47 protein-coding genes (1 of these 47 running past the window's edge) are annotated in these 57,227 nt (G+C 71.6%); 25 read left to right on the forward strand and 22 right to left on the reverse strand.

Annotated elements, in window-relative coordinates:
* Nucleotides 1-170: 170 nt before the first annotated feature.
* The 3 genes from EIM48_RS14200 to hemH all read right to left on the reverse strand — a co-directional run bounded on the left by EIM48_RS14200 (nt 171) and on the right by hemH (nt 3,029).
* Complete coding sequence (locus EIM48_RS14200) at nt 171-1,148, reverse strand: bifunctional precorrin-2 dehydrogenase/sirohydrochlorin ferrochelatase (protein ID WP_028915735.1); 978 nt, start codon at nt 1,146-1,148, stop codon at nt 171-173.
* Nucleotides 1,149-1,218: 70 nt separating this feature from the next.
* Complete coding sequence (locus tag EIM48_RS14205; protein ID WP_125111945.1) at nt 1,219-2,070, reverse strand: alpha/beta hydrolase; 852 nt, start codon at nt 2,068-2,070, stop codon at nt 1,219-1,221.
* Nucleotides 2,067-3,029: a ferrochelatase gene (gene hemH / locus EIM48_RS14210; protein ID WP_028915737.1), complete on the reverse strand. Its 963-nt coding sequence runs from the start codon at nt 3,027-3,029 to the stop codon at nt 2,067-2,069. Before hemH ends, EIM48_RS14205 begins: the two co-directional genes overlap by 4 nt.
* 138 nt (nt 3,030-3,167) lie before the next feature.
* On the opposite strand from hemH, the gene EIM48_RS14215 reads away from it, so the two are divergent.
* The 4 genes from EIM48_RS14215 (at nt 3,168) to tatC (ending at nt 5,541) form a co-directional block, all read left to right on the forward strand.
* On the forward strand, nt 3,168-4,037 hold the full coding sequence (locus EIM48_RS14215; protein ID WP_028915738.1) for a lipid-binding SYLF domain-containing protein: 870 nt from the start codon (nt 3,168-3,170) through the stop codon (nt 4,035-4,037).
* Nucleotides 4,038-4,127: 90 nt separating this feature from the next.
* Nucleotides 4,128-4,346: a twin-arginine translocase TatA/TatE family subunit gene (gene tatA, locus EIM48_RS14220; RefSeq protein WP_019399974.1), complete on the forward strand. Its 219-nt coding sequence runs from the start codon at nt 4,128-4,130 to the stop codon at nt 4,344-4,346.
* A 21-nt stretch (nt 4,347-4,367) separates the two neighbouring features.
* A complete protein-coding gene (gene tatB, locus EIM48_RS14225) occupies nt 4,368-4,802 on the forward strand; it encodes a Sec-independent protein translocase protein TatB (protein ID WP_019399975.1) in 435 nt (144 codons plus the stop codon).
* Nucleotides 4,783-5,541 (forward strand): twin-arginine translocase subunit TatC, encoded by a 759-nt coding sequence (gene tatC, locus EIM48_RS14230; protein WP_019399976.1) that lies wholly within the window; start codon nt 4,783-4,785, stop codon nt 5,539-5,541. Before tatB ends, tatC begins: the two co-directional genes overlap by 20 nt.
* 7 nt (nt 5,542-5,548) lie before the next feature.
* Here tatC and EIM48_RS14235 read toward each other — a convergent pair whose 3' ends face one another.
* Complete coding sequence (locus tag EIM48_RS14235; RefSeq protein ID WP_125111946.1) at nt 5,549-6,445, reverse strand: BPSS1780 family membrane protein; 897 nt, start codon at nt 6,443-6,445, stop codon at nt 5,549-5,551.
* Nucleotides 6,446-6,492: 47 nt separating this feature from the next.
* Entirely contained in the window at nt 6,493-7,254 is a 762-nt protein-coding gene (locus EIM48_RS14240; RefSeq protein ID WP_125076502.1) for a glutamine amidotransferase, read from the reverse strand.
* An 87-nt stretch (nt 7,255-7,341) separates the two neighbouring features.
* On the opposite strand from EIM48_RS14240, the gene glyQ reads away from it, so the two are divergent.
* The 7 genes from glyQ (at nt 7,342) to EIM48_RS14275 (ending at nt 21,392) form a co-directional block, all read left to right on the forward strand.
* Nucleotides 7,342-8,244 (forward strand): glycine--tRNA ligase subunit alpha, encoded by a 903-nt coding sequence (gene glyQ, locus EIM48_RS14245; RefSeq protein WP_028915740.1) that lies wholly within the window; start codon nt 7,342-7,344, stop codon nt 8,242-8,244.
* Nucleotides 8,245-8,287: 43 nt separating this feature from the next.
* Nucleotides 8,288-10,384 (forward strand): glycine--tRNA ligase subunit beta, encoded by a 2,097-nt coding sequence (glyS, locus tag EIM48_RS14250; RefSeq protein WP_125111947.1) that lies wholly within the window; start codon nt 8,288-8,290, stop codon nt 10,382-10,384.
* Nucleotides 10,385-10,504: 120 nt separating this feature from the next.
* Nucleotides 10,505-12,292, forward strand: coding sequence for an autotransporter assembly complex family protein (locus EIM48_RS14255; RefSeq protein ID WP_125111948.1), 1,788 nt, complete (start codon nt 10,505-10,507; stop codon nt 12,290-12,292).
* Nucleotides 12,289-16,098, forward strand: coding sequence for a translocation/assembly module TamB domain-containing protein (locus EIM48_RS14260; protein ID WP_125111949.1), 3,810 nt, complete (start codon nt 12,289-12,291; stop codon nt 16,096-16,098). The genes EIM48_RS14255 and EIM48_RS14260 overlap by 4 nt, the downstream gene beginning before the upstream one ends.
* 64 nt (nt 16,099-16,162) lie before the next feature.
* Nucleotides 16,163-18,322, forward strand: a complete 2,160-nt coding sequence (locus EIM48_RS14265; RefSeq protein WP_028915742.1) for a S46 family peptidase — start codon at nt 16,163-16,165, stop codon at nt 18,320-18,322.
* A gap of 49 nt (nt 18,323-18,371) precedes the next feature.
* On the forward strand, nt 18,372-18,926 hold the full coding sequence (locus tag EIM48_RS14270) for a DUF6624 domain-containing protein (protein ID WP_125111950.1): 555 nt from the start codon (nt 18,372-18,374) through the stop codon (nt 18,924-18,926).
* A 105-nt stretch (nt 18,927-19,031) separates the two neighbouring features.
* Nucleotides 19,032-21,392, forward strand: a complete 2,361-nt coding sequence (locus tag EIM48_RS14275) for a Tex family protein (protein ID WP_125111951.1) — start codon at nt 19,032-19,034, stop codon at nt 21,390-21,392.
* An 88-nt stretch (nt 21,393-21,480) separates the two neighbouring features.
* Here EIM48_RS14275 and EIM48_RS14280 read toward each other — a convergent pair whose 3' ends face one another.
* Complete coding sequence (locus tag EIM48_RS14280; RefSeq protein WP_233581705.1) at nt 21,481-22,389, reverse strand: cation transporter; 909 nt, start codon at nt 22,387-22,389, stop codon at nt 21,481-21,483.
* A gap of 206 nt (nt 22,390-22,595) precedes the next feature.
* Nucleotides 22,596-22,955 (reverse strand): carboxymuconolactone decarboxylase family protein, encoded by a 360-nt coding sequence (locus EIM48_RS14285; RefSeq protein WP_019399988.1) that lies wholly within the window; start codon nt 22,953-22,955, stop codon nt 22,596-22,598.
* Nucleotides 22,956-23,031: 76 nt separating this feature from the next.
* Here EIM48_RS14285 and EIM48_RS14290 point away from each other — a divergent pair, with 76 nt between their 5' ends.
* Nucleotides 23,032-23,349, forward strand: coding sequence for a metalloregulator ArsR/SmtB family transcription factor (locus tag EIM48_RS14290; protein WP_125111953.1), 318 nt, complete (start codon nt 23,032-23,034; stop codon nt 23,347-23,349).
* A 10-nt stretch (nt 23,350-23,359) separates the two neighbouring features.
* Nucleotides 23,360-23,884, forward strand: a complete 525-nt coding sequence (locus EIM48_RS14295; RefSeq protein WP_019399990.1) for a rhodanese family protein — start codon at nt 23,360-23,362, stop codon at nt 23,882-23,884.
* Between the two features lie 22 nt (nt 23,885-23,906).
* Here EIM48_RS14295 and EIM48_RS14300 read toward each other — a convergent pair whose 3' ends face one another.
* The 3 genes from EIM48_RS14300 to EIM48_RS15465 all read right to left on the reverse strand — a co-directional run bounded on the left by EIM48_RS14300 (nt 23,907) and on the right by EIM48_RS15465 (nt 27,821).
* Nucleotides 23,907-24,605 carry a glutathione S-transferase gene (locus EIM48_RS14300; RefSeq protein WP_199728434.1) on the reverse strand — a complete coding sequence of 233 codons (699 nt, stop codon included), beginning with the start codon at nt 24,603-24,605 and terminating at the stop codon, nt 23,907-23,909.
* A gap of 68 nt (nt 24,606-24,673) precedes the next feature.
* Entirely contained in the window at nt 24,674-26,563 is a 1,890-nt protein-coding gene (mnmG, locus tag EIM48_RS14305; protein WP_125111955.1) for a tRNA uridine-5-carboxymethylaminomethyl(34) synthesis enzyme MnmG, read from the reverse strand.
* A 454-nt stretch (nt 26,564-27,017) separates the two neighbouring features.
* The gene (locus EIM48_RS15465) at nt 27,018-27,821 is read right to left on the reverse strand and encodes a hypothetical protein (RefSeq protein ID WP_199728435.1); all 804 of its coding nucleotides are present in this window, start codon (nt 27,819-27,821) and stop codon (nt 27,018-27,020) included.
* Between the two features lie 135 nt (nt 27,822-27,956).
* Between EIM48_RS15465 and EIM48_RS14315 the strand changes: the two genes are divergently transcribed.
* From EIM48_RS14315 to EIM48_RS14325, 3 genes are read left to right on the forward strand one after another with little or no spacing between them, the layout of a single operon-like run.
* The gene (locus EIM48_RS14315; RefSeq protein ID WP_019398100.1) at nt 27,957-28,913 is read left to right on the forward strand and encodes a pyridoxal-phosphate dependent enzyme; all 957 of its coding nucleotides are present in this window, start codon (nt 27,957-27,959) and stop codon (nt 28,911-28,913) included.
* Complete coding sequence (locus EIM48_RS14320; protein ID WP_019398101.1) at nt 28,901-29,518, forward strand: YdcF family protein; 618 nt, start codon at nt 28,901-28,903, stop codon at nt 29,516-29,518. Before EIM48_RS14315 ends, EIM48_RS14320 begins: the two co-directional genes overlap by 13 nt.
* 43 nt (nt 29,519-29,561) lie before the next feature.
* A complete protein-coding gene (locus tag EIM48_RS14325) occupies nt 29,562-29,984 on the forward strand; it encodes a ketosteroid isomerase-related protein (protein ID WP_028915747.1) in 423 nt (140 codons plus the stop codon).
* 158 nt (nt 29,985-30,142) lie between these two features.
* Here the strand turns inward: EIM48_RS14325 and bioC are convergent, their stop codons facing one another.
* From bioC to bioB, 5 genes are read right to left on the reverse strand one after another with little or no spacing between them, the layout of a single operon-like run.
* Nucleotides 30,143-31,027, reverse strand: coding sequence for a malonyl-ACP O-methyltransferase BioC (gene bioC / locus EIM48_RS14330; RefSeq protein WP_125111956.1), 885 nt, complete (start codon nt 31,025-31,027; stop codon nt 30,143-30,145).
* A 13-nt stretch (nt 31,028-31,040) separates the two neighbouring features.
* On the reverse strand, nt 31,041-31,805 hold the full coding sequence (gene bioH / locus EIM48_RS14335; RefSeq protein WP_125111957.1) for a pimeloyl-ACP methyl ester esterase BioH: 765 nt from the start codon (nt 31,803-31,805) through the stop codon (nt 31,041-31,043).
* A 37-nt stretch (nt 31,806-31,842) separates the two neighbouring features.
* Entirely contained in the window at nt 31,843-32,169 is a 327-nt protein-coding gene (locus tag EIM48_RS14340; protein ID WP_233581706.1) for a hypothetical protein, read from the reverse strand.
* 44 nt (nt 32,170-32,213) lie between these two features.
* A complete protein-coding gene (gene bioF / locus EIM48_RS14345) occupies nt 32,214-33,413 on the reverse strand; it encodes an 8-amino-7-oxononanoate synthase (RefSeq protein ID WP_019398106.1) in 1,200 nt (399 codons plus the stop codon).
* 54 nt (nt 33,414-33,467) lie between these two features.
* Complete coding sequence (gene bioB, locus EIM48_RS14350) at nt 33,468-34,502, reverse strand: biotin synthase BioB (RefSeq protein WP_019398107.1); 1,035 nt, start codon at nt 34,500-34,502, stop codon at nt 33,468-33,470.
* Nucleotides 34,503-34,579: 77 nt separating this feature from the next.
* Between bioB and EIM48_RS14355 the strand changes: the two genes are divergently transcribed.
* The 3 genes from EIM48_RS14355 (at nt 34,580) to EIM48_RS14365 (ending at nt 37,748) form a co-directional block, all read left to right on the forward strand.
* Nucleotides 34,580-35,314: a ComF family protein gene (locus tag EIM48_RS14355; protein ID WP_028915751.1), complete on the forward strand. Its 735-nt coding sequence runs from the start codon at nt 34,580-34,582 to the stop codon at nt 35,312-35,314.
* 76 nt (nt 35,315-35,390) lie between these two features.
* The gene (locus EIM48_RS14360; protein ID WP_028915752.1) at nt 35,391-36,434 is read left to right on the forward strand and encodes a LacI family DNA-binding transcriptional regulator; all 1,044 of its coding nucleotides are present in this window, start codon (nt 35,391-35,393) and stop codon (nt 36,432-36,434) included.
* Nucleotides 36,435-36,545: 111 nt separating this feature from the next.
* A complete protein-coding gene (locus EIM48_RS14365) occupies nt 36,546-37,748 on the forward strand; it encodes an AGE family epimerase/isomerase (protein ID WP_028915753.1) in 1,203 nt (400 codons plus the stop codon).
* A 13-nt stretch (nt 37,749-37,761) separates the two neighbouring features.
* Here the strand turns inward: EIM48_RS14365 and EIM48_RS14370 are convergent, their stop codons facing one another.
* The 7 genes from EIM48_RS14370 to EIM48_RS14400 all read right to left on the reverse strand — a co-directional run bounded on the left by EIM48_RS14370 (nt 37,762) and on the right by EIM48_RS14400 (nt 50,532).
* Complete coding sequence (locus EIM48_RS14370) at nt 37,762-38,682, reverse strand: carbohydrate kinase (protein ID WP_028915754.1); 921 nt, start codon at nt 38,680-38,682, stop codon at nt 37,762-37,764.
* Nucleotides 38,683-38,848: 166 nt separating this feature from the next.
* Nucleotides 38,849-41,800, reverse strand: a complete 2,952-nt coding sequence (locus EIM48_RS14375; protein WP_028915755.1) for a TonB-dependent receptor — start codon at nt 41,798-41,800, stop codon at nt 38,849-38,851.
* Nucleotides 41,801-41,922: 122 nt separating this feature from the next.
* A complete protein-coding gene (locus EIM48_RS14380; protein ID WP_125111959.1) occupies nt 41,923-43,230 on the reverse strand; it encodes a sugar MFS transporter in 1,308 nt (435 codons plus the stop codon).
* Nucleotides 43,231-43,234: 4 nt separating this feature from the next.
* Nucleotides 43,235-46,663, reverse strand: coding sequence for a LamG-like jellyroll fold domain-containing protein (locus EIM48_RS14385; protein WP_233581709.1), 3,429 nt, complete (start codon nt 46,661-46,663; stop codon nt 43,235-43,237).
* 195 nt (nt 46,664-46,858) lie between these two features.
* Entirely contained in the window at nt 46,859-47,764 is a 906-nt protein-coding gene (ubiA, locus tag EIM48_RS14390) for a 4-hydroxybenzoate octaprenyltransferase (RefSeq protein ID WP_125111961.1), read from the reverse strand.
* Between the two features lie 50 nt (nt 47,765-47,814).
* Complete coding sequence (locus EIM48_RS14395; protein ID WP_125111962.1) at nt 47,815-50,043, reverse strand: polysaccharide biosynthesis tyrosine autokinase; 2,229 nt, start codon at nt 50,041-50,043, stop codon at nt 47,815-47,817.
* A 48-nt stretch (nt 50,044-50,091) separates the two neighbouring features.
* The gene (locus EIM48_RS14400) at nt 50,092-50,532 is read right to left on the reverse strand and encodes a low molecular weight protein-tyrosine-phosphatase (protein WP_019398118.1); all 441 of its coding nucleotides are present in this window, start codon (nt 50,530-50,532) and stop codon (nt 50,092-50,094) included.
* A gap of 206 nt (nt 50,533-50,738) precedes the next feature.
* On the opposite strand from EIM48_RS14400, the gene EIM48_RS14405 reads away from it, so the two are divergent.
* The 6 genes from EIM48_RS14405 to EIM48_RS14430 all read left to right on the forward strand — a co-directional run.
* Nucleotides 50,739-51,095 carry a hypothetical protein gene (locus EIM48_RS14405; RefSeq protein ID WP_125111963.1) on the forward strand — a complete coding sequence of 119 codons (357 nt, stop codon included), beginning with the start codon at nt 50,739-50,741 and terminating at the stop codon, nt 51,093-51,095.
* A 105-nt stretch (nt 51,096-51,200) separates the two neighbouring features.
* Nucleotides 51,201-52,310, forward strand: coding sequence for a polysaccharide biosynthesis/export family protein (locus EIM48_RS14410; protein WP_125111964.1), 1,110 nt, complete (start codon nt 51,201-51,203; stop codon nt 52,308-52,310).
* Between the two features lie 8 nt (nt 52,311-52,318).
* A complete protein-coding gene (locus tag EIM48_RS14415) occupies nt 52,319-53,038 on the forward strand; it encodes a YjbF family lipoprotein (protein ID WP_233581707.1) in 720 nt (239 codons plus the stop codon).
* On the forward strand, nt 53,038-53,829 hold the full coding sequence (locus EIM48_RS14420; protein ID WP_158675221.1) for a capsule biosynthesis GfcC family protein: 792 nt from the start codon (nt 53,038-53,040) through the stop codon (nt 53,827-53,829). The genes EIM48_RS14415 and EIM48_RS14420 overlap by 1 nt, the downstream gene beginning before the upstream one ends.
* Nucleotides 53,826-56,024: a YjbH domain-containing protein gene (locus EIM48_RS14425; protein ID WP_125111966.1), complete on the forward strand. Its 2,199-nt coding sequence runs from the start codon at nt 53,826-53,828 to the stop codon at nt 56,022-56,024. The genes EIM48_RS14420 and EIM48_RS14425 overlap by 4 nt, the downstream gene beginning before the upstream one ends.
* A gap of 145 nt (nt 56,025-56,169) precedes the next feature.
* A protein-coding gene (locus EIM48_RS14430) for an undecaprenyl-phosphate glucose phosphotransferase (protein ID WP_233581708.1) crosses the window boundary here: on the forward strand, nt 56,170-57,227 show its 5' portion. The gene runs 367 nt beyond the window's last position; the window shows 1,058 of its 1,425 coding nt (coding positions 1-1,058); its start codon is at nt 56,170-56,172; its stop codon lies beyond the right edge, outside the window.

Raw genomic sequence — 57,227 nt, forward strand, 5'->3', positions numbered from 1 at the left:
TCCTTGGTGAGCGAGCCGCCCAGTATAGGCGACTTCCAGAAATCCGCAAGCACTTCGTGTTGAAGCCACTCCGTTTTCCCGGACCCCCCGGCAACACCGTGGTGTCGTCGGGAGGGCGCGCATTGTGCACGTGCCCGGCGCGTTTGGGAAGTACCTGAATAGGGAAATTTTCAGGGAATTTTCACCGGCACCCCGGGGATGCGGCGGAAAGCCACGCCGGCATTGGCGCAAGCGGCTTCGACGCGGTCGATACCGTCGCCGCCAGCACGCGCTGCATATAGATAGACGACGCGCGCTCCATCGCCGGCATGCATGACCGCCAGGCGCGCGGCCTCGTCGGCCGACCCTGCAGCCACCCGGCTGGCGTCGCGCCGCGCCGGCTCCAGCGCTTCCGGCCGCACCTCCGGGCCGACCAGGATCAGGTCCGCCTCGTTGAGCGCCCTCAGCGCACGCAAGGTGAGCAGGTCGGGCTCGACCGCGGCGATGGCGGACACGCTGCCCCGCACGTCGCCGCGGGCAGCGGCCGCGTCCAGTTCCCCGAGGAAGGCGGCTTCCAGGGCCTGCGGGTCCGCGGCCACCGGATCCAGGCGCCCATCGAGGATGCGCTCGAACCAGCGCCGGCGCAGGGCCAGGTCCGGCAGCGCTTCGCGGATGCGTTCGCGATGCCGCGCGAACAGGCCGGCCAGCGTGCCAATGGCCGGATCCAGCAGGGTTTCCAGGCGCTCGCGGATGCGCCGGGCCAGCATCGGCGCCGCGCCCGCGGAGGAGATCGCGACCACCAGCGGCGAGCGGTCCACCACCGCCGGCACCTGGTAGGTGGACAGGACGGCATCGTCGACCACGTTGACCAGGCGCCGGCGGCGCCCGGCTTCCGCGGCAAGGGCGGCGTTGAAGGCGTGGTCGTCGGTGGCGGCGACCACCAGCCACACCGCGTCCAGCCAGGCCGGGTCGAACTCCCCGTGCAGGCAGGCGATGCGGCCGGCGTCCACCGCGGCCTGGATGTCAGGGTGGTCGATGCTGCGGGTATGCAGGTGCACCTCGGCGCCGGCGCGCAGCAGCGCGGCGATCTTGCGCGCGGCCACTTCGCCTCCGCCGACCACCAGCACCTCGCGCCCGGCCAGATCGGCAAACAGCGGGTACAGCCCCATCCGGTCTTCTCCCTGACGGCCTTGGCGCATCCTCGCCTGCGGGCCGGGCCCTGTCGACGGTGGCGCGCGATCAGCCCGCGGCCAGGAACGGGCCCAGCACCGCGGCCACGGCTTCGGGCTGGTCCATGTGCAGGTGATGGCCGCCCTCCAGCACGGTGACCGCGGCCCGGGGCACCTCGGCCAGGCGCTGCGCGCGCACATCTTCCGGGAAGTACGGCTGGGCGCGGCGGGCATGCAGCAGGTGCAACGGGCATTCCAGCGCGCGCAGCAGGGCGCGCACCTGGCCTTCGGTCAGGCGGTTGGCGCCGGGCAAGGTCAGGCGCGGGTCGCTGCTCCACACGTATCCGCCGTCGACCGCGCGGGTGCCGCGTTCCACCAGCAGGCGCGCGGCGTGTTCCTGCATCGGGCTGGCCTGCAGGCGGGCGCGTACCGCCAGCTCCAGGTCCGGGAACACGCGCAGCGACCTGCCGCGGCGGGCACGCGCGGCGGACACCGCCTGCTGCAGGCGCGCCGGCGCGGCGTCCTCGTCCTCGGCCAGCGGGCCGAGGTTCTCGACCAGGGCCAGGCGGGCCACGCGCTGCGGCTGGGCCACCGCGGCCATCGCCGCCACCGCCGCGCCCATGGAATGGCCCAGGATCGCGAAGCGCTCCCAGCCGAGGGCATCGGCCGCGTCCAGCAGCGCGTGCACGTAGGCGACCATCACGTACTCGGCCCCCGGCGCCAGGTGCGCGCTGCGGCCGTGGCCGGGGAAGTCGAGCAGCAGCAGGTCCAGCGGCGGCAGGTGCGGCAGCAGCGGCAGGAAGCTGGCGGCGTTGTCCAGCCAGCCGTGCAGGGCGATTACCTTCGGCGCGCCGGGGCGTTCGACGCGCAGCGCCGCCAGCTCGCCGCAGCTGCCCGGCAGCGCGACCTCGGCCGGGGTCATTCCACCGTGCCGGCCGCGTGGCGGGCCAGCCGCGCCAGGGCCGCGGCGTGTTCCGGCGCGTCGTTGAGGCAGGGGATGTAGCGCAGCTGGCCGCCCTTCGACCTGAAGTGCTCGGCCAGGCCCAGGGCCACTTCCTCCAAGGTCTCGATGCAGTCCACCGCGAAGCCCGGGCAGACCACGTCGACCTCGCGCACGCCGGCCGCGGCCAGGCGGTCCAGTTCGGCCTGGGTGGAGGGCTCCAGCCAGCGCTCGCGGCCAAAGCGCGACTGGTAGCCGATGGACCACTGCCCGGGCTGGAGGCCGGCGGCGGCGGCGATGGCCTCGGCGCTGGCGGTGCAGCGCTGCGGATAGGGATCGCCGGCATCGGCCACCCGCTGCGGCAGGCCGTGGAAGGAGAACAGCAGGTGGCGCCCTTCGCCGCCCTGCGCCCGGTGGGCGCGGATGCTGGCGGCCACGGCCTCGACCCAGGCCGCGTCGGTCGAATAGTCCTCGACCAGGGTCACGTCCATGTCCTGGGTCTCGGCGGCGACCACGTCGGCCACCGAGGCGGTGGTGGTGGTCGAGTACTGCGGGTACAGCGGCAGCACCACCAGGCGGCGCACGCCCTGCCTGCGCAGGTCGCGCAGCAGCTGGCGCAGGGCCGGCTCGCCGTAGCGCATCGCCGGCAGCACACGCCACTCGGGGATCGCCTCCTGCATGCGCGCGGCCAGGCGGCGGGTGTAGACCAGCAGCGGCGAGCCTTCCGGCAGCCAGATCTTGGCGTAGTTGGCGGCCGAACGCGGCCCGCGCAGCGGCAGGATCAGGCCATGCAGCAGCGGCTTCCACAGGATCGCGGGGATCGACACCACCCGCGGGTCGCCGAGGAACTCGGCCAGGTAGCGGCGCACGGCCGGCGCGGTCGGCGCCTCCGGCGTCCCCAGGTTGACCACGAGCAGCGTGGTGGCGGCGGCGTTGTTCATGGCGTCGTATTCTGACAGACGCGCGCCGGCCCGGCCCGGGACGCCGCGCGGGGGCAGCGCGCCTCAGGCGCGATTCATTGCCGCAAACCTAAGTTCCGGGCGAACCGTGGCCGCCGGCCACCCTCGCGGAGTCCAACGATGTCGCAACTGAGCAAGTTCCTGCTTCCCGTCCTGTTGCTGGTGGCCGCTCCGGCCATCGCCGGCCCGGAGGAGGACGCGCGGGCGCGCGAGGCGGTGCGGGTGCTGGAGGAGATCCAGAAGATCCCGGAGCAGGCGATCCCGGACAAGCTGCTGGACGAGGCCAAGGCGATCGTGGTCATCCCGGACGCGATCAAGGCCGGCCTGGTGATCGGCGGGCGCCGCGGCCACGGCCTGATGTCGGTCAAGACCGCCGACGGTACCTGGTCCAACCCGGTGTTCGTGACCCTGACCGGCGGCAGCATCGGCTTCCAGGCCGGCGTGCAGTCCTCGGACATCGTGCTGGTGTTCCGCAACGACCGCAGCCTCGACAACGTGGTCAACGGCAAGTTCACCCTCGGCGCCGACGCCGCCGTGGCCGCCGGCCCGGTGGGCCGCAATGCCGCCGCGGCCACCGACGGCCAGCTCAAGGCCGAGATCTGGTCCTGGTCGCGCGCCCGCGGCCTGTTCGCCGGCGTGGCCCTGGACGGCGCGGTGCTGCGCATCGACAGCAACGCCCAGGCCGTGGTCTACGGGTCGACGACCACGCCGCGCATGGTGTTCGAGGACCGCGCCCAGGCTGCCCCCAGCAACGCCATCGTGGCCTTCCGCGACCAGCTGGAGGAAGCCACCCATGCCGCGCGCGTGACCCGCGGCACCGCGGCCCCGGCCGCCGCCCCGGTCGGCCGGGTGACCATCCCCAACCAGCAGCCGCAGGCGCAGACCCAGGGCCTGCAGACCCTGCCGGCGCCGCCGCCGGCCGGCCCGGCGCCGACCCAGGGCTTCGAGCCGGTGGACGATGGCGTGCGCAGCGAGCCGCTGCCGTACTGACCGGGATTGCTGAACCATCCAGCGGAACGGCCCGGTTCCGCTGGGCCTGCGCTATGCTGTCAGACCGTTGATTTGACTATGTGAGCAGCCATGGGCGCTTGGGGCATCGGGCATTGGATCGTCGTGCTGGTCGTGGTGCTGCTGGTATTCGGCACCAAACGGCTGCGCGGTGCCGGCAAGGACATCGGCGAGGCGGTGAGGGGCTTCAGGGAAGGGATGCGCGAGCCGGAGAAGCCGGCCGGCCAGCTCGGCGACGAGCGGACCGACGCATCGAAGACCGAAGCCGAGCGCGACCGCGCGCAGCATTGATTCCGCGTCGGCGTACGCGGAATGTTCGACATCGGTTTTGGCGAACTGCTGCTGATCGCGGTGGTCGCCCTCGTCGTGCTTGGCCCGGAGCGGCTGCCGAAGGCGGCCCGCTTCGCCGGGCTGTGGGTGCGCCGCGCCCGCGCGCAGTGGTACTCGGTGCGCGCCGAGCTGGAGCGCGAGCTGGCCGCCGAGGAACTCAAGCGCAGCCTGCGCGAGACCCAGGATTCGCTGCGCCAGGCCGAAGCCACCCTGCGCCAGGAAGCCGAAGCCGCGCGCAGCGGCCTGGATGGTCTGCGCCAGCAGGTCGAGGCGGACCTGCGCCCGCCGGAACCGGCCGGGGAAGCCCCCCAGCCCGCAGCCGACCCGGAAGCGCCGCTGCCCGCACCCGGGTCGCATACCGAACCCGCCCCGCCCGCCGATCCCGCCGAGGAGCGCGATGGACCCCGCCACTCCTGAGACGGACAGCGAAAGCCCGCTGATGGAGCACCTGCTGGAGCTGCGCGCGCGGATCATGCGCGCGCTGGCCGGCCTGGTGGTGCTGCTGCTGGCGCTGCTGCCGTTCGCCAACCGGCTCTACGCCTGGCTGGCTGCCCCGCTGCTGCAGAAGCTGCCCGAGGGCGGCCAGCTGATCGCGGTGGAGGTGGCCTCGCCGTTCTTCGCCCCGCTGAAGCTGGCGTTCTTCGCCGCCGTGCTCGGCAGCGCGCCATGGCTGCTGTACCAGGCCTGGGCCTTCGTCGCCCCGGGCCTGTACCGGCGCGAGAAGCGCCTGGCGCTGCCGCTGCTGGTGTCCTCGGTGCTGCTGTTCTATGCCGGCTGCGCGTTCGCGTTCTTCGTGGTGCTGCCGTCGGTGTTCGGCTTCCTGGCCGCGGTCAAGCCCGAGGGCGTGGCGATGATGACCGACATCAGCGCCTACCTGGACTTCGTGCTGGTGATCTTCCTGGCCTTCGGCGCCAGCTTCGAGCTGCCAGTGGCGCTGGTGATCCTGGTGCTGCTGGGCTGGGTCACCCCGGACCAGCTGCGTGCCGGGCGCGGCTACGCGATCGTCGGCATCTTCATCCTGGCGGCGGTGATCACCCCGCCGGACGTGGTCTCGCAGCTGCTGCTGGCGGTGCCGATGTGCCTGCTGTACGAGGCCGGGATCTGGGCGGCCCGGCTGCTGGGCCGCGGCGAGGACGGGGAAGCGGACCAGGCCTGAGCCGCGCTCAGGCCTCCAGCCGGCCGGACGCGGCCGCGCCGGGCACCGGCGGCGGCGCGGCATGGCCGAACAGCTGGCCCCAGGCCACCAGCACCGCGCCGGCCAGCAGCGGCATCACCACCGCCATCAGCAGCACCTGCGCCACCAGCGCCCCGAACAGCGGGCCGGCCAGGGCCTGGGCCAGCAGCGCCAGCAGCATCACCGCGAAGTAGACCGCGAACAGGGCGACCACGGCCAGCAGGAAGAACACCGCCAGCGCCGGCAGGTTGTGCAGGCAGGCGCGCAGGCTGTCGCCCATCGCGGCCAGGCCGGGGCGGCCGTCGAACACGATCCGCGGCACCGAGACGAACACCGTCATCGCCACCACCACGGCCAGGCCCAGCCCCAGCAGCAGCCACAGCAGGATCCGCCCGGCCGGGAGGTCGGCGATCATCTCCTGCACCTGCTCCGGGCTCGGCTGCACGCCGGAGGCGGCCATCGCGTTGAGCTCCTCGCTGACCGCGCTCAGCCGCTGCAGCTGCTCCGGGCCGACCAGGACCAGCAGCAGGATGCCCAGCAGCAGGCCCGCCACCACCTGCGGCAGCAGGGTCGCCAGCAGCCCGGGCAGGTGCCCGTCGCGCACGCCCTGGCCCAGGTGCGAAGGCAGCGCCGGGCGGCCCTGCTGGACCTCGCGCACCGCCCATACCAGGCCGGCAAACAGCAGCGGGCCGGCGATCGCGACCAGCAGCTGCACCAGCGCGCCCAGCGCCGGCACGGTGGCGGCCACCGCCAGCACCAGGGTGCCCAGCAGTCCCCACAGTGCGCCCAGCGAACCCAGCGCCAGGGGCGCCTGGCGCAGCAGGGCGAAACCGCCCAGCAGCCATTCCGCGCCGGCCGAAGCCGGCAGCCTGCGAATCGTGTCCATTCCTGTTCCGTGTGCGTCGCCGCCGGGGGTCGGCGCGTCTGCGGCAATTATCCGCGATCGGCGCCGCGGGCGTGGGTACCTGCGCCGTGCTGGCCGCGGGCATGCTTCACGAATCGCCGCAGCAACCGCCGCGCCTGCGGCGCCGCGCTGACCTCGCGCGCCACCGTGCGCGGGCAGCGGCCGTGGTTGCGCAGGCACTCGGCGCGGGCGTGGACGTAGCCGCGCATGTGGTGGGTGGCGAACTCGGGGTGGAACTGCACGCCCCAGGCGCCCTGCCCCCAGCGGAAGGCGTGGCAGGCGTCCTGTTCGGAGCGGGCCAGCACCGCCGCACCCTCCGGCGGCCGGATCACGGTCTGCAGGTGGGTGGCGTGGGCGGCGAAGCGCGGCGGCATGCCGGCGAACAGCGGGTCCTCGAACGCCGGCGGGTGCAGGTCGATGAACACCGTGCCCGATTCGCGCCCGGCCGGGTTGTAGTCCACCTCACCGCCCAGGGCGTGGGCCAGCAGCTGGTGGCCGTAGCAGATGCCCAGCAGCGGCGTGCCCTCCTGCACCACCTCGCGGATCCAGCCGGCGGTGCGCTCGCTCCACGGGGCGCGATCGGTCACGAACGCCGCCGAACCGGTCACGATCACCCCGGCCAGGCCGTGCGGCTCCGGCAGCGGCTCGCCGCGCTCGGCGTTGACCTCGGTCACGTCCCGGGCCGCCAGGCCGGCCGCCACCCGGATCCAGTGCGGGAAGCGCCCATAGCGCTTGAGGCTGCCCACGGGCTGGCCGGTTTCCACGATCAGGAAGGGCGCGCGGTCGGTCACGGCAGGATCCGGGGGGTCCGGGGCGGCGGAAACCCGTACGGGACGGGGCTTGGGCCTATACTAGCCCGCTTTTCCGCAGCGCAATAAATGCCGATGACTGGTCCGACCTTCCAGGGATTGATCCAGGCCCTCAATGCCTACTGGGCCGAACAGGGTTGCGTGCTGATCCAGCCGCTGGACCTCGAGGTCGGCGCCGGCACCTTCCACCCGGCCACCTTCCTGCGCGCCCTCGGCCCGGAGCCGTGGAACGCCGCCTACGTGCAGCCTTCGCGCCGTCCGACCGATGGCCGCTATGGCGAGAACCCCAACCGCCTGCAGCGCTACTACCAGTACCAGGTGGTGATGAAGCCCAACCCCGACAACATCCAGGAGCTGTACCTGGGCTCGCTGGAGGCGCTGGGCATCGACCCGAAGGTGCATGACCTGCGCTTCGTCGAGGACAACTGGGAATCGCCGACCCTCGGCGCCTGGGGCCTCGGCTGGGAGGTGTGGCTCAACGGCATGGAGGTGACCCAGTTCACCTACTTCCAGCAGGCCGGCGGCCTGGAGTGCCGCCCGGTGCTGGGCGAGATCACCTACGGCCTCGAGCGGCTATGCATGTACCTGCAGAACGTGGACAACGTCTACGACCTGGTCTGGACCATCGGCCCGCAGGGCCCGGTGACCTACGGCGACGTGTACCACCAGAACGAGGTCGAGCAGAGCGCGTACAACTTCGAGCACGCCGACGTGGCCGAGATGTTCCACCGCTTCGACGCCTGCGAGCGCGAGGCGCTGAAGCTGGTCGAGGCGCAGCTGCCGCTGCCGGCCTACGAGCAGGTGTGCAAGGCCAGCCACACCTTCAACCTGCTGGACGCGCGCCGCGCCATCTCGGTGACCGAGCGCCAGCGCTACATCCTGCGCGTGCGCACCCTGGCCCAGGCCGTGGCCCAGGCCTACTACGCCCAGCGCGAGAAGCTCGGCTTCCCGGGACTGAAGAACGGCGCGTGACCGCGCCCCCTTCCCGGCCGCCGCATCCACCACAGGAACATCCATGAGCACGCAACTTCCCCTGCTGATCGAACTGGGCACCGAGGAGCTGCCGGTCAAGGCGCTGCCGGGCCTGGCGCAGGCCTTCTTCGACGGCGTCGTGGCCGCGCTGCAGAAGCGCGGCGTGGCGGTGGACGCCACCGGCGCGCGCCCGCTGTACACCCCGCGCCGGCTGGCGGTGCTGCTGCCGGGCGTGGGCACCGAGCAACCCGAGCAGCGCTCGGAAGTGCTGGGCCCGTACCTGAACATCGCCCTGGACGCCGAGGGCAAGCCGACCCGCGCGCTGGAAGGCTTCGCCGCCAAGGCCGGGGTCGAGTGGACCACGCTGGAACGCACCAGCGACGCCAAGGGCGAGCGTTTCGTGCACCGCTCGGTGAAGCCGGGCGCGCGCACCGCCGAGCTGCTGCCGGAGGTGCTGGCCGAGGCCATCGCCGGGATGCCGGTACCCAAGCCCATGCGCTGGGGCGGCCATGACTACGCCTTTGCCCGTCCGGTGCACTGGCTGGTGCTGCTGCTGGGCGAAGAGGTGGTGCCGGCGCAGGTGCTGGGCGTGGCCGCCGGCCGCAGCAGCCGCGGCCACCGCTTCGAGGCCAATGGCCCGGTGGAGATCGCCGCGCCGGGCCAGTACGTGGAAGCGCTGCGCGCGGCGAAGGTGCTGGTCGATCCGGCCGAGCGCCGCGCCCGCATCGTCGAGCAGGCCGAACAGGCCGCGGCCCAGGCCGGCGGCAGCGCGCGCATCACCGAGGACAACCTCGAGCAGGTGGTGTGCCTGACCGAATGGCCGGCGGCGGTGCTGTGCAGCTTCGAGCGCGACTTCCTGGCCGTGCCGCAGGAAGCGCTGATCGAGACGATGGAGATCAACCAGAAGTTCTTCCCGGTGCTGGACGCGGCCGGCAAGCTGACCGAGTACTTCATCGGCACCGCCAACATCGAGTCGCGCGACGTGGCCGAGGTGCGCAAGGGCTACGAGCGCGTGATCCGCCCGCGTTTCGCCGACGCCCGCTTCTTCTTCGACGAGGACCTCAAGCAGGGCCTGGTGGCCATGGGCGAGAGCCTGAAGACCGTCACCTACCAGGCCAAGCTGGGCACGGTGGCCGACAAGGTCGCGCGCGTGGCCACGCTGGCCGAGGCCATCGCCGTCCAGGTCGGCGCCGATCCGGCGCAGGCGCGCCGTGCCGCCGAGCTGGGCAAGAACGACCTGCAGAGCCGCATGGTCAACGAGTTCCCGGAACTGCAGGGCATCGCCGGCCGCCACTACGCGCTGGCCGCGGGCGAGCCGCAGGAAGTGGCGCTGGCGATCGACGAGGCCTACATGCCGCGCTTCTCCGGCGACGCCATCGCCGGCTCGCGCCTGGGCCAGGTGCTGGCGATTGCCGAACGCGCCGACACCCTGGCCGGCGGTTTCGCCGCGGGCCTGAAGCCGACCGGCAACAAGGATCCGTTCGCCCTGCGCCGCAATGCGCTGGGCCTGGCGCGTACGCTGATCGAGTCCGGTTTCGAACTGTCGCTGAAGGAACTGCTGGAAAGGGCGGCGCAGGCGATCGGCCCGCTGCCGGCCGGCAAGGACGGCGCCACCGCGTCGGCCGATCCGGCCGAGCTGTACGACTTCATCCTCGACCGCCTGCGCGGCTACTACGCCGACAAGGGCGTGCCCGCCGCGCACTTCAACGCGGTGGCGGAGCTGCGCCCGGCCTCGCTGGCCGACTTCGACACCCGCATCGCCGCGATCGGCACCTTCGCCGCGCTGCCGGAGGCCGATGCCCTGGCCGCGGCCAACAAGCGCATCGGCAACATCCTGAAGAAGGCCGACATCGCCATTCCAGAGGCGACCGACCCGGCGCTGTTCGCCGAGGACGCCGAGCGCGCCCTGGGCGAGGCGGTGGAGGCGGCGCTGGCCGAGACCGACGGCCCGCTGCGGCAGCACGACTACGTGCGCGTGCTCGAGCGCCTGGCGCAAGTGCGCCCGCAGGTGGATGCGTTCTTCGACCAGGTGATGGTCAACGCCGAGGACCCGGCCGTGCGCGGCAACCGCCTGGCCCTGCTCAAGCGCCTGGCCGACCGCTTCGGCGCGGTGGCCGCGATCGGGCACCTGTCGGCCTGATCCCCGCGGCGCGTGGCGGCCCCGCCGCGCGCCACCGCCTCCATTGCCGGCCGCGGGGTTCGCGGCCGGCGGTACGCGGCCCTTCAGGCCGCCTTGGCGCGATCCCGGTATCCTGCGCCGATGCCGCTTCCACGTCGCGTCCAAGCCTGCCTGCCCCTCCTGCTCCTGGCCCTGGCGCCGTCGCTGGCGCTGGCGCGCGGCACCATCAGCAAGATCGAGATCGACGGCCTGGAGAAGGACCCGGCGATCGAGCAGAACGTGCGCCTGTCGCTGGGCCTGAACGACGTGCTGGGCAAGGAACAGGGCGAGTCGCGGCTGGAGCTGCTGTTGCTCAACGCCGAGCGCGACGCCCGCCGCGCGCTGGAGCCGTTCGGCTACTACTCGCCCAGCATCGAGGTCGACTCGGTCCGCGACGAGCAGGACCGGATCACCGTCACCCTGCGCATCGACAAGGGCCAGCCGGTGCAGGTGCGCGACTTCCGGGTCGACATCGCCGGCCCCGGCGGCGAGGACCACTACCTGCAGGAAGACCTGGCCGGCTTCCGCCCGCGCCCGGGCGAGCGCTTCGACCACGCCCTGTACGAGGAACACAAGGACGGCATCACCCGGCGCCTGGCCGAACGCGGCTACTTCGACGCCGACTTCCTCACCCGCGAGGTGCGGGTCAGCCGCGCCGAGGCCGCGGCCGACGTCGACCTGGTCTGGGACAGCGGCTTCCGCTACGACATGGGCCCGACCACCTTCCACCAGGACTACTTCCGGCCCGGCCTGCTGGAGAAGCTGGTGACCTGGGAGGAAGGCAGCTACTACCACGAGGGCAAGCTCGACCGCCTGCGCGAGTCGCTGGTGCGGCTGGACTACTTCAGCGCGATCGACATCCAGCCCAAGCCGGAGGAAGCCAGCGACGACCTGCGCGTGCCGGTGGACGTCAACCTGGTGATGGCCAAGCGCAACATCTACACCGCCGGCCTCTCGTACGGCACCGAAAGCGGCACCGGCGTGCGCCTGGGCGTGGAGCGGCGCTACGTCAACGACCGCGGGCACAAGCTCAACTGGGACCTGGACTGGGCGCAGAAGCGCAAGAGCTTCCTCACCCAATACCGGGTCCCCGCGTTCGCCTGGCTGGACGGCTGGTACGGCTTCTCGATCGGCTTCTACGACGAGCAGACCGACTACATCGACCTGCGCAACGTGAAGCTGGTGGCCAGCCGCAGCGGCGAGATCAGCGAGCACTGGACCGCGGTGGCCTCGCTCAACGCGCTGCGCGAGCGCTGGAGCTACGACATGGACACGGCCACCGGCTCGCGCCTGTACACCTATTCCACCCTGGTCTACCCGGAACTGAGCGCCACCTACGTCGACGTGGACGACCGCCTGTTCCCGCGCCGTGGCCTCAGCGGCACCCTGGCCGTGCGCGGTGGCGTGGAGAACGTGGGCTCGGACACCAGCTTCATCCAGCTGCACGGCAGCGGCACCTGGTACCGCCCGTTCGGCGTGGCCGACCGCCTGATCGTGCGCGGCGAGGCCGGCACCACCTGGACCGGCGAACTGGTGGCGATGCCGCCCAGCCTGCGCTTCTTCGCCGGCGGCGACCGCAGCATCCGCGGCTACGCCTGGCGCGAGGTCGGCCCGCGTACCCCGCCGCCGGACAACTTCGCCCTCGGCGCGCGCCGGGTGGTCACCGCCTCGGTCGAGTACGAGCACTACTTCAAGGGCGGCCCCTGGGGCGGCGCGGCCTTCGTCGACGCCGGCGATGCCTTCGACGGCGACTTCAACCCGCGCGTGGGCGTGGGCATCGGCGCGCGCTGGCGTTCGCCGGTGGGTCCGGTGCGGATCGACATCGCCCATGGCCTGGACGACCCTGATTCCAGCTTCCAGATCTACCTGAGCCTGGGGGCCAACCTGTGAGCACGACCGACGCCCCCGCCCCGCCGCCGCGCCGCCCGCGCTTCTACCGGCGCCGCCGCTTCTGGGCCTGGTCCGGCCTGGGCGTGCTGGCGCTGGTGCTGGCCGTGCTGGTCGCCGTGTACTGGCTGCTGCAGACCGTGGCCGGGCGCGACGTGCTGCTGGCGCAGATCGTCTCGCGCCTGCCGGTGGACTCGGCGCTGACCTGGGAGCGCGCCGAGGGCCCGGTCGCCGGTCCGCTGGTCCTGCATGGCCTCGAATTCCGCTACCAGGACTACCGGTTCACCGCGCGCCGGGCGGTGCTCGATCCCGACATCCGCCCGCTGCTGGGCAGGCGCCTGCGCCTGGATGCGTTCGTGCTCGAGGACGCCACCCTCAACCTGGCACGCAGCGACGAACCGTTCGAGCTGCCCAGCTGGCCGGAGTCGCTGCCGGCGATCGAGATGCCACTGGCGATCCAGGCCGACGCGATCATGGTCGACGGCCTGCGCGTGAGCTCCGGCGGCGAGCCGGTGATCGACATCCGCAGGCTGCGCGGCGGCATCGACATCGCCAACGGCCGCCTGCACGCCGAACACCTGCAGGTGGACAGCGACCTGGGCCTGTTCGCGGTGCACGGCGACTACGTGCCGGCCGAGGACTACCGCAGCGACCTGCTGGCCACCGCGGTGTTCCCCGCCGCCGACGGCGGGGTGCCGGCGCGGCTGGGGCTGATCGCGCGCGGCGACCTGTCGCGCATGGAAGTGGGCATCGGCGGGCGCGCGCCGCAGCCGCTGCGCGCCACCCTGGGCCTGGGCGGCAACGCCGACGCGCCGGCCTGGCAGCTGCGCGCGCGCAGCGAAGGCCTGGATCCGGGCCTGTTCACCGGCGCCGCGCCGATGGACGAGCCGCTGGCGTTCGAGTTGCAGGCCGACGGCAGCGGCGGCGCGGCCGACATCTCCGGCCGCGCGCGCGTGGCCGGCCAGGACGTGGTGGTCGCGCCCTCGCACGTGCGGCTGGAGGACCAGGTGCTGGAAGTCGAGCCGCTGGTGCTGCAGCTGCTCGAAGGCCAGGTGAGGCTGCGCGGCCGCGCCGACTTCACCAATCCCGACGAGGGCCGCTTCCGCTTCGCGCTCAATGCCGAGGGCATCCGCCTGCAGCCGGCCGAGCCGGACGCGCCGGCGGTAGGCATCGACGCCGCCCTGGGCCTGGCCGGCAGCACCACGCTGTGGGCCGCCTACGGCGATGCCGGCCTGCAGCGCGGCAGCGACCGCGCCAGCCTGCAGCTGGACGTGCGCGGCGATGCCGGCAGCGCGCGCATCCATGCGCTGCGCGCGCGCATGCCCACCGGCACCCTGGAGGCGCAGGGCCAGGCCAGCTGGGATCCGGTGCTGGCCTGGGACCTGGCGCTGCGCCTGGACGGCTTCGATCCGGGCTACTTCGTCCCCGGCTGGGACGGCAACGTCAACGGCCGCCTGGCCAGCAACGGCCGCGAGCGCGCCGCGCCGGGGCAGCCGGCCGACGGCTTCGACGCCAGCTTCGTGCTGGAGGACCTCGGCGGCCGCCTGCGCGGGCGCCCGCTGGACGGCCGCGGCCGCTTCCAGCTGCAGGGCGAGGCCGGCAATGGCGCGCTGGAACTGGCGTTGGGCGGCAGCCGGGTGCAGGCCAGCGGCCTGGTTGGCGACCGGATCGACGTGCAGGCCCGGCTGCAGCCGCTGCGCCTGGACGACCTGCTGCCCGGCACCGCCGGCAGCCTGCAGGGCAGCCTGCGCCTGCGCGGCCCGCGGGCCACGCCGGACCTGGACGCCGACCTGCAGGGCATGGGCCTGCAATGGGACGACTGGCGCGCCGCCTCGCTGTCGCTGCGCGGGCGCCTGCCCTGGCGCGGCCGCGACGGCGACCTGCGCCTGCTGGCGCGCGACATCGAGGCCGGGCTGGCGATCCAGCGCATCGACGTGCACGCCCGCGGCGCGGTCGCCGACCTGCACCTGGACGCCGAGGTCGACAGCCCGGAGGCCGCCGGCATCGTCCTGTCCGCGCAGCTGCGCGAACGCGGCAACGGCTGGCAGGGCACGCTCGAGCGGCTGCGGATCGCGCCGGCGCGCGGCAGCGCCTGGGCGCTGCAGGAGCCCGCCGCCTTCAGCCAGGCCGGCGAACGCTTCCAGCTGCAGCCGGCCTGCCTTGCCACCACCGGCGCCGACGGCGACGCCGCGCTGTGCGCGCAAGCGGACTGGCCGCGCCGCGGCCTGCAGCTGCACAGCGACCGCCTGCCGCTGACCCTGGTCCAGCCGTGGCTGCCCAAGAACGAGGGCCGCTCGCTGGTGCTGCGCGGCGAGCTGTCGCTGGACGCCGACCTGCGCCCGCAGGGCGGGCGCTGGAGCGGCGGCGTGCACCTGGCCTCGCTCGAGGGCGGCCTGCGCCTGGGCGACCGCACCCGCCGCGAGCTGGTGCGCTACGACCACTTCAGCCTGGACGTGGAGTTCGACCCGCGCCAGATCAGCGGCCGCCTCGGCAGCGGCTTCTCCGGCGACGGCTACATCGATGCCCGGGTGGCCACCGGCTGGGATCCCGGCTCGCCGCTCAACGGCGAGATCTACACCTACATGTCGCGCCTGTTCTGGCTGGAGCTGTTCTCGCCGGACCTGGTGCGGCCGCGCGGCGTGCTGCGCGGCCACGTGAGCCTGCGCGGCACCCGCGCCGCGCCGGCGCTGGGCGGACAGCTGCTGCTGGAGGACTTCCAGGGCGAACTGCCGGCGCTGGGCCTGGTGCTGAGCGAGGGCCGCGGCATGCTCGACGCGCAGCCGGACGGCTCGGCGCGGATCGAGGCCTCGATGCGCTCCGGCGAAGGCACGCTGCGGGTGGACGGCGGCCTGTCCTGGTACGGCCAGGCCACGCCGCTGCAGCTGGCCATCCGCGGCCAGGACGTGCTGATCGCCGACACCCCGATGCTGCACGCGGTGGCCAATCCCGACCTGCGCTTCAGCATGGACGGGCCGACCATGGTCCTGACCGGCGAGGTCGGCGTGCCCAGTGCGCGCATCGACCTGGAACGCTTCGAGCAGGGCGCGGAGATCTCCGAGGACGTGGTGGTGCTGGACCCGGTGGACCCGGAGGAAACCGCCGAGGCACCGCTGGACCTGGACCTGGCCCTGGTGCTGGGCGAGGACGTGCGCCTGAGCGGCTACGGCCTCACCGGCACCCTCGCCGGGCGCCTGCAGGTGCGCGCCCGCCCCGGCCGCGAGATGACCGCCACCGGCGCCCTGGACGTGGGCGGCAAGTACGAGGCCTACGGCCAGGAGCTGCAGATCACCCGCGGACAGATGACCTGGAGCAACAACCGGGTCAGCGACCCGCGGGTGAACCTGCGCGCCGAACGCCGCGTCGGCGACGTCACCGCCGGCATCGACGTCACCGGCAACGCCACCACCCCGCGGGTGGAGGTGTGGTCCAACCCGGGCATGCCGCAGTCCGAGGCCCTGGCCTACCTGATGCTGGGCCGCAGCCTGGAAGGCGCCACCCGCGACCAGGCCAACCAGGTGACCGCGGCCTCGGCGGCGATGTCCGCCGGCACCGGCCTGCTGGCGGCGCAGCTGGGCTCGCGCCTGGGCTTCGACGACGCCGGCGTGACCCAGTCGCGCGCCCTGGGCGGTTCGGTGGTGGGCGTGGGCAAGTACCTGTCGCCCAAGCTGTACGTCGGCTACGGCGTGTCGCTGGTCGGCAGCGGCCAGGTGCTGATCCTCAAGTACCTGCTGCGGCGTGGCTTCGACCTGGAGATCGAGTCGTCCACGGTGGAGACCCGCGGCTCGGTCAACTGGCGCCACGAACGCTGATCCGTGACCTGCGGCGGTTGTCGCGCGCGGCGCGCGCGGCTACCGTCCCCGGTTCGTTTCCCAGCTGGATCCCCAGATGTCCAAAGCAAGACCCGCCGCGCTCGCCGGCCTCGCCCTGGCCTGCCTTACCGCCCTGTCCGCGCCCGCGCGCGCCGACGAAGGCATGTGGATGCCCTCGCAGCTGCCGCAGCTGGCCGGCGCCCTGCGCGAGGCAGGCTACGCCGGCGATCCGGCGCAGCTGGCCGACCTGACCGCCGCCCCGCTCAACGCGGTGGTGCGTGCCGGCGGTGGCACCGGCGCGTTCGTGTCCGCCGACGGCCTGGTGCTGACCAACCACCACGTCGCCTTCGGCGTGATCCAGTACAACTCCACGCCCGAGCGCAACCTGATCGACAACGGCTACGTCGCCGCCACCCGCGCCGAGGAACTGCCGGCCAACCCGGACTTCCGCGTGCTGGTGACGGTCGGCTTCGACAGGGTCACCGACCAGGTCCTGGCCGGCACCCGCGGCCGCAAGGGCCGCGCCTACCAGGAGGCGGTGGAGGCGGCGACCAAGCGCATCGTCTCCGAATGCGAACAGGAGCCGGGCATCCGCTGCTCGGTGGCGGCCATGTACGCCGGCAGCGACTTCTACCGCATCCGCCAGCTGGAGCTGCGCGACCTGCGCCTGGTCTACGCCCCGCCGCGCGCCATCGGCAACTACGGCGACGAGATCGACAACTTCATGTGGCCGCGCCACACCGGCGACTTCACCATCCTGCGCGCCTACGTCGGCAAGGACGGCAAGCCGGCCGCGTATTCGCCGGACAACGTGCCCTACAACCCGCCCTCGCACCTGCAGGTCTCGGCCACCGGGCCGAAGGTTGGCGACTTCGCCATGCTCGCCGGCTACCCGGGCGTGACCTACCGCCACCGCACCGCGGCCGAGTTCGCGCGCCAGGTGGAGTGGACCCTGCCGGCGCGCGTGGAGCTGTTCGACGCGCTGATCGCGGTGATCGAGCAGGCCGGCCGCGAGGACGCCCGCGCCCGCACCCTGTACGCCTCGCAGCTGCAGGGCCTGAAGAACAACCGCAAGCGCGCCGCCGGCGAGCTGGAAGGCCTGCGCCGCAGCGACGCGGTGCGCCAGCGCACGGCCGACGAGCAGGCGATGCTGGCCGCAACCCCCGCTGCCGAGCGCCGCGAGATCGACGCGCTGGCCGAGGTGCTGGAGCGCGACAACGCCATGCGCGAGCGCGACCTGCTGCTGGGCGTGGCCACCTCGCAGAGCCAGCTGCTGCGTTCGGCCCTGGTGCTGGAGCGGCTGCGGATCGAGTCCGGCAAGCCCGACGCCGCGCGTGCCCCCGGCTACCAGGCACGCGACCTGGCCCTGATCGAGGGCCAGCTGCGCCAGGTGCAGCGCCGCTTCCACCCGGAGGTGGAGAAGGCCCTGCTGCGCGAGCTGCTGGGCCGCTACCAGCAGCTGCCGGACGCGCAGCGCGTGGCCGAGTTCGACGCCGCCTTCGGGCGCACCCCTGAGGCGCTGGCGCAGGCGCTGGATGCGCTGTACGCCGGCACCGGCTTGGGCGACGAGCAGGCGCGCCTGGACGCCTTCGCCGCCGCGCGCGAGGGCAAGGCGCTGCCGGCCGATCCGCTGCTGGCCCTGGCCGCGCGCCTGGTCCCGGCGCAGATCCGCCTGGAGAACGTGCGCAAGACCAGCGAGGGCGAGCAGCTGCGCCTGCGCCCGGCATACATGCGCGCGCTGGCCGCCTGGCGCAAGGCCCAGGGCCGCGCCCTGTACCCGGATGCCAACGGCACCCTGCGCGTCAGCTACGGCAAGCTCGCGCCGTTGCAGCCGCGCGACGCGGTGAGCTACGCCCCGGTCACCACCGTGGCCGGCATCGTCGAGAAGCACACCGGCCAGGTGCCGTTCGACGCGCCACAGCCGCTGCTGGACGCGATCGCCGCCGGCGACTTCGGCCACACCGCCGATCCGGAGCTGGGCACCCAGACCGTGGATTTCCTCACCAACCTGGACACCACCGGCGGCAACTCCGGCTCGCCGGTGCTCAACGCCCGCGGCGAGCTGATCGGCCTGAACTTCGACAGCAACTGGGAAGCGGTCAGTGCCAGCTGGTGGTTCGACCCGCGCTACAAGCGCGCCGTCCACGTGGACATGCGCTACATGCGCTGGCTGATGGAAAAGGTCTACCCTGCCCCGCACGTGCTGCGGGAAATGGGGCTGTAAGCCCGGCCACCTCCCTGTCGGCGCGTCCACGTGCCGACAGGGAGGCTGCATGCGCAGGCTGTTGCTTTGCACGATGCTCGGGCTGGCGATCGCCGGCCCAGCCATGGCGGACGACCCCGCCGCCCCCGCGGACAACCCGCGCCTGGCAGCGATCTACGCGGCCGACCAGGCCGCCCGCAGCCGCGACGACATCGACTGGGACATCCAGCGCGAGCAGGACCGTGCCCACCGCGCCGAGGTACTGGCGCTGCTGCGCGCCGGGCAGCTGCGCACGGCCACCGACTACTTCCGCGCCGGCATCCTGTTCCAGCACGGCGAAAGCGATGACGACTACCGCACGGCGCTGGCCCTGGCGCAGGTTTCGGCAACCCTGGATCCGCAACGCAGCGCCGCGCGCTGGCTGACCGCCGCGGCCTGGGACCGGTTGCTGCTGCACCGCGGCCAGCCGCAGTGGTACGGCACCCAGTACCAGGCCGGGAAGGACGGAGCGCTGGAGCTTTCCCCGGTTGACGAGGACGCGGTCGACGACGCCGAGCGGCTGCGCATGGGCGTGCCCAACCTGGCCGGGGCGCGCGCCCGCGCGGCGGCGATGGGCGGGGACTGAGCCGGACCGGGGACTGCGCGCGCGGCGCTTGTCAACGGCTTACATCGCCGGCAGCAGGGGGCGACAATCGGTTTTCCGACTCTTTCCTCGCGAAAACCGCAGTCCATGACCGAGATTTCCCCCGCGCTCGCGCGCAAGATCGCCCAGACCATCGCCGAGGAAATCGGCGCGCAGACGCAGCAGGTGCAGGCCGCCGTCGCGCTGCTCGACGAGGGCGCGACCGTGCCGTTCATCGCGCGCTACCGCAAGGAAGTCACCGGCGGCCTGGACGATACCCAGCTGCGCAACCTCGAGGTGCGCCTGGCCTACCTGCGCGAGATGGAGGAGCGCCGCGCCGCGATCCTGGCCAGCATCGCCGAGCAGGGCAAGCTGACCGACGAACTGCGTGCGGAGATCGAGGCGGCCGACAGCAAGTCGCGCCTGGAGGACCTGTACCTGCCGTACAAGCCCAAGCGCCGCACCCGCGCCCAGATCGCGCGCGAGGCCGGGCTGGAGCCGCTGGCCAACGGCCTGCTCGAGGATCCGACCCGCGTCCCGGAGGAGTTCGCCGCGCAGTTCGTCGACGCCGACAAGGGCGTGGCCGACCCCAAGGCGGCGCTGGAGGGCGCGCGCGCGATCCTGATCGAGCGCTGGGGCGAGGACGCCACCCTGCTGGGCGAGCTGCGCTCCTGGCTGGAGGCCAATGGCCAGATCCGCTCGAAGGTGGTCGAAGGCAAGGAGACCGCCGGCGAGAAGTACCGCGACTACTTCGACCACGCCGAGCCGCTGGCGAAGATCCCCTCGCACCGCCTGCTGGCGCTGTTCCGCGGCCGCCGCGAGGAGTTCCTGCAGCTGGACCTGGAGCCGGGCGCCGACGCCGAGTCCGGCCACGCCTACGCCGAGGGCCGCATCGCCCGCCACGCCGGGATCGAGGACCGCGGCCGCCCCGCCGACGCCTGGCTGCGCAACGCCTGCCGCCTGGCCTGGCGCGCCAAGATCCACATGCACCTGCTGCTGGACCTGTTCAACCAGGCGCGCGAGAAGGCCGAGGCGGAGGCCATCGCGGTGTTCGGCGACAACCTCAAGGACCTGCTGCTGGCCGCCCCGGCCGGCCCGAAGGCGGTGCTGGGCCTGGACCCAGGCCTGCGCACCGGCGTGAAGGTGGCGGTGGTCGATCCCACCGGCAAGCTGGTGGCCACCGACACCATCTACCCGCACGAGCCCAAGCGGCAGTGGGACCAGTCGCTGGCCACGCTGAAGAAGCTGTGCGTGGCCCACGGCGTGCAGCTGATCGCGATCGGCAACGGCACCGCCTCGCGCGAGACCGACAAGCTGGCCGGCGAGCTGCTGAAGCTGGCGCCGGAACTGAAGATGCAGAAGGTCGTGGTCAGCGAGGCCGGCGCCTCGGTGTACTCGGCCTCCGAGCTGGCCGCCAGGGAATTCCCGAACCTGGACGTGTCGCTGCGTGGCGCGGTGTCGATCGCCCGCCGCCTGCAGGATCCGCTGGCCGAGCTGGTCAAGATCGAGCCCAAGGCCATTGGCGTGGGCCAGTACCAGCACGACGTGGACCAGTTCCGCCTGGCGCGCGCACTGGACGCCAAGGTCGAGGACTGCGTGAACGCGGTCGGCGTGGACGTGAACACCGCCTCGGCCGCGCTACTGGCGCGCGTGTCGGGCCTGAGCCCGACCGTGGCCGAGAACATCGTCGCCTACCGCGACCAGAACGGCGCCTTCCCCTCGCGCAAGGCGCTGCTGAAGGTGCCGCGCCTGGGCGAGAAGACCTTCGAGCAGTGCGCCGGCTTCCTGCGCATCAACGGCGGCGAGCAGCCACTGGACGCCTCGGCGGTGCACCCGGAGGCCTACCCGGTGGTCGAGCGCATCCTCGCCGGCACCGGCCGCGAGGTGAAGCAGATCATCGGCGACACCGCCTTCCTACGCTCGCTCAAGCCCGAGCAGTTCACCGACGAGAAGTTCGGCGTGCCGACCGTGCGCGACATCCTCAAGGAGCTGGAGAAGCCCGGCCGCGACCCGCGCCCGGAGTTCAAGGCGGCGAAGTTCGCCGAGGGCGTGGAGGACATCAAGGACCTCAGGCCCGGCATGATCCTGGAAGGCGTGGTCAGCAACGTCGCCGCGTTCGGCGCGTTCGTGGACATCGGCGTGCACCAGGACGGCCTGGTCCACATCTCCGCCCTGTCCGAGCGCTACGTCAAGGATCCGCGCGACGTGGTCAAGGCCGGCGACATCGTCAAGGTGAAGGTGCTGGAGGTGGACGTGGCGCGCAAGCGCATCGCCCTGACCTGCCGCCTCAGCGACGAGCCGGGCCAGGCCAGCGCGCGCGATGCGCGTGGCGGCGACCGCGACCAGCGCAACGGCCCGCGCGGCGGCGATCGCGGTGGCCGTGGCGGCAACCCGGCGCGTGCGCCTCAGCAGGCCGCGCCGTTCAACAGCGCCATGGCCGATGCGCTGAAGAACCTGCGCCGCGGCTGAGCAGGCCGGCAGCGACCAACGAGGGGCCGGCATTGCCGGCCCTTCTTTTTTTGCAGATGGCTACCCGCGTACCGGTCGCGTCGGGGGACTACTCGGCCCACTCCAGGTCCGTGGTGAAGGCGATGGTGAGCCAGCGCTGCTGCGGATCGCCGCCGATGCGTTCGCCGATGCTGTCGCGCAGCTGGTCCCACGACTCCAGCGTGCGCGGCGGCTGGCCGCGCGGAACGATGAAGTGCAGCTCGATCTGGCGACCGCGCCCGACCCGGGCCACGTAGGCACGGAAGTCGAGGAAGCCCTCTTCGGCCACCACCTGGCGTGCGACCTCCTCCACCTGCAGGCGCAGGTCCTGCGGAGTGACCAGCAGGATGTCCTCCAGCGCGCGCCGGATCGTTCCCAGCGGCAACGGCAGGATCAGCACGCACACCAGCGCCAGCACGCCCGGATCGATGTAGGGCGTCCAGTGCTCCAGCGCCGTGCCCTGCAGCGTGCTGCCGATGGCGAAGGCCAGCAGCAGGGCGGTGGTGATCGCTCCGGATATCATCCAGGCCCGCGCATCCAGCGCCACCAGCTGCGACTTCAGGCGGCGGTTCGCGCGCAGCTGGTAGACCGACATCACGATACAGGCCACCAGGGTGACGCCGGCATACAGCATGGCGTGGCCGAAGTGCAGCACGCGGCCACCCTCGATGAAGCTGTGCACCGCGTTGATCAGGGCGTACAGCACCGCGCTGGTGAGCATCAGCCCGCTGCAGGCCAGGACCATCGGCTCCAGGTGCCAGAAGCCCATGCTGAAGTGCTCGACCAGGCGCCGGTTCTGCGGCCCGCCGGCATCGGCCGCGGCGATCAGCCGCGCCACCAGCAGGGTGACCACCGTCATCAGCACGTCCACCAGCGAGTACACGCCATCGAAGACGATGGCGAAGGAGCGGGACAGCAGTCCGAACACGATCCCCAGCGCCGCGACCAGCAGGGTCACGCCGATGGAGACGGCCAGCACCGTCTGCTCGCTGGGACCTGCCTGGACCTGCCGTGGCGGAAGTGGCGACGACGACATGGCGTCGAGGTTAACGCGGCGGCGGCGGTCTGGCGCATGCGGCACCGCCCGGTAGCGCCCCGTCGCGACGCGCCGGGCAGGCCACGCCGGAAGCAGGGCCGGGGAAGCCGGAGCGGAATCGGCCGCGCCCGGCAACCCGGGCGAACCGCTCAGGCCGCTTCGGCCGCCTTGCGGAACTCGTCGTAGGCGGCCTGGGCATTGGCGGCGTACATCAGCGACGGCCCCCCACCCATGTAGACCGCCACGCCCAGCATCTCGCGGAACTCCTCCGGGGTGGCGCCCAGGCGCACCAGCGCCTTGGCGTGGAAGCCGAGGCAGCCGTCGCAGCGGTTGGCCACGCCGATGGCCATGGCGATCAGTTCCTTGGTCTTCTCGTCCAGCGCGCCCGGCGCCATCGCCGCCTTGGCCAGCGCGCCAAAGCCCTGCATCACGTCGGCATTGTGGGTGCGCAGCGCGGTGAGGTTGCGCGAGATGTCACGGGTCAGTTCGGTGTAGTTGGCGGCGTTCATGCTGGCCTCCGGCAGTAGGATGTGCAGCGAGAATATTAGTGATTGCTAAATTAGGCAATACTCATATACTGGCCGCATGAGCCCAGCCATCACCCGCAAGGACCTCGCCTTCATGCAGCAAGGCGCCGCCGAGGCGGCCGCCATGCTGCGCACGCTCGGCCACGAGCAGCGCCTGCTGGTGCTGTGCCTGCTGGTCGGCCATGGCGAGCTGGGCGTTGGCCAGCTGCTGGAGCAGGTGGACCTGAGCCAGTCGGCGCTGTCGCAGCACCTGGCGCGGATGCGCGCCGACGGCCTGGTCGACTGCCGGCGCGAAGGCCAGGCCGTCTACTACCGCATCGCCGATCCGCGCGTGGCCACGCTGGTGGGCGCGCTCAAGTCCGTGTTCTGCCCCTGAGGGATTCCCCATGAAAACCATCGATGCCCGCACCGCCCGTTCGCTGCTGGAACAGGGCGCATTGCTGGTCGATATCCGCGCGCCGGACGAACATGCGCGCGAACGCATCAGCGGCGCCTGCTGCGTTCCGCTGGACCGGCTTCAGGCCGCGCCGCAGCTGCGCGACGCCGCCGCCAGCACCGTGGTCTTCCACTGCCGCTCCGGCATGCGTACCCGGGCCAATGCCGCCGCGCTGGAAGCCGCGGCCGGCGGTCGCGAGGTCCTGCTGCTGGACGGTGGCATCAATGCGTGGAAACAGGCTGGGCTACCGGTGGTGCGCGAAGCCGGGGCGCCGCTGGAACTGAACCGCCAGGTGCAGATCGCCGTGGGCGTGCTGCTGCTGGCCGGCAGCACGCTGGCGGCGACGGTCTCGCCCTGGTTCCTGCTGCTGACCGGCTTCCTCGGCGCCGGCCTGCTGTTTGCCGGCGTGTCCGGCTTCTGCGGCCTGGCCCACGTGCTGCTGCGCATGCCATGGAACCGGGCGATGCGCGCCTGAACCACGGCGTGCGGCGTCCGGGTTATCCGGCTGCCGGCGGCACCCGCAGGTCCTCGACCACCGTGCCCCAGGTGGTGATTTCCTCGTCATGCGGCAGGTCGCGAAAATCCTCGGCCAGCGCCTGTTCGTACCACTGCCGCATCGGCTCCAGCTGCAGCAGCCGCTGCGCGTAGGCTTCCGCCTGCGGGTCCGCCAGCGACAGGCCGTAGCCCTGCAGGCGGAACGCCACCGGCGCGAAGAACGCATCGGCCGCGCTGAAGGCCGCGCCGGCCAGGAACGGGCCGCCAAAGCGGTCCAGGCCGTCGCGCCACAGCGCCGAAAGCCGGTCCAGGTCGCGCTGCAGCGAAGCCGGGACCTCGCGCAGGCGCACACGCTGGCCGCAACTCATCGAGCAACGCGTGCGCAGCTCGCCGAAGCCGGCGTGCATCTCCGCGGCGGCGCTGCGCGCCCAGGCGCGTGCCAGCGGATCGTCCGGCCAGACGCCCGGATGGCGCTCGGCCAGGTATTCGACGATGGCCAGGGATTCCCAGACCACGGTGTCGCCATCGACCAGCAGCGGCACCTTGGCGTTGGGCGACAGCGCGCGGAACCGCTCCCAGGCCGCGGTGTCGTGGAACGGCACCATGCGCTCCTCGAACGGGATACCGAGCATCCGCAGCAGCAGCCACGGCCGCAGCGACCAGGACGAGTAGTTGCGGTTGGCGATATGCAGCACGTACATCGGCACGCTCCTTCGCGCCGCCGGGGCGACGGCGTACGCGCCGATCATACGGCGCCGCCGCGGCCGCTTCAGGCCACGCGGCTGCGGCGCTGGCGTTCCAGGTGGACCAGCAGCAGCGAGATCGCCGCCGGGGTCATACCGGGAATGCGCTGGGCCTGGCCGATGCTCAGCGGACGCACGCGCTCCAGCTTCTGCTGTACCTCGGCCGACAGGCCGCGCACCGCGGCGTAGTCGAAGTCCGCGGGGATCGGGGTGGACTCATGGCGGCGCTGGCGCTCGATCTCCTCGCGCTGGCGGTCCAGGTAGCCGGCGTACTTGACCCCGATCTGCACCTGCTCGGCCACCTGGGCATCGTCCACGCCCGGGCCCAGTGCCGGCACCCGCATCAGCGCGGCGTAGTCCAGCTCCGGGCGCTTGAGCAGGTCCAGGGCACTGGTCTCGCGGCTCACCGCCACGCCCAGCACCTGCTCCACCTCGCGGCCCACGGCATTGGCCGGGGTGGCCCACAGCGCGCGCAGGCGCGCGGTCTCGCGCTCGATCGCCTCGCGCTTGGCGCAGAAGCGCGCCCAGCGCACGTCGTCGACCAGGCCCAGGCGGCGGCCGGTCTCGGTCAGGCGCAGGTCGGCGTTGTCCTCGCGCAGCTGCAGCCGGTACTCGGCGCGGCTGGTGAACATGCGGTACGGCTCGTTGGTGCCGTGGGTGATCAGGTCATCGACCAGCACGCCCAGGTAGGCCTCGTCGCGGCGCGGCGCCCAGGCTTCCTGCCCGCGCACGTGGCGGGCGGCGTTGAGGCCGGCCAGCAGGCCTTGGGCCGCGGCCTCCTCGTAGCCGGTGGTGCCGTTGATCTGGCCGGCGAAGAACAGGCCCGACACCAGCCGCGTCTCCAGCGTGGGCTTGAGCCCGCGCGGGTCGAAGAAGTCGTACTCGATGGCGTAGCCGGGACGGGTGATGTGCGCGTGCTCGAAACCACGGATGCTGCGCACCAGTTCCAGCTGCACGTCGAACGGCAGCGAGGTGGAGATGCCGTTGGGGTAGATCTCCACCACGTCCAGGCCCTCCGGCTCGACGAAGACCTGGTGGCTCTCCTTGTCGGCGAAGCGCACCACCTTGTCCTCGATCGAGGGGCAGTAACGCGGGCCGATGCCCTCGATCTGGCCGGTGTACAGCGGCGAGCGGTCCAGCGCGCCACGGATGATCTCGTGGGTGCGCGCGGTGGTGTGGGTGATCCAGCACGGGACCTGGCGCGGATGCTCCTCGACCCGGCCAAGGAAGGACATCACCGGCAGGGGATCGTCGCCGGGCTGCTCCTCCATCACCGAGTAGTCGAGGCTGCGGCCGTCGATCCGCGGCGGGGTGCCGGTCTTGAGGCGGTCGATGGCGAACGGGCGCTCGCGCAGGCGCGCGGCCAGGGTGGTGGATGGCGGATCGCCCATGCGCCCGGCCGCGTAGGTGGTCTGGCCAATGTGGACCTTGCCGGCCAGGAAGGTACCGGCGGTCAGCACCACGGCCGGGGCCTCGAAGCGCAGCCCGGTCTGGGTGATGGCGCCGCGCACGGCGTCGCCTTCGATGACCAGGTCATCCACCGCCGCCTGGAACACGGTCAGGTTGGGCTGGGTCTCGACCATGCGCCGGATCGCGGCGCGGTACAGCGCGCGGTCGGCCTGGCAGCGGGTGGCGCGCACCGCCGGGCCCTTGGAGGCGTTGAGGGTGCGCCACTGGATGCCGGCCAGGTCGGCGGCATGGGCCATGGCCCCGCCCAGGGCGTCGATCTCCTTGACCAGGTGGCCCTTGCCGATGCCGCCGATGGCCGGGTTGCAGCTCATCGCGCCCACGGTCTCGATGTTGTGGGTCAGCAGCAGGGTGCGCGCCCCGGAGCGGGCCGAGGCCAGGGCGGCCTCGGTGCCGGCGTGGCCGCCGCCGATCACGATGACGTCGTACTGGTGGAAGGAGGAAGGCATGGGGGCGGTTCCCGCCACGGCCGGGGGGCCCGCGCGGGGACCAGGCACGGCCGGGCTTTTTTAGGACAGGCCCTAAAGTTTGGCACGCTTCGTGCGGATATACCGGATGTGCACCCATCGCGGCAAAGCGTCGGGGGGCGCTGATCGGAATTGGAACAGGGGCCGATCATGCACGCGATGGGGAAGCCTGGGGCCGGCAGTCGGGGGACTGCCGGCCCCCTTTTTTTGCCCGCAACCCGCGTCGCTACGGGTTTTCCGGCCCGGAAAAGGGACAGCCCGGCCTTTCGGGCCGGGCTGTGCAGAGGTGCCGACGTCCGGTAGGGCCGGAACAGGGGGGATCCAGATTTCCCTACCGGACATCGACATGGCTTGGCCGGACTGGGTCAGAAGTTGACGCCGCCGGTCACACGGGCGCTAGCTTGCCGGCGCGCGCCGCACAAACGCAAGCGTATTTTCAGCGCTCCAGCGTGCGCCGCGTCTCAAACCTGGGAACCCGCTCGGCCCGCCGCGGGCTGCTGACCGGACGCGGGACGTCGCCGGCCACCGGGCGCGGCGAGCGGACCGTGGCCGGACGCGATTCGCCGTAGGTGGCCGGGCGCGGCCCACCCGTGACCGCCGGCTGCGCGGCCGGGGCGGCGTTGGCCTCCTCGGCACGCAGGCGCTGCTGCAGCGGCAGGCGCCGACCCTGGTTGTCCGGACGCGGACGGTACTCCTGCACCGGGCGCGGCGCCGGGGCGGCGGCCGGCCCCATGCCGCCCGGCCGGCCGGCGGCCTGCGGGCGGGACTGGTAGGGGCCACCCTGGGCCGCCTGCGGCCTGGGCTGCGGACGCCCGGGGCCGCGCGCGGCGCCGGCGCGCTGCTCGCGCAGCCGGTCCAGGTCACGCCAGGGCGCGCGCTCGCGCGGGCGATCATGGCCGGGATTGTCGTGTTTCGGCGGCGGCGGGCGATGGCCTTCCGGGCGGCTGCCGCCGGCGGTGGCCGGCGGCCGCACCGGCGGGCGGTACGGCGCGTGGTAGTACGGGTAGGCGGGATAGCCGTAGGCCGGGTAACGCCCGCCGTAGTAGTAATGCACCCCCAGCGAGACGCCCGGGGTGTAGCGGTAATAGGGGTAGCCGTAACCGTACTCGTGGTAGTGGTACTCGGTGACCGGCGCACCGCTGTAATAGTCGCCACCGTAGCCGGTGCCCACGTAGTCGTAGGTCGCGCAACCGGACAGCGCCAGGGCGCAGGCCAGTCCGCTCAGCATCCTCAGTTTCATGGGCCACCCCCTGTACGGTATGCCGGCAGCTTCGGTGCCGCGCTTTGAATCCGTGCTTAACCCTTGCCGCTCCCGCGCCCCAATGCAGCCTTGGGCAGGGGTCGGCGGCGGGGCCGTTCAGTTAACCTGTGTCGCATGATCCCCCAGTTGCCCGCCGCCGACGAGGTGTTCGCCGCCGCCGCGCGCATCGCAGGCCGGGCAGCCACCACCCCGGTGCTGCGCTCGCGCACGCTCGACGCACTGGCCGGCTGCACCCTGTTCCTGAAGGCCGAACACCTGCAGCGCAGCGGCGCGTTCAAGTTCCGCGGCGCCTGCAACGCGGTGGCGGCGCTGGATGCCGAAGCCGCCGCCCGCGGCGTGGTCACCCACTCCTCCGGCAACCACGGCGCCGCCCTGGCGCTGGCCGCGCGCGAGCGCGGCATTCCCTGCCACGTGGTCGTCCCGGAGGGCGCGGTCGGGGCCAAGCTGGCCAACATCAGCCGCCACGGCGCCGTGCTGTGGCGCTGCGCGCCCACCCAGGCCGCGCGCGAGGCCACCTGCGCGGACGTCGCCGCGCAAACCGGCGCCAGCATCGTGCACCCCTACGAGAACCGGCTGGTGATCGCCGGCCAGGGCACGGCCGCGCTGGAACTGCTGGACCAGGCCGGCGGCCTGGACGTGCTGGTGGCGCCGGTCGGCGGCGGCGGCCTGGCGGCCGGCTGCGCGCTGGCGCTGGAAGTCGCCGGGCGCGGCTGCCGCCTGCTGCTGGCCGAACCGGCCGGCGCCGCGGATGCCGCGCATGCCCTGGCGCATGGCGCGCCGCCGCAGGACTTCGTCCCGGACACCGTGTGCGACGGCCTGCGCGCGCGCATCGGCGCACCCAACCTGGCGGTGCTGCGCGCGGCCGGCGCCGAGGTCGCAGTGGTCGATGACGCGGCCACCCTGGAGGCCATGCGCCTGGCCTGGCAGGTGCTCAAGCAGACCATCGAACCGTCCTCGGCGCTGGCCCTGGCCGCGGTGCTGGCGCGTGCGCCGCAGCTGGCCGGCAAGCGCGTGGGCGTGATCCTCACCGGAGGCAACGTGGACCTGGAGGCATTGCCTTGGCGCGCCTGAGATCGCGGCGCCGGCGCGGCGGCGGATTCGGCCGCTGGATGGCGCGGCTGATGCTGCTGGTCCTGGCCTGGCTGGCCGGCGTGGCCGGCTGGATCGTATGGGTCGGGCACCGCGACGATGCGCGCCCGGCCGACGCGATCATCGTGCTCGGCGCCGCCGCCTACGACGCGCGGCCTTCGCCGGTGTTCGAGGAACGCATCCGCCACGGCCTGAACCTGTACCGCGCCGGCTACGCCCCAGTGCTGCTGTTCACCGGCGGCTACGGCACCGGCGCGCGCTTCGCCGAATCCCAGGTGGCGCGGCGCTACGCCGTGCGCCAGGGCATCCCGGAAGAGGCGATCCTGATCGAGACCTCCTCGCGCACCACCCTGCAGAACCTGCTGCAGGCGCGCGAACTGATGCGGCAGCGCGACCTGCACAGCGCGATCATCGTCAGCGACCCGCTGCACATGTCCCGCGCCTTGCGCCTGTGCCGGCACCTGGGCATCGAGGCGGCCGGCTCGCCCACGCCCAGCACCCGCTTCCGCAGCTTCCAGACCCAGTGGCGCTTCCTGCTGCAGGAGGTCTACTTCTTCCACCGCGACCTGGTGGCGCGCGTGGCCTGAAGCGCGCCGTATCATGCGCGGCCTTCCCTCCACCGGAACCAAGATGAGCAACGACACCACCCCGCAGGCCCGGGCCATTGCCCTGGTCACCGCCTACTACGACGCGTTCAACCGCGGCGACCGCCAGGCCATGCTCGCGCTGCTGGCCGAGGACGTGGTCCACGACCTCAACCAGGGCCCGCGCGAGACCGGCCGCGAGGCCTTCGCCGCCTTCATGCAGCGCATGGACGCCAGCTACCGCGAGCGGCTGGAGGACATCGTGGTCCTGGCCACGGCCGACGGCACCCGCGCGGCGGCCGAGTACGTGGTCCACGGCCAGTACCTGAAGGACGACGAGGGCCTGCCGCCGGCCAAGGGCCAGGCCTACGTGCTGCCCGGCGGCGCGTTCTTCGACATCCGCGACGGCAAGATCGCGCGGGTGACCAACTACTACAACCTGCAGGACTGGATTGCGCAGGTGGGGTGAGAGCGGGAATTCGTGATTTGTGATTTGTGATTCGTAATCGCGCGTAGCCCGGATAAGCGAAGCGCATCCGGGGCTTTGCGCACGGCGGAGTGCTGGTCGCGCAGGCGTGCCGACCTTCTCCCCGGCGCCTCCCCGGTGGGGGAGGCGCGCCACGCGCCTCAGGGATTGCGGCGGCGGATGGGGATGGAGGAGACGGGGACGGCGGCGATCTCGTGGCCGCCGTGGCGGATCGGGGCGCCGGGGTCCGGGGCCCAGGCCTGGGCGTAGATCACTTCCCAGGTGCTGGGCAGGCGCCCGTCGGCGTCGCGCAGCGGTTCGTAGGCGGCTTCGGCGGCGGCGAAGCGGGCACGGCCGGTCAGGCTGCGGCGGCGGCTGGCCAGCGCATTGGTCGCACCGATCGCGCGCAGTTCGCGCATCAGCGCCGGCAGGCCGGTGTAGGTCAGGGTGAACAGGTCGCGGTCCAGCACCGGGTCGCGGAAACCGGCCTGCACCAGGGCGTCGCCAAAGCCGGCGATCGAGACGAACGGGCTCACGTGCGGCGCCTCGTCGGCCACGGAGAACGCCTCGCGCAGTTCGACCAGGGTTTCCGGGCCGAAGCTGGAGCACAGCAGCAGGCCTCCGGGCCTGAGCACGCGGCGGAAGCCGGCGAACACCGCCGGCAGGTCCTCCACCCACTGCAGGCAGAGGTTGGAGAAGATCACGTCCACGCTGTTGTCCGCCAGCGGCAGCGCGCGCGCATCGGCGCACACGCGCGCGAACGGCCTCCACCAGCCGGCCTGGCGGCGCGCCTGGCGCAGCATCGGCAGGGCCAGGTCCACGGCGACCACCTGCGCCTTCGGCCAGCGCTTGCGCATGGCCGCGGCGGCATGGCCAGTGCCGCTGCCGAGGTCCAGCACCACCTGCGGCACCTTGTCGTCGAGGTAGACCAGCGACTCGAGCAGGCGCGTGCGCACTTCCGCCTGCAGGGCGGCGGCATCGTCGTAGCCGGCGGCGGCGCGGGAAAAGGCGCGGCGCACCTGGCGGGGGTCGAATACGGGATCCATGGCGGAGGGCGGCTCAGGGCCCGGTATTGTCGGCGAAAGCCAGCAGCTCCGCTGCGACCGCATCGACATGCCCGAGGAACGGTGCGTGCCCGGCGCCGGGCAGTTCCACGAAGCGCGATCCCGGCGCGCGCCCGGCGGCGGCGGCCATGCCGCGCGGGTTGACCAGGCGGTCGCGGCGCCCGGCCAGCCACAGGCTGGGCACCGCCAGCGAGGGCAGGCTGCGGCGCAGGTCGGTGGATTCCAGCAGCTGCAGGCCGGCGTGCAGCGCTTCCGGCTGCGGGCGCCCGCGCGCGTGCAGCAGGGTGCGCAGCGACTTCAGCTCGGCGCGGCCATGCTCGGAGCCGAGCGTGTCCAGGGCGATGAAGCGCTCGAGGGTGCCGTCGTAGTCCTGCTCCAGGTCGCGCGCGAACTGTTCGAACACCGCCGGCTCCACCGCGTGCGGCCAGTCCGGTGCGCGCACGAAGCGCGGCGTGGCCGCGACCATCACCAGGCCGCGCACGGTGGGCAGCGAGGCGGCGGCGCGCAGCGCGAACAGGCCGCCCAGCGACCAGCCCAGCCACAGCGCCGGCGGCACGCGCGAGGCGATCTCGCTGGCGACCGCGGCCGGCTGCAGCGGCACCTGCGAGTCGCGGCTGTGGCCATGCCCGGGCAGGTCGACCAGGTGCAGGCGGAAGCGCGGGGCAAGGCGTTCGGCCAGCGGCGCGAACACGCCGCCGTGCAGCGCCCAGCCATGGATCAGGACCAGGTCCGGTCCGCTGCCGAGGGTTTCGATGTGCATGCGTGCATTGTCGCCCATGGCGGGCGACGTACGCCGCTCAATGGTGGCGGCGCCGGGCCGAGGCGATGCGCCGGATCAGGCGGTGCCAGAGGATGATGGCGTGGCTGCGCATCACCCGCGCGCGCCACCAGCGCACCGGCCACGGCCGCCGCAGGTGGGCGCCGATCTCCGTGGCCAGCCATTCCGGGTCGAAGCCGTCCCACACCGGCGCCACGCTGCACAGGTTGGGCACCAGCACCGGGTGGACCTCGTTGCGCAGGATCTTCTGCAGCTCGTCCAGCGAGTACGGCGATTGCGCCAGCACCCCGGCGACGCGGGTCAGCACTTCGGCGTCGACGTCCGTGTCGAGGTACAACTCGGACATCGCTTCCCACACCTGCCGGCGTTCCGGCGTTGGCGCGGTGGTACTCACGCCACGGCTTCGCGTCCGTTGTCGACGCGCTCGCGCGCATCGGCGATCGCAGCCAGCAGCGCCTGCACCTGCTGCGGGGTGTGCAGGGCCGAGAGGGTCACGCGCAGGCGCGAACTGCCCTCGGGGACGGTGGGCGGCCGGATCGCGGTGACCAGGAAGCCGGCCCGCTCGATCGCCGCGGACATGGCCAGCGCGCTGGCCTCGCTGCCGCACACGATCGGCTGGATCGGCGTGTTCGAGGGCATCAGTTCCAGGCCGAAGCGGCTGGCGCCCTCGCGGAACAGGCCCACCAGCTCGCGCAGGCGCTCGCGGCGCCAGTCGTCGCGGCGGGCCAGCTTCAGCGCTGCCAGCGAAGCGGCGGCCAGGGCCGGCGGCAGCGCGGTGGTGTACAGGTACGGGCGCGCGGTGCCGGCCAGGTGTTCGATCAGGTCGGCGTCGCCGGCCACCACCGCGCCGTAGCCGCCCAGGGCCTTGCCCAGGGTGACCAGCTGCAGCGGCACGTCGGCCACGCCCAGCCCGGCCTCGGCCACGCTGCCGCGGCCCTGCGGGCCGAGCACACCAGCGCCGTGGGCATCGTCCACGTACAGCAGGGCCTCGCCGGTGCGCGCCACCAGCGCCAGCGAGCGCAGCGGGGCCACGTCGCCATCCATGCTGAAGACGCCGTCGGTGGCCAGCATCGCCGCACCCTCGCCGGTGCCGCGCAGCTGGCGCATCGCGCCTTCGGCGTCCAGGTGCGGGTAGCGGCGCAGGCGCGCGCCGGCCAGGCGGGTGGCGTCGATCAGGCTGGCGTGGTTGAGGCGGTCCTGCACGCAGACGTCGCCGTCCTCCAGCAGCGCCTGCTGCACCGCCAGGTTGGCGGCGAAGCCGCTGCCGAACAGCAGCGCGCGCGGCACGCCCAGCCATTCGGCGACCTCGCGCTCCAGCTGCTGGTGCAGCGCGTGGTGGCCGCACACCAGGTGCGAGGCGGTGGCGCCCACGCCTTCGCGCGCGGCGGCGTCCTGCAGCGCGGCGCCGACCTCGAACTGCGCGGCCAGGCCCAGGTAGTCGTTGCCGCAGAAGCCGGTCAGCCACTGCCCGTCGACCTCCAGGCGCACGCCGTCGCGGCGGGTGATGGTGCGCCGCTGGCGCAGCCGGCCCTGCGCGGCGCGGAGGCGGTGGTCGGACTGGATGCGTTCGCGGATGTCGATGCGGCCCATGATTCCCTGCACTTCCCTGGGCGTAAGCCCTACCTGCGGGAGCCGCATCCCAGCTCAGGCGGATGCCGGCTCGATGATCTGCGCATGCACGGTAGCGCCTGCAACCGTGCCCGTTCCGTGATGATCATCACATACGACGAGGGGCATCGCACGTAGTCCGAGACGCGCGAACAGGGCCTGGTCGCGCCCGGTGGCCGGATTGGGGGTGGTCAGCAGCTGCTCGCCGTAGAAGATCGAGTTGGCCCCGGCCATGAAACACAGCGCCTGCAGTTCGTCGGACATGGACTCGCGCCCGGCCGACAGCCGCACCATCGAGCGCGGCATCGCGATCCGGGCCACGGCGATGGTGCGCACGAACTCGAACGGGTCCAGCTCGGCGGTTTCCGCCAGCGGCGTGCCGGGCACCCGCACCAGGCGGTTGATCGGCACCGAGTCCGGATGCGCCGGCAGGTTGGCCAGGGCCTGCAGCAGGCCGGCGCGCTGCTCGCGGCTCTCGCCCATGCCGACGATGCCGCCGCAGCAGGTCTTCAGCCCGGCCTCGCGCACGTGGGCCAGGGTGTCCAGGCGGTCCTGGTATTCGCGGGTGTGGATGATGTCGCCGTAGAACTCCGGCGCGGTGTCGAGGTTGTGGTTGTAGTAGTCCAGGCCGGCCTCGCGCAGCGCGCGCGCCTGGTCCGGCGAGAGCATGCCCAGGGTGGCGCAGGTTTCCAGGCCCAGGGCCTTCACCCCGGCGATCATCGCCGCCACCTTGGGGATGTCGCGGTCCCTGGGGCTGCGCCAGGCCGCGCCCATGCAGAAGCGCGAGGCGCCGGCGGCCTTGGCCTGGCGTGCCTTCTCCAGCACCTGTTCGGTGTCCATCAGCTTCGTGGCCTGCACCCCGGTGTGGTAGCGCTGGGCCTGCGGGCAATAGGCGCAGTCCTCCGGGCAGCCGCCGGTCTTGACCGACAACAGGGTCGAGACCTGGACCTCGGCGGGGTCGAAGTGCTCGCGGTGCACGCGGGCGGCGCGGTACAGCAGTTCCGGCAGCGGCAGGTCGAACAGGGCGAGCAGTTCGTCGCGGCGCCAGTCGTGGCGGATTTCCGAGGCCATGGGAGGGAGTTTCCTGACTGCGGGGGCAAGAAGAGGCGGGCAGTCTGGAAATACCTCCGGAAGCTGTCAACCTTGACATGGACGCACTGGTTTACAAGGTCGCCGCGAACTGGCGGCAATGGCTGCGCGGACTGCCGGCCCGGATCGGCACCACCCTCCTGCCCCCGCGCTGCCTGCTGTGCGGCGAGCCCGGCGACGACGGCCGCGACATGTGCGCGGCCTGCCACTGGTGGCTGCCGCGCAACCACTGCGCCTGCCCGCGCTGCGCGATCCCGCTGGCGGTGCCCGGCACCTGCGGCCGCTGCCTGCGGCGCGAACCGCTGCTGCACTTCGCCCACGCCGCCTTCGTCTACGCCCCGCCGGTGGATGGCCTGCTGGCGCGCTACAAGTTCCATGGCGACCTGGCCGCCGGACGCCTGCTGGCCGGCCTGCTGGCCGAGACCCTGGACGGCGTCGAGCGCCCGCAGGCGCTGGTGCCGGTGCCGCTGCACCGCAGCCGCCTGCGCCAGCGCGGCTACGACCAGGCGCTGGAACTGGCGCGGCCGCTGGCGCGGGCCACCGGGGTGCCGCTGGCGGCCGGGCTGCTGCAGCGGCACCGGCGCACCGCGGCGCAGTCCGAGCTGGGCGCGATGGCGCGGCGGCGCAACCTGCGCGACGCGTTCGCCGTGCACGGCCGCCCGCCCCTGCCCGCGCACGTGGTCCTGGTGGACGACGTGATGACCACCGGCGCGACCCTGCACGCGGCCGCCCGCGCGCTGCGCCGCGCCGGCGTGGCCCGGGTCGACGCCTGGGTCTGCGCGCGCACGCCCTAGCGCGCGCCGGCACGCGCGCGAGCGGTTACGCTAACGGCCCGGCGCGGGCCGCCCGCGCGTCCCATCCGGATCCAGAATGCCCCAGCGCAAACGTAAGACCCCCGGCGCGGTGACCATCCTCGATGTGGCCAAGCACGCCGGCGTCTCGCCCATGACCGCCTCGCGCGTGATCAACGGCAGCACCCGCGTGGCGGTGGAACTGCGGGAACGGGTGCAGGCGGCGGTGCGCGAACTCGACTACCGCCCCAACCTGGCCGGGCGCTCGCTGCGCACCACCGGCTCGGCGCGCGTGGGCGTGCTGTACAGCAACCCCAGCGCCGCCTACCTCAACGAACTGATGCTCGGCATCCTCGAGCAGAGCAGCCTCAGCGGCGTGCAGGTGCTGGTGGAGAAATGCGCCGGCATGCAGAGCCAGCGCGCGGCGACCCAGCGCCTGCTGGAGGCGGGCGTTGACGGCGTCATCCTGCCGCCGCCGCTGTGCGACTCGCCGCAGACCGTGTGCGAGCTCGACGAGCGCGGGATCCCGGTGGTGGCCGTGGCCACCGCCGCGCCGATGCAGGACGTGCCCTCGGTGCGCATCGACGACTACCAGGGCGCGCGGGCGATGACCCGCTACCTGCTCGACCTGGGCCACACCCGCATCGGCTTCATCCAGGGCGACCCCAAGCACACCCCGGCGCAGCTGCGCCTGCAGGCCTTCCGCGACACCATGGCCGAGGCCGGCATCGCCGTGCCCGACGCCTACGTGGCGCCGGGGCTGTTCACCTACCGCTCCGGGCTGTCGGCGGCGCGCCAGCTGCTGGACCTGCCGCAGCGCCCGACCGCGATCTTCTGCAGCAACGACGACATGGCCGCCGGCGCGATGGCCGTGGCCCACGGCATGGGCCTGCGCATCCCCGGCGAGCTGAGCGTGGTCGGCTTCGACGACACGCCCGTGGCCACCACGCTGTGGCCGGAACTGACCACCATCCGCCAGCCGGTGACCGCGATGGGCAAGGCCGCGGTGTCCGCGCTGCTGGAGCGCATCCGCGACCGCCGCGCCGGCCGCAGCCGCGAAGCGGCGCACCAGGTGATGAAGTACGCGCTGGTCAGACGCCAGTCCTCGGCCGCGCCCGGCTGATTGCGGCGCCGCACCATGCGCCGGGGCGGGCGATGAGGTAACCTTACCACGCCCGTCGCGCAAGGCTTTCCGGCGAGGCGGCCCTCTCCATCCAAGACACGAGAGCCACGCATGACGGCAGCGCAGGCAGGCCACGGCCCCACGCCCGATTTCCGCTCGCGGGCGTTCCTGCTGGACCACGTCCGCCACACCATGGCCTTCTACCATCCGCGCTGCATCGACCCGGACGGCGGCTTCTTCCACTTCTTCCGCGACGACGGCGCCGTCTACGACCGCCGCACCCGCCACCTGGTCAGCAGCACGCGCTTCGTCTTCAACTACGCGATGGCGTGGCAGGCCTTCGGCGATCCCGCCTACCGCGACGCGGTCGCGCACGGCGTGGCCTTCCTGCGCGAGGCGCACCGCGACCCGCGCACCGGCGGCTACGCCTGGCTGCTGCGCGACGGCCAGGCGGTGGACGCCACCAACCACTGCTACGGCCTGGCCTTCGTGGTGCTGGCCTACGCCAAGGCGCTGGAGGCCGGCATCGGCGAGGCGCGCGGGTGGCTGGACGAAACCTGGACGCTGATGGAACAGCGCTTCTGGGAACCGCAGCACGGCCTGTACGCCGACGAGGCCACCGCCGACTGGCGGCTGTCGCCCTACCGCGGCCAGAACGCCAACATGCACGCATGCGAGGCCTTCCTGGCGGCGTTCGAGGCCACCGGCGAGCGCCGCTACCTGGAGCGGGCCGCGCTGCTGGCGCACAACATGACCCTGCGCCAGGCCACGCTGGCCGGGGGCCTGGTCTGGGAACACTACCGGCCCGACTGGAGCGTGGACTGGGAATACAACCGCGGCGACCGCAGCAACATCTTCCGCCCCTGGGGCTTCCAGCCCGGGCACCAGGCCGAATGGGCCAAGCTGCTGCTGATCCTGGACCGCCACGCGCCGGCCGACTGGCGCCTGCCGCGCGCACGCGCGCTGTTCGACCGCGCGGTGGCCATGGCCTGGGACGCCGCGCACGGCGGCCTGGTCTACGGCAACGACCCGGAAGGCCGCTTCTACGACGACGACAAGTACTTCTGGGTGCAGGCCGAATCGCTGGCCGCCGCGGCGCTGCTGGGCGAGCGCACCGGCGAGGCCGGCTACTGGGACTGGTACGACCGCCTGTGGCGCTACAGCTGGGCCCACTTCGTGGACCACCGGCACGGCGCCTGGTACCGCATCCTCACCCGCGACAACCGCAAGTACGACGACGAGAAGAGCCCGGCCGGCAAGACCGACTACCACACCATGGGCGCCTGCTACGAAGTGTTGCGGGTCCTCGCCTAGGCGACCGGCGCGGTCACGCCGAGGCCAGCAGCGCCTCCACCTCCGCCCGCGTCGGCGCATAGGCGCCGGCGCGGGTGCAGGCCACCGCGGCGGTGGCCGCGGCGAAGCGCGCGTGCCCGGCCAGGCCGGCGTCCGGGCGCGCCAGCAGGCTGGCCAGGAACCCGCCCACGCAGGCATCGCCCGCGCCGACGGTGTCGGCCACCGGCACGGCGAAGGCGGGCTGCTCGAAGCCCGCACCGCCGGGCGGGTGCACGCTCATGCCCTCGCCGCCGCGGGTGTACAGCAGCACCGCCTGCGGCGCCAGCCCGCGCACGCGCGCCAGGGCCTGGTCCGCGGGCAGCGACGGGTAGACATGCCGCAGGTCCTCGTCCGAGAGCTTGACCACCCGCGCCAGCGCGGCCATGCGCTCGAACAGCGGCGGATAGTCCGCGCCCATCAGGTTGCGGCAGTTGGGATCGAAGCTCAGCGGCACGCCGGCCGCGTGCAGACGCTGCGCGAGCGCCACCAGCTGCGCGCCCAGCGGCTGACGCACCAGGCTGATGCAGCCGAAATGGGCGAACTCGCAGGCCGCTTCCCAACCGGCGGGCAGGCGCGCCGCGTCGAAGGCCAGGTCGGCCGCGCCCTCGCCGAGGAAGAAGTACCGTGGCGGGGACAGCTCGTGGACCATCGCCACCAGCGGCGGCCGCGCCACCACCTGCAGGAAGCGCAGGTCCAAGCCCGCCTCGCGCGACTTGTCCACGATCTCGCGGCCGAGGAAGTCCTCGCTCACCGCCCCGCCCCAGCCGGTCGGCAGGCCCAGGGTGGCGGCCACCCGCGCCACGTTCCAGCAGGCGCCGCCGGCCACGCTGCGCCAGCTCGCCTCGCCCGTGCGCACGAAGTCGGTCAGCGCCTCGCCGAAGACCACGAGCCGGGGCAGGGGAGCGATGGAAGTCATGCGGGCCTCGCTGGCGGACGGAGGAAAGAAGGTGGCCGCGCCGGGCGAAGGCGCGGCCGAACGCGGCAGGTGCCGGCCGCGGCGCAGCATACGGCAGCGGCCGCGCGATGCCGCCGCCCCGCCCGCCCCGGAGGGGAGGGAGGGCGGGCCGGGCGGCGGTGGCCGGTCAGAAGCGGAAGCGCACGCCGGCGTAGTAGCGACGCTCGAACACGTTGGCGTCGTAGAAGTGGTTGCTCCACTGCGCGTAGCGGCGCTCGCTCTCGTTGGTCAGGTTGGTGCCCTGCAGGTACACGCTCCAGGCCGGGGTGATGTCGAAGCTGACCGAGGCGTCCAGGTAGCCCACCGCTTCGTTCCACAGCGCCAGCGCGTCGCCCCAGGCCGCCGTGTCCAGCGCGCTGTAGCGCTTGCTGCGCCAGTTGTAGGCCAGGCGGGCCTGGAACCGGTCCTTCTGGTACCAGAGGATGGCGTTGTATTGGTGGCGGGAGTTGTCGGCCACCGGCAGCACGTTGCCCTCGATGTCCTCGCCGCCGCCGGCGGTGGCGTCGGAGTAGGTGTAGTTGAGGTTCACGCCCAGGCCGCTCCACCAGCCGGGCAGGAAGTCGAACGCCTGCTGGTAGCCCACCTCGAAGCCCTTGATGGTGCCGCTGCCGCCGTTGACCACGCGCTGCACCGGGCCGCCCTCGCGGACCACGCCGTCGGCGTCCGGCAGCAGCTCGATCCGGGTGACGCCCGCCGGCGAGTTCTCCACGTCGATCAGGAACACGCCCACGTTCAGCAGCGAGGCGTCGGCGAAGTACCACTCCCAGGAGGTGTTGAAGTAGTCGGCCTCGTAGGGCTCCAGGTCCGGGTTGCCGGCGCGGCCGTTGAGGAACAGCTGCGCGTCCGGCGGCAGGGCCGGGTTGCGCGGCGGGGTGCCGTTGGCGGCGTAGAACACCACCAGGCCGCGGCCCAGGTCCGGCAGGCTCTGCCGCGCGATGGCCTTGTTGTAGCCGAAGCGCAGCTTCTGCTCGTCGGACAGGTCGAAGGTGAGGTTGAGCGCCGGCAGCACGTCGGTGCGGCTCTTGGCGATGCGGTTCACGTCGCTGGCCGGGTTGACGCCGTTCCAGTCGTGGCTGCCGATGAAATCGCCGCCGTCGACCTGGTACTGGTCGATGTCGGTGCGGGTCTGCAGCACGCGCACGCCGACGTTGGCATGCCACGGGATGCCGTTGCCGCCCGTGGTGCCCTCCAGGTTGGCCATGAAGTAGCCCGACAGGGTCTTCTCGGCCACCTTGAACGAGTCCGGCGCGTGCATGTAGGCCACGTTGCCCGGGTACAGGCTGTCCAGGTACGCGACCGGGTCGCGCATCGCCTCCGGGTCCACCGCCGGCAGGCCCTGGCCGATGCCCTCGATGCGCACGGGTCCGAAGTCGGAAAAGCGCGCCCAGTAGCCGTCGATGGCGTTGAACGGCAGCACGCGGGCCTCGGAGTAGCCGGTGCAGGCGTCGGTGATCAGCGGGTCCTTGAAGTAGTACAGCGCGCGGTCCGGGTTGGCGCACGGGCCCGGCGAGACCGGCGACAGGTAGCGGTAGGCGGCGTACTCGTAGTCGCGCTCGCCGTAGCGCAGGCCGAACTGGAACGAGCGCACCGCGCCGTCGTCGAACTCGAAAACGCCGTCGGCGCGCAGCGCGTCCAGCGTCGCGTCGATCCTGTTGCCCTGTGCCCAGGTGGACATCAGCTGCCAGTTGTCCGGGTTGGACACGTCGGTGAGCATGGTCAGCTGCGGGAACCGGCCGCGGAAGTCGATCGCCGCGTCCACGGACTCCAGGCCGTTGGCGTTCGCCCACTGGGTGGTGCCGTCGGCGCGGGTGATCTGGCTGCCGCGGGTGACCACCGCGTCGGCGCGCGCCTCGTCGTAGGTGCGCTCGGACTTGCCGTGCACCCAGCGCAGGGTGCCGCGGAACGGGCCGCCGTTGTCGTAGCGCAGCTCCAGGTTGGTGTTCAGCGCCTCGGACGTGCTCGGCGCGCCGACGCTGTGGGCCTGGAAGCGGTTGTAGTGGAACAGGCCGTACTCGACCACGCCGTTCCCGTCGACGATCGAGCCCGGCTGCAGCTGGTCGGTGGCCCAGCCGGTGTGCAGCTGCGCGGCGACCGAGGCGTTGAAGTCCTCCAGGCGGGTGTAGGCCACGTCGCCGATCAGGGTCAGCGCGTCGGTGGCGTTGAACTGGAACGAGCCGTTCACGCCGGTGCGCTCGCGCTCGGTGCGGCGCGTCTCCAGCTCGGTGGCGACCCAGTTGTAGAAGTACTCGCGCGGTTCGTTGGCCGGGTCGGTGTTGCCGCCCACCACCCCGTCGCCGTTGAAGTCGAAGCCGACGTTGGCCTCGCTGGACTTCTGCGCACCGTTGCTCCACACGCTCGGGCGCTTGTTCTCCAGCGTGGCGTCGGAGTAGGACACCGACAGCAGCGCGCCCCAGCGGTCGTTGCGGTAGCTGAACAGGCCCGAGTAGAGCGCGTTGACCTCCTCGACCGCGTCGCCGTACGAGGCCTCGGCCTGGCCGCTGGCGGTCACGCCCTCGGGCAGGTCGAACGGGCGCCGCGTGCGCAGCGAGATGGTGCCGCTGATGCCCCCTTCCAGGTCGGCCGCGGTCTGCGACTTGATCACGTCCACGCCGTCGAACAGGGTCGGCGGCACGTCCACGAAATCGGCCTGCGCGGTGCCCAGGTTGGGCTGGCCGAACTGGTCGCCGCCGCCGGCGCCCAGGTACAGCTCGCCGTTCATCGTGGTCTGCACCTGGGGCATGCCGCGGATGTTGACCTGCGCGCCCTCGCCGGCCGAACGGCGGATCTGCACGCCGGTCACGCGCTGCAGCGAGTCGGTGATGGTGATGTCCGGCAGCCTGCCGATGTCCTCGGCCGAGATCGAATCCACGATCTGGAGCGCGTCGCGCTTGGTGTTGATGGCGGTGGCCTGCGCGCCGCGCACGCCGCGCACGACGATGCGGTCCAGCTCGACCGCGCCCTCCTGCGGCGGCGGCGGGGCGGCGTCCTGCGCCAGCGCCGGCATGGTCCCGGCCAGGCCGAACAGGGTGACGGCGATCGACGTCGCCAGCGGCTTCCTACGATGGTGCGACTGCTTCATGTGCCCCTCCCAGGGTGGTTTGCATGTGCGGCCGGGCCGCAGTTGAGGTAACGATATCTCCGCTATGCGCGGCGGCTGCGACCGCCCCGGCCGGCGCCGGGGCGCGCGCGGCACCGCTCAGGTCATGCGCCGGGCACGGCGGTGGCCGTGGCGCGCGAAGCGCCGATGAGGCCCCACTTCACCAGCAGTCCGTAGCAGGCGATCCAGCCGTAGCAGGCCGCCGGCACCAGCAGCGCGAGGGCCAGGCCGATGCGGTCGGCGGCCAGGCCCATCAGCAGCGGCACCACCGCGCCGCCGACGATGGCCAGGCACAGGATCCCCGAGCCGCCGGCGGTGTCCTCGCCGAGGCCGTCGATGGACAGGGTGAAGATGGTCGGGAACATCACCGAGTTGAACAGGCCGATGGACAGGATCGCCACGGCCGCGACGGTGCCTTCCAGGGTGGTGGCGGCCAGCACCGCCAGCGTGCCGGCGCCCACCGCGCACGCGGCCAGCACCAGGCCCGGCGCCACGAAGCGCAGCACCCACGAGCCGACGAAGCGCCCGACCATCGCCAGGCCCCAGTACACCGAGATCAGGTTGCCGGCGGCGTGCTCGGAATCGGTGGCCCCGGCCATGATCAGGTAGTTCACCAGCGCGCTGCCGATGGCGACCTCGGCACCGACGTAGAGGAAGATGGACAGCGCGCCCAGGCTCAGCCGCGGGATGGCCAGCAGGCGCAGGTAGTCGCCCTGGTTCACCGGCCGCACCGCCGGCACCGGGGCGCGCCGCACCCACCAGCACAGTGCCGCCAGCAGCACCAGCACCGCGGCAATGATCATGTACGGCACGCGCACGTGGCCGGCCTGCTCCACGCGGAAGGCGGCCAGCGCGGCCGCATCCATGCCCGGCGCCGGCTCGCTCACGCCCGCGGCCAGGATCATGGCCGAGCCGAACAGCGGGCCGAGCATGGTGCCCACGGAGTTGAACGCCTGCGCCAGGGTGAGGCGGCTGTGCGCGCGCGCCGGGTCGCCCAGGCCGGCTGCCAGGGGGTTGGCGGCCACCTGCACGATGGTGATGCCGCCGGCCAGCACGAACAGCGCGGCCAGGAACGCCGGGTACCAGCCCATGGACGCGGCCGGGGAGAACATCAGGCAGCCGCCGGCCATCACCAGCAGGCCCAGCACGATGCCGCGCAGGTAGCCGATGCGGCTGACCAGCAGGCCGGCGGGGATGGAAACGATGAAATAGGCCAGGAAGAAGCAGAACTGGGTCAGCATCGCCTCGGCGTAGCCGAGGGAGAAGGTGGCCTTGAGCTTGGGGATCAGCACGTCCACCAGGACGGTGCAGAAGCCCCAGGCGAAGAACAGGGCGATGACCAGCGGCAGCAGCCGGGTCGAGGCGGTGGCGGAGCCTGGCGCTCCGGGTTCCTGCTGGCCAGCGAAATGCATCGGTCTACTCCTCTGCGGACGGGGTGGCGGCGGCCCGGGCGGGCACGGCGGCGGGTTCGGCCGTGGCCGGCTCGACGTTCCAGCCGCGCAGGGTGACCCGCGCGCCGTCGGGCATCGTGCCGCGCGGCACCTCGATGGCGACGGTGCGCGACTGCCCCGGCGGCAGGTGCAGGTAGTTGTCGCTGTAGTACGCCGGCAGGATGCGTTCCCCGCGTGCGTCGACCAGGGTCAGCTTGGCGTTGAGCACCGCCACCGGCGCCGGGTTGCGCAGATTCACCTCCAGCCGCCCGGGCCCGGCCGCGGCCACCTGCGCCTGCAGCGCCACCCGGGGCAGCCCTTCCAGCGCGCGCAGGTCCTCCGGCGTGGCGGCGGTCCAGTAGACGTTGTCGTCCAGCACCGTGCCGGTCGCGTCGCGCAGCTCCAGGGCGACGATGGCCACGCGCTCGCGGGCCACGATCGCGCCCAGGTCCAGCGCGGTGCGTACCGGCGTGACCGCCACCGGCGCGGCATCCACCGCCGCTTCCCCACGGCCCAGCGCGCGCCCGTCCAGCGCCCAGGCGGACACGTGGGCGCGCAGGCCGGTGCGGGCGGCGGCGGTGTTGTTGACCACGGCCAGGTCGCGGCCCGGCAGGTTCATCTGCAGGTGCAGCGGCGCGGCGGCCTTCCGGGCGCCGTAGTAGGCCGCGTGGGTGTCGTAGTCGTGGCTGTAGATCTGCCACATCAGGCTGGGCCAGGCCGGGTGGCTCATCCACAGCAGCCGGCCGCTGTTTTTCTCCCACAGGTGCGCGTTGAAGCCTTCGAAGATGGCGCGGTGGGTCTCGTAGTTGAGCAGTTGCGCCTTGCGTTCGAAGTCCTCCAGCCCGGTGGCCTGGCCCAGCTTGCGCTCCAGCGCGCGCATGAAGCTGGCGGTATCGCCGTTACCGGCCTGGTGCCAGTCGTGGTAGGCCCAGGCGTCGCTGATCGGCCAGCGGTCGGCCTCGGGCACCATCGCCCGGAACGCCTCCAGGGTGGCGAACGAGGGCGTGCCGACCTCCACCGAGAACCCCTGCGCCAGCCGGGTGAAGTACTCCTCCGGCTCGCGGTAGTTGTACGGGCCGCTGCCCTGCAGGTTGACCTCGTTGGAGCTGCCCATGTACAGGCGGGTGCCGTCCAGGCGCGCGACCAGCTCGTCCAGGCCCTCGTTGAGCAGTGGCGGCGGCACGCCCTCGTTGCGCCCGAACCACAGCACGATCGACGGGTGGCTGCGGTAGCGGCGGACCACGTCGGCCGCGTTGGCCAGGAACAGCGCCTCGTCGGCCGGCTCCTGGTTGTAGTTCTGGGTGGAGGCCCAGAAGTCGTTGAACACCAGCATGCCGTACTCGTCGGCCAGCTCGTACAGGGACGGATTGGTGCTCTGCCCGACCCAGTTGCGGATCACGTTCATGTGCGCGTCGCGCTGCAGGCGGAAGTAGGGCTCCAGCCGCTCGCGCGAGCTGCGCTTGCGCCAGTCGTCGGTGCCCCAGTTGCCGCCCTTGACCGCGATGCGCACGCCGTTGACGCGCAGGGCCAGGTGCGGCGCCAGGCGCGTGTCGTGCAACGGTCGCAGCGCCGGCGAGGCCTCCGCGCCGGGCAGCAGCGACTGCGCCCAGCCGCCGGGCGCCTTGCGGATGGCTTCGTGGCGCACGTCGACCACGCGCCGGCCCGGTTCGCGCGCCGGGCTGTACTCCACCCGGCGCAGGCGGCCTTCGACGTCGAACAGCGACAGTTCGTAGCTCACCTCGCGGATGCCGAAGCGCACGGCCTTGCGGTCGGACTCGGCGCCGCCGGTGCGGAAGGCCAGGTGCAGGGTGTACAGCTCCGGCGCGCCGTAGCCGTTGGGCCACCACAACCGCGGCTGCTGCACGCGCAGCTGCGGGAAGCGGGCGACATCGAGCTTCACGGTGGTGCCGCCCGGCGGCACGACCACCGCGCTGCGCAGGTCCACGCCGTCGAACGCGACGGACAGCTCGCCCTCGACCGCGGCCGCGGTGTCGTTCGCCAGCGGAACCTCGATGGCCAGCTCGGCGGTACGGTGGTCGGCGGCCACGGTGCTGGCCACCCAGGCGTCGCCGATGGCGACCGCGCCGCCGGCATGCAGGCGCACGTCCTGCCACAGCCCGGTGTTGCGGTCGCGCACGGCGGGGATCCAGTCCCAGCCCTCGCTGGCGACGAAGGTGGGGCCGTCGAGCACCTGCATGCCGCCGTTCTCGCCCACGCCGCCGGCCAGCGACTGCTCGTGCGGCACGCCCGGGTGCGGCGGCGGCGAGACCCGCACCGCCAGCACGTTGCGGCGCCCGGGCAGCAGGCGCCCGGTGACGTCGAAGCGGCCGCGCGCGAAGGCGCCGCGGGTGTGGCCCAGGCGCTGGCCGTTGAGCCAGACCTCGGCGGCGTAGTTGATGCCGTTGAAATCCAGGCGCAGCTGCCGGCCGGCGAGCGCGGCCGGCGCGTCGAACTCGCTGCGGTACCACCAGTCCTGACGGTTGAGGTCCTCGGGGATGGCCATGTTGTTGAGGCCGTGGTCCGGGTCCGGGTACACCCCGCGGTCCACCAGCGTGCCCAGCACCGTTCCCGGCACGGTGGCCTCGTGCCAGGGCCCGCCGGCCGCGGCGCCGGGGCGCGAGAGTGCGGCGCCGCCGGCCGGGCCGACGTCGCGCGCGGACGCCAGGCGCCAGCGCGCGACCGTCCAGGTGTGCGCATCCAGCGGCTGCAGCGCCGCGCCGGCGGCCGGCGGCGTGGCCCGCGGCGCGTCGAACCCGGCGCGGCTGCGCGGCAGCGTCGCCGGCGGCTGGGGCGTCACCTGCCCGGCCTGCTGCCGCGTCTGCACCGGCCACGCCGGCGAGGCCTGCTCGTAGCGGGTCAGGCCGTCGTCGGGCGGCTGCCGGCCGGCCTCGGCCAGGGCCCGCGCATCGAGCGCACGCGGCTCCCAGGTGAAGCCGGCGATGCGCCCGGCGAAGTGCGGCGCCTGCGGCCAGGGCTGCAGGTGCGGGGCGAACGCCAGCTTCGGCGCGACCGCTGCCGCCGGTGCGTCGCCCCCGGCGACGCGGCGCCCGTCCAGGTACAGGGCCAGGCGGCCGCCCTGGGCGACCGCGGCGACGAAGTGCCAGCGCCCGGGCTGCAGCCGCGCCTGCGATTCCACGCTGCGCCCGTCGCCGAACCAGAACCCGAGCGCACCGCCGTCGCTCTGGAAGAACCGCCCCGCGCCCTGCGGATCGCCGTGGCCGGCCAGCAGCATGCGCCCGGCGGGCACCTCGTCCGCGCGGACCCAGCCATGCACGGTCCAGTCCGCCGCCGCGCGCAGGGCCGAGGCCTCCGCCAGCGGCTTCTCCAGGCCGGTGCCCCCGGACAGCGCCTCCACGTTCCACGGCCCTTCGGTGGCGCCCGAGGGGCACGGCGCGAACAGCGCGGCAGCCAGCAGCCACCCGCACGCGTTGCGCAACACGCGATCCAACATCCGATCCTCCCCAGCCCGTGGCGTCTCCGCGGCGGCGCAATCGCCCCCGCCTCTTCCGGCCTCAGGTAACGTTACCCAATGCCGCCCGCGGTTTCATCTTGCGCCGCAACACGGCGAGGGGAGGGCAGGGATCCGGGGTGGCGCGGCGGGCCGGCCGGCTCAGCCGGCCATCAGGTAGTGCGCGGCGATGCCAGCGAATACCGCCGCGCCGACCCAGTTGTTGTGCAGGAAGGCGCGGAAGCAGGGCCCGCGCTCGCGCCGGCGCGCGATCCAGAACTCCCACGCCACCAGCAGCGCGGCCACGCCCAGGCCGGCCCAGTAGGCCATGCCCAGCTGTGCCTGCCGCCCCGCGAGCGCGAGGGCAAGGAAGGCCAAGGCGTAGAGCACGCCCTGCGCGACCAGGTCCAGGTCGCCGAACAGGATGGCGGTCGACTTCGACCCGGCGCGGATGTCGTCCTCGCGATCGACCATCGCGTACCAGGTGTCGTAGGCGGTGGACCAGAGGATGTTGGCGCAGTACAGCAGCCAGCCCAGTGCCGGCACCTCGCCCTGCACCGCGGCGAAGGCCATCGGGATGCCCCAGCCGAAGGCCATGCCCAGGTAGACCTGCGGCAGGTAGGTGTAGCGCTTCAGGTAGGGATAGGTGGCCGCCAGGAACAGGCCGACGAAGCTGAGCAGGATGGTCAGCAGGTTGAGCGTCAGCACCAGGGCGAAGGCCACCAGCATCAGTGCCGCGAACACCGCCAGCGCCTCGCGGCCGGAGACGGCGCCGGTGGCCAGGGGGCGGTCGCGGGTGCGCTCGACCCTGGGATCGAGCCAGCGGTCGGCGTAGTCGTTGATCACGCAGCCGGCCGAGCGGGTCAGCCACACGCCGGCGGTGAACACGAACAGGGTCCAGGGACCCGGCACGCCGCCGGCGGCCAGCCACAGCGCCCACCAGGTCGGCCACAGCAGCAGGAGCACGCCGATCGGGCGGTCGCCGCGGACCAGCTTCCAGTACTGCCCCAGGCGTTCGCGCCAGCCGGGGCGCGGCGCGGTGGCCCGCTCGTAACGTTCGTAACCCATGGCGCAAAGGTTAGCAGGCCGGCAACGGGTGCCGGCCTGCTTCCGCTACATCAGGCGTCGGCCGCCTTGTACTCGTAGTAGCCGTAGCTGTAGTAGCCGGTGGCGCGCTTCTCCACCGCGTTGAAGATCGTGCCCTTGACCTGCACGCCGTTCTGCTCGAAGCGCTTGAGCGTGAGCAGGATCTCCTTGGCCTGGTTGAGGCCAAAGCGGGTCACCAGCAGGGTCGAACCGGCGTGGGCGCCGACGATGGCCGCATCGGTCACCGCCAGGATCGGCGGGGTATCGATGATCACCAGGTCGTAGCGCGGCGCCAGCGTCTCGACGATCTGCTTGAAGCGCGGGTGCATCAGCAGTTCGGACGGGTTTGGCGGGATGTCGCCGCGCACGATGTAGTGCATGTTCGGCAGGTCCGGCACCGCGTGGATGGCCGCGTCCAGGTCCAGCTTGCCGACCAGCACGTCGGACAGGCCGTTCTTGTGGCTGATGCCCAGCAGCTTGTGCAAGGTGCCCTTGCGCATGTCGGCATCGACCACCAGCACCCGCTGCCCGGCCTGGGCGATCACCGCGGCGAGGTTGGAGGAGACGAAGGTCTTGCCCACGCCCGGACGCGGACCGGAGATGGTGAGGATGTTGTTCTTGGCCTCCAGCATGGCGAAGTGCAGGCTGGTGCGCAGACTGCGCAATGCCTCCACCGCCAGGTCCGCAGGCTCGTCGACGGCCAGCAGGTGCTGGCGGCCGTCGGCGCGGATATGGTGCACACCCAGGCGGTCGCGCTTGGCCGTCGGCAGCGCCTTGGAGTTGCTCAGCGGGATGGCCGCATAGACCGGCAGGCCCAGCTCCTCGATCACGGCCGGGTCTTCGATGCCCGGGTTGAGCATGCGCTGGACGAACACGAAGGCGATGGCAAGGAATGCGCCCAGCATCGTCGCCACCAGCACCACAAGCGCCTTGCGCGGCTTGACCGGGTTGGAGGTGTCAGCCACGGCCGGATCGACGATGCGCACATTGCCCACCGTGCCCGCGCGCGCCACATCCAGCTGCTGGGCCTGGTTCAGCAGGGCGGTGTAGAGCTCGTTGCTGACCTGCAGGTCGCGGGTCAGGCGCAGCAGTTCCTGCTGGGTATCCGGCAGTTCGCTGACCTGGCGGCGGAAGCTGGCCTTGCGCGCCTCCAGCTCGCCGATCTGGCTCATAAGCGCGCGGTAGGCGGGATGGTCGCGGGTAAAGCTGCGGTCCATCTCCGCCTGCTTCAGGCGCAGCTGCTGGATGGCGGTTTCTACCGCGACCTCCTGATCCAACAGGCCCTTGGTCTGCATGGTGATGTCCACGGAGTTGGCCGAGGACTGGTAACGGGCCATGGCCTCCTGCGCTTCCTCCACCTGCTTGCGCACGGTCGGCAGCTGGTCCTTGACGAACTGCAGCTGGGCAGCGGCCTCGGCCGAACTGCGCTCGACGTTCTGGCGCACGTAGGCCTCTACGACCTTCTGCACTACGGCTTCGGCGCGCGCCGGGTCGGTATCTTCATAGGCGACCAGAAGAATGCCCGACTCCTTGCCCTGCTCCGACACACTAATGGCCTGCTGCAAGGCGGCCACAACGTCCAGGCGACGCGCCTTGACGACCTTGAACTTCATGCCCGGGTTGGCATGCAGCGTCGAGACCTCAGCCACGACGGAGCCACGCTCCGCGGGTTCCCCCGCCCTGCCACTCACCAGTTCGTTGCCATCCTGGTCACGCAATACGTAAGCGCCTTGTTCGTCGAGCACCTCAAGGGTCAGCTCGCTGCCGACAAGAGCCGCAGGGACCTCCAGGCGCTGGAACTCGAGCGCCTCCCCTCCCCAGCCATAGCTATCAAAGCCCAGGAAAGGTTCGGCAACCTCGCCAGCCTCCACGGGGCTGAACCGGCGCGCCATCGCGCCGCCAATCAGAGGAAACCTCTGTGGCTGCACGCGAATGTCCAGGCGCAGCTGATCCACTGCAGAGCCAACGACGGTGCGGGAGCGGAGCAGGGCCACCTCAGTAGTGGCGGCAACGCTGCCACCGCCGGCCAACGACGTCAGATCGGACAGGCCCGGGATGCTAGGCATCTTGGATTCGACCTGCACCATTGCCTGGGCGCGGTATACCGGCGCGGTCAACAGTACGTAGGCCACGCTCAGCACGAAAAAGATTGCCGTGGTAGCGATGATCCACCACTTGCGGTCAATCAGTACGCCGACCAGTTCCCGCAGGTCGATCTCGTCTTCAGTGGCGGGCGTTACCGCTGCCTTTTCCTTGCCCATAGTTCTCTTCCAGAGTTGTAAGACCGGGGGAACGTGACGCCGGCAACATCACTTGATGTAGGGGAGCCAGCTGTCGACGCAATCATCAATCAGTTGGTACACGTGCTCGAAGGCTTCGCGATGCTGGCGGTACGGGTCGGGGATCTCGCGCTGCCCCCGCCACTTGCCGAGGAGGAAGGTCTTGCCGCTGACCTGGGGCACTTCGCGCGCAATCCTGGTCTGGTGGGCGTGCTCCATGACCAGGACCAGGTCCGCTGCGGCCAGGATGGAGGGCGTCGCCTGCCGCGCCTGGTGCCCGTCGGGGTCGATGCCCGCCTCGCGCAGCAGGGCGGCCGCTTCCGGATCGACCGGCCGCCCGACCAGGGCCTGCAGGCCCGCGGACGACACTTCCACGCCCGGGCGCCCCTGCAGCCGGTGGCGCATCAGCAGCTCCGCCGTGGGACTGCGGCAGATGTTGCCCACACAGACGAACAGGATCTTTCTGAACACTAACGCCGGTCCCCGCGCTGACTGGTTCCAATGGTTCCGGAGCGCAGTACGTCCCGGCCGCGCGCAAGCTTACCCGATGCAACCCGATGCTGCAGCGCGACAGCGTGAAGGTTTCGTGCATAAACCACTGATTGACAAGCCCCCCTGGGCACGCTTATGGTCTGGCCTGTGAAGTAGCCCGTCCATCTTGAAACGGAGTTTCCCCCATGAAGACCAAACTGATCGGTCTGGCCATCGCACTGGGTCTGGTCGCGCAGCCGTACGCGTTTGCGCAGGATTCCGGTAGCGCCCAGCAGGAAGAGAGCGGCGATGCGGCGGGCAGCGACACCGCTGCTGGTGGCGGCGTCGATGGCGAAGCGATTGCCTGGACTGCGGCTGGCACCGCGCTGGCCATCGGCGTGCTGTCGGTGATCAATGACGATAACGACAACCGTGCCCAGCCGGGTCCCGGCCCGGGCCCGGGCCCGGGCCCGGGTCCTGATCCGGGCACGGGTGGCACCGGCGGTACCGGTGGCACTGGCGGCACGGGTGGTACCGGCGGCACGGGTGGCACCGGCGGCTGATAGCCCGCCCTGGATGTCTTGAGCACAAGGCCCGCCGGCCTTCGATGTCCGGCGGGCTTTTTTGTGTACGGGGCCCCCTCCCCCGTGAACTCGAATGGAAGCGACATGAATCGAGCCTACCGGTCCGGCGCGCTTGCGCTGATGGCGGCGTTTTTCTTTTCCGGCTGTGTCTGGGCCCCCGGCCAGCACCTGGCACGCACCAAGCCGGGCCCCGGCCAGATCCGAACTTCCGGTAATGACCAGCTGGATCTGGTCGCCATTACCCCGCGCCTGATCGCACAGGAGCAGGCAGGGCGTGCCGCAGAGCACGTTCCGCAGGAACTACTCAACTACCAGCCCGAACCCTATCGGATCGGCGTCGGGGATGTGCTATACATCACGGTTTGGGAACACCCGGAATTGACCGTCCCTGCCGGCTCACAGCAGCAAGGCGCCTTGGCCGGCCGAGTTGTCCAAAGTGATGGCACGGTTTTCTACCCCTACATTGGGAAGCTTCAAGCGGCTGGCAGCACCCCCCCTGAGCTGCGTGAACGTGTTGCGCGGCAACTGGCCCGGGTGATCCATGAACCTCAAGTCGATGTCTCGATCTTGACCTATGCGAGCCAGCGGGTGTGGGTGACCGGCGCCGTCCAGCAATCGCGCGCAGTGCCCCTGACGGTGGCACCTCAAACGCTCCAGGATGCGATCAGCAGCACTGGCTACAACCCCACGCAGGCAGACCTTTCCGGCGTGCAACTCACGCGTGACGGCGTGACCTATACGCTGGACGTCACCCGCCTGGGTGGCCGTCCGATTTACCTGCGCGCGGACGACCAGATCTACATCCCGTTCCTGGATTCCAAGGAAGTCTTCGTGGTGGGCGAGGTCAACCTGCCTGGCGCGCAGAACTTCAAGACCGGCAGCATCAGCCTCAGCCAGGCCCTGGGCCGTGCGCGCGGCCTGGCGCAGGCGACGGCGGACGGCAATGCGGTTTACGTGATCCGCGGTGCCAAGCCCGATGCCCTCGAGCAGCAACCATCGGTGGTCTACCAGCTGGAGGCCAAGTCCCCCGCCGCATTCGCGGTGGCCAGCCAGTTCGATCTGCTGCCCGGCGACGTGGTGTTCGTGGGCGCCGCCGGCATCACCCGCTGGAGCCGCTTCGTGAACCAGCTGCTGCCATTCACCGGCATCATCCGGAACGCCGCTGCCACCAGCAACGACATCTCCAATAATTGACGGCTGCCGTGCACGCGTCTACCGTCCATCGGGCCCACGGCTCCCGCCGCCGCCCCGGTTCCAGCCTGTTTTCGGCATGCACCAGCGCCCTGGTTTCCCTGGCGCTGGTGCTGATGCTGGCCGGCTGCGGCACGGTGATGCAAACCAGTGTGGACTTCGTTCGTACCGCCGTGGCCGGCAAGGACGACCTCTCCGAGGCCGCAACCAAGGTAGCCGCCCTGCCCTACGCCAGCCTGCTCATGGACGATGGCCAGTACCGCGCGGTGATGGTGCTGGGCAACGATGACGAGGGGCGGCTTTCCTGGCATAGCCGGCAGGCCGTCGTGTTCCTGTGCGAGGGCGGCGTGCTGTGCGGCACCCATGGCCTGCGCGCGGGCCTGGATGATGCCCGGATCGAAGGCGACAACCCGTTCACCGACCTGCGCACGGTGGGCGAGGCGGGCATCACCGTCAGCCGCCGCTACGACTGGCGCAGCGGCTACCGCTATGGGGTGCCGGTCACCGGCCAGCTGCGCCGGGTGGGCCAGGAATCCGTGGCGGACCCTCTGGGACGCAGCCGCACCCTGGCCAGGTACGAGGAACGCCTGGAAGGCCCCGGCGTGGAAGGCACCAATACCTACTGGGTCGATCCGGCCACCGGCGTGCTGTGGAAGAGCCGGCAGCTGGCCGCCCCGGATGTCTACCTCGAGATCAACCTGATCAAGCCTTACCGGCGGAGGTCGCAATGATGCGATCGCGGGTAATGGCCATGGCCGGCCTGCTGGCCTGCATTTCCTTCGCTTCCGCTGCCCAGCCCCGCACGCTGCAGGTTTCGGCCGAGGGCGCGGTGCAGCGCGCCGGCACCTTGCAGCTGCCCGAGGGCAGCCGGTTCGACGACGCCGTCGTGGCCGCGATGCCGCGCCGTGATGCCTATGCCCTGGGCGCCTCGGTCTTCCGCAGGGAAGAACTTGCCCGACAGGTCAGGCTGCGCGCCGGCCTGCTCCATGACCTGGAATCCCTGGCCACGGCCACCGATGCGCCGCACGCCGTGGCCGCACGCGCCCGTGCCTTGCATGCCTGGGTCTCCGCCTTGCCGGCCACCGGCCGCCTGCCGCTGGAAGGCAACCCGCGGCGGCTGGAGGCGAGCAAGGGCGACCGCAACCGGCTGCTTGCCGATGGCGACCGCTTCCACTTCCCCGAGCGCCCGGCAACGGTGACCATCGTCGGCGCCGTGCTCCAACCCTGCGCGGTGGCGCATGTGCCGCTGCGCGACGCGGCCGATTACCTGCGCGATTGCACGGTGGATGGTGAGGCGGCCAACCGCGACCTGATCCACGTGGTGCAGCCCGACGGCAGCATCCACGAACTTGGCATCGCGCTGTGGAACCGCAGCGAGCCGCTGGCCTTGGCTCCGGGTGCCATCGTCTACGTGCCGCTGCGCGCACGCGCCACGGTGAAATTCGCGCCCGAGCTGGATGGCGCGATGACCGCCTTCCTCGCCACCCTGCCCCTGCCCCACGACAGGCTGGTGACGCCATGAGCCGCAACACCCTCCGCCACCGCGCCCTGCCCGCCCTGAGCCTGCTCAGCCTGGCGGTATGCGGCGGGCTGCGTGCCGAGGTGCCGGCCACGCAGAACGACTGGGGCGGTATCGGACTTCTGCAGACCCCCACGGCGCGCATGGCTGAGGAGGGCGAGTTTGCTTTTACCGCAAGCCATACCTCGCCCTATAGCCGCTACAACGTGGCGATGCAGCCGTTCCCATGGCTGGAGGGCATCTACCGGTACGTAAACGTAGCGGGCGTCCCCTACGGCCGACCATCGCTCAGCGGCGACCAAAACTACAAAGACAAGTCGATCGACTTCAAGCTGCGCTTGTGGTCCGAAGGCCGCTGGATGCCCGAGTTGGCCTTTGGCGTTCGGGATTTTGGCGGTACTGGTTTCTTCTCTTCCGAGTACCTCGTGGCAAGCAAGCGGTTCGGTTCGGTCGATGCCAGCTTAGGCTTCGCCACTGGTTATCTTGGTAGCCAGGGTAACCTGACAAATCCCCTTAACTGGATCGACGACCGCTTTGAATCACGTCGTCCACGTGGAGATGGCGCAGGATCTTTCAACGCGAAGTCCCTGCTGCGAGGGCCTGTTGGCATCTTCGGCGGTGTTGCTTGGCAAACGCCGTGGGAGGATCTGACGGTCAAGGTGGAGTATGACGGCCACGATTACAGCATGGAGCATGTTCGTGTTGGGCCGCTCCGTCAGGACTCACGAATCAACTTCGGCCTGAACTACACACCAAGTCCGGGCGTGAGGATCACGCTCGGGTGGGAGCGTGGTACCGAGTTCACAGCCAGCTTAACGCTGCGAGGTAACCTCAAGAGTGCTCCGCGTCAGCCACGTTGGATGGATACGCCCAAAGCGCCATTGCGCAGCGAATCGGCATCCATAGGCCCGGATGCGGAGCCCCAGCCACTTTACGAGGCATCCGAGGTTTCTACCTCGACGGAGCTCAAACCCTACCTGCTGCCGGGCAAGACATGGGAACGCCTTGATGCTGAGCTGCGGCACTACGCGGCCTTCTACGTGCAGAAGATCGAGGTCACTGACCAGGAGGTGATCCTGCACGGCAACCAATTGAAGTATTTTTATCCGACTGAGGGTCTCGGCCGCGCGGCGCGAGTGCTGGACACCGCGATCGATCCCAGCATTGACTGGGTCACCCTGGAATACACGCGGCAGAACATGCCTATCGCGCAGAGCAGCGTTTCTCGTAGCGCCCTGAATGCTTACGTGCAGGGCGACATCGACCTAGCGGAAATGGCGCGCCATGTGGAGGTCAATCCGCCCGGCAGCTCGCGCGAGGGCGAGGTGGTCTACGAGGGGCCGAAGGGGCGACGCTTCGATTACCACGTCTCCCCCGGGCTGAACGAGATCATTGGCGGCCCGAACGGGTTCTTCCTGTACCAGCTGACCGCGAACCTGCACACGAGCCTGCGGGTCAATGACAGCACCTGGCTTACCGCCACCACGGCGGTGGACGTGCACAACAACTTCCGCAAGTTCAAGTACGACGCCCCGAGCAACCTGCCGCGCGTCCGCACCGACATCCGCCACTACGTCACCACCTCCGACGTCACCATCCCGAACTTCCAGGTCACCACGGTGCATGCACTGGGCCGTGACCTGTATGGCATGGCCTATGCGGGCCTGCTGGAGATGATGTACGGCGGCGTGGGCGGCGAGCTGCTGTACCGTCCCGTCGGCCAGCGCTGGGCACTGGGCGTGGAGGCCAACTGGGTCAAGCAGCGCGATTTCGACCAGAAGTTCTCGTTCCGCGACTACGAGGTCGCGACCGGGCACGCGACGCTTTACACCCACTTCGGCGACGACGGCCGCGTACAGGTGGCCACCTCGGCTGGACGCTACCTGGCCGGCGACTGGGGCGTGACCCTGGATGTTTCACGCATGTTCCGCAATGGCGTGGTGATGGGCGCGTTTGCCACCAAGACCGATGTCTCGTCGGCGGAGTTTGGCGAAGGCAGCTTTGACAAGGGCATTTACCTGTCCGTGCCGATGGACCTGCTGCTCCCCCGGTCCAGCCAGGTGCGTTCCCGTTTGATGTGGCACCCGCTGGTACGCGATGGTGGCGCGCGCCTGCAGCGCAAGTACAGCCTCTATTCGCTCACCGGCGAACGCGACAGCCACTTTTACTTTGACAATATTGAATACATAGATCCATAACCCGTTGACATAGCCTCCCAGATTGGATGAGCGGGAGGCACAAACTAAGGACTTGCAAGACTTGATGTTGCAATGCAACATCAAGTCTCCCCAGCCGGCGCCTGCCGGCAACGCACAAGGATGAAGGGGAAATACCATGCTGCTCATGCCAATCAGGTCGGAAACCAGTGCCCCACCTCGGACGGCGAGCAAGTTCACGGCCGCCATCGGTGCGCTGATACGAATCGCGGACCCGCTGATCCTCGTCGGCGGCGCGCTGCTGGCGTACCGCATCCGCTTCGGAACCTGGCACTTGCAGAAGGACTACGTCAGCCTGGTGGTGATCACCACGCTGTTCGGCCTGCTGATCTTCGGGTCCTCCTCCCTCTACCGCAGCTGGCGTGGCCGCGGCCTTGGCGCCGAGCTGATGCATCTGGGCCTGTGCTGGTTGCTGATCTGCACCGGGGTTCTGTTCTACACGACCCTGATCCAGATGATCGGCGAACTGTCGCGGCTGTGGCTGGGCGCCTGGTTCGGCCTGAGCCTGGCCGGCGCCGCCTCCATCCGCATCGTGTTGCGCGGCTGCGCCTCGTGGGCCCGTGCACGCGGTATGGACCTGCGTACCGCCGTGATCGTGGGTGGCAACCCGGATGCACAGCGCATCGTCGACACGCTGCATCGCAATCCCTGGATGGGCATCAAGGTTGTCGGCTGGTTTGCCACCAGCGCCGACCGCTGCGCATTGCATGGCATCCGCCCCATGGGCCGGGTGGACCGGCTGGCCGCCTTCGTGGAGGCCCGGCACATCGACCAGGTCTGGATCGCCCTGCCCATGCGCGAGCAGGGCCAGATCGCCTACGTGTTGCGGCAACTGGATTTCTCGACCGCGGACATCAAGCTGCTGCCCGACCTGTTCGGCCTGCAGCTGCTGAACCATTCGGTGGAGCAGATTGGCGGCCTGCCGGTACTCAACCTGCGCTCCAGCCCCCTGGATGGCCCGGCCCATCTGGTCAAGGCCACCATGGACAAGGTGCTGGCCTCGCTGATCCTGCTGATGATCTCGCCGCTGATGATCGCGATTGCCATCGGCGTGAAGCTCAGCTCTCCGGGACCGGTGTTCTTCCGCCAGCTGCGCCACGGCCTGGGCGGCAAGCCCATCGAGGTGTGGAAGTTCCGCAGCATGCGGGTGCACCAGGAGGAAGACGGCAAGGTCACCCAGGCGCG

Origin of the sequence: Pseudoxanthomonas sp. SGNA-20 (assembly GCF_003931635.1) — a bacterium.
Taxonomy (GTDB): domain Bacteria; phylum Pseudomonadota; class Gammaproteobacteria; order Xanthomonadales; family Xanthomonadaceae; genus Pseudoxanthomonas.

Excerpts from the sequence above, each read along its gene's own strand:
- EIM48_RS14200 (WP_028915735.1), bottom strand. The coding sequence starts at position 1,148 with ATGGGGCTGTACCCGCTGTTTGCCGATCTGGCCGGGCGCGAGGTGCTG.
- EIM48_RS14205 (WP_125111945.1), bottom strand. The coding sequence starts at position 2,070 with ATGACCCCGGCCGAGGTCGCGCTGCCGGGCAGCTGCGGCGAGCTGGCG.
- hemH (WP_028915737.1), bottom strand. The coding sequence starts at position 3,029 with ATGAACAACGCCGCCGCCACCACGCTGCTCGTGGTCAACCTGGGGACG.
- EIM48_RS14215 (WP_028915738.1), top strand. The coding sequence starts at position 3,168 with ATGTCGCAACTGAGCAAGTTCCTGCTTCCCGTCCTGTTGCTGGTGGCC.
- tatA (WP_019399974.1), top strand. The coding sequence starts at position 4,128 with ATGGGCGCTTGGGGCATCGGGCATTGGATCGTCGTGCTGGTCGTGGTG.
- tatB (WP_019399975.1), top strand. The coding sequence starts at position 4,368 with ATGTTCGACATCGGTTTTGGCGAACTGCTGCTGATCGCGGTGGTCGCC.
- tatC (WP_019399976.1), top strand. The coding sequence starts at position 4,783 with ATGGACCCCGCCACTCCTGAGACGGACAGCGAAAGCCCGCTGATGGAG.
- EIM48_RS14235 (WP_125111946.1), bottom strand. The coding sequence starts at position 6,445 with ATGGACACGATTCGCAGGCTGCCGGCTTCGGCCGGCGCGGAATGGCTG.
- glyQ (WP_028915740.1), top strand. The coding sequence starts at position 7,342 with ATGCCGATGACTGGTCCGACCTTCCAGGGATTGATCCAGGCCCTCAAT.
- glyS (WP_125111947.1), top strand. The coding sequence starts at position 8,288 with ATGAGCACGCAACTTCCCCTGCTGATCGAACTGGGCACCGAGGAGCTG.
- EIM48_RS14255 (WP_125111948.1), top strand. The coding sequence starts at position 10,505 with ATGCCGCTTCCACGTCGCGTCCAAGCCTGCCTGCCCCTCCTGCTCCTG.
- EIM48_RS14270 (WP_125111950.1), top strand. The coding sequence starts at position 18,372 with ATGCGCAGGCTGTTGCTTTGCACGATGCTCGGGCTGGCGATCGCCGGC.
- EIM48_RS14275 (WP_125111951.1), top strand. The coding sequence starts at position 19,032 with ATGACCGAGATTTCCCCCGCGCTCGCGCGCAAGATCGCCCAGACCATC.
- EIM48_RS14285 (WP_019399988.1), bottom strand. The coding sequence starts at position 22,955 with ATGAACGCCGCCAACTACACCGAACTGACCCGTGACATCTCGCGCAAC.
- EIM48_RS14290 (WP_125111953.1), top strand. The coding sequence starts at position 23,032 with ATGAGCCCAGCCATCACCCGCAAGGACCTCGCCTTCATGCAGCAAGGC.
- EIM48_RS14295 (WP_019399990.1), top strand. The coding sequence starts at position 23,360 with ATGAAAACCATCGATGCCCGCACCGCCCGTTCGCTGCTGGAACAGGGC.
- EIM48_RS14300 (WP_199728434.1), bottom strand. The coding sequence starts at position 24,605 with ATGTACGTGCTGCATATCGCCAACCGCAACTACTCGTCCTGGTCGCTG.
- mnmG (WP_125111955.1), bottom strand. The coding sequence starts at position 26,563 with ATGCCTTCCTCCTTCCACCAGTACGACGTCATCGTGATCGGCGGCGGC.
- EIM48_RS15465 (WP_199728435.1), bottom strand. The coding sequence starts at position 27,821 with ATGAAACTGAGGATGCTGAGCGGACTGGCCTGCGCCCTGGCGCTGTCC.
- EIM48_RS14315 (WP_019398100.1), top strand. The coding sequence starts at position 27,957 with ATGATCCCCCAGTTGCCCGCCGCCGACGAGGTGTTCGCCGCCGCCGCG.
- EIM48_RS14325 (WP_028915747.1), top strand. The coding sequence starts at position 29,562 with ATGAGCAACGACACCACCCCGCAGGCCCGGGCCATTGCCCTGGTCACC.
- bioC (WP_125111956.1), bottom strand. The coding sequence starts at position 31,027 with ATGGATCCCGTATTCGACCCCCGCCAGGTGCGCCGCGCCTTTTCCCGC.
- bioH (WP_125111957.1), bottom strand. The coding sequence starts at position 31,805 with ATGCACATCGAAACCCTCGGCAGCGGACCGGACCTGGTCCTGATCCAT.
- EIM48_RS14340 (WP_233581706.1), bottom strand. The coding sequence starts at position 32,169 with ATGTCCGAGTTGTACCTCGACACGGACGTCGACGCCGAAGTGCTGACC.
- bioF (WP_019398106.1), bottom strand. The coding sequence starts at position 33,413 with ATGGGCCGCATCGACATCCGCGAACGCATCCAGTCCGACCACCGCCTC.
- bioB (WP_019398107.1), bottom strand. The coding sequence starts at position 34,502 with ATGGCCTCGGAAATCCGCCACGACTGGCGCCGCGACGAACTGCTCGCC.
- EIM48_RS14355 (WP_028915751.1), top strand. The coding sequence starts at position 34,580 with ATGGACGCACTGGTTTACAAGGTCGCCGCGAACTGGCGGCAATGGCTG.
- EIM48_RS14360 (WP_028915752.1), top strand. The coding sequence starts at position 35,391 with ATGCCCCAGCGCAAACGTAAGACCCCCGGCGCGGTGACCATCCTCGAT.
- EIM48_RS14365 (WP_028915753.1), top strand. The coding sequence starts at position 36,546 with ATGACGGCAGCGCAGGCAGGCCACGGCCCCACGCCCGATTTCCGCTCG.
- EIM48_RS14370 (WP_028915754.1), bottom strand. The coding sequence starts at position 38,682 with ATGACTTCCATCGCTCCCCTGCCCCGGCTCGTGGTCTTCGGCGAGGCG.
- EIM48_RS14375 (WP_028915755.1), bottom strand. The coding sequence starts at position 41,800 with ATGAAGCAGTCGCACCATCGTAGGAAGCCGCTGGCGACGTCGATCGCC.
- EIM48_RS14380 (WP_125111959.1), bottom strand. The coding sequence starts at position 43,230 with ATGCATTTCGCTGGCCAGCAGGAACCCGGAGCGCCAGGCTCCGCCACC.
- ubiA (WP_125111961.1), bottom strand. The coding sequence starts at position 47,764 with ATGGGTTACGAACGTTACGAGCGGGCCACCGCGCCGCGCCCCGGCTGG.
- EIM48_RS14395 (WP_125111962.1), bottom strand. The coding sequence starts at position 50,043 with ATGGGCAAGGAAAAGGCAGCGGTAACGCCCGCCACTGAAGACGAGATC.
- EIM48_RS14405 (WP_125111963.1), top strand. The coding sequence starts at position 50,739 with ATGAAGACCAAACTGATCGGTCTGGCCATCGCACTGGGTCTGGTCGCG.
- EIM48_RS14410 (WP_125111964.1), top strand. The coding sequence starts at position 51,201 with ATGAATCGAGCCTACCGGTCCGGCGCGCTTGCGCTGATGGCGGCGTTT.
- EIM48_RS14420 (WP_158675221.1), top strand. The coding sequence starts at position 53,038 with ATGCGATCGCGGGTAATGGCCATGGCCGGCCTGCTGGCCTGCATTTCC.
- EIM48_RS14425 (WP_125111966.1), top strand. The coding sequence starts at position 53,826 with ATGAGCCGCAACACCCTCCGCCACCGCGCCCTGCCCGCCCTGAGCCTG.